At 72.9% G+C, this 57,671-nt stretch carries 31 protein-coding genes (1 of these 31 running past the window's edge); 10 read left to right on the top strand and 21 right to left on the bottom strand.

From position 1 onward, the window contains the following. From glsA to ACWD4A_RS08345, 8 genes are all read right to left on the bottom strand, one after another. Positions 1–435, bottom strand: the 5' end (the start) of a protein-coding gene (gene glsA, locus ACWD4A_RS08380) for a glutaminase A (RefSeq protein ID WP_451191024.1). Its footprint begins 1,215 nt before the window's first position; only the first 435 of its 1,650 coding nucleotides appear in the window; its start codon is at positions 433–435; the stop codon falls past the left edge of the window. Positions 436–763: 328 nt separating this feature from the next. Beyond that, positions 764–1,099: a hypothetical protein gene (locus ACWD4A_RS08375; RefSeq protein WP_451191021.1), complete on the bottom strand. Its 336-nt coding sequence runs from the start codon at positions 1,097–1,099 to the stop codon at positions 764–766. A gap of 181 nt (positions 1,100–1,280) precedes the next feature. Next, a complete protein-coding gene (locus tag ACWD4A_RS08370) occupies positions 1,281–3,305 on the bottom strand; it encodes a family 43 glycosylhydrolase (RefSeq protein WP_451191018.1) in 2,025 nt (674 codons plus the stop codon). 86 nt (positions 3,306–3,391) lie between these two features. Beyond that, positions 3,392–4,780 (bottom strand): hypothetical protein, encoded by a 1,389-nt coding sequence (locus tag ACWD4A_RS08365; RefSeq protein ID WP_451191139.1) that lies wholly within the window; start codon positions 4,778–4,780, stop codon positions 3,392–3,394. Positions 4,781–4,911: 131 nt separating this feature from the next. After that, positions 4,912–6,432 carry a peptidoglycan DD-metalloendopeptidase family protein gene (locus ACWD4A_RS08360; RefSeq protein WP_451191015.1) on the bottom strand — a complete coding sequence of 507 codons (1,521 nt, stop codon included), beginning with the start codon at positions 6,430–6,432 and terminating at the stop codon, positions 4,912–4,914. 189 nt (positions 6,433–6,621) lie between these two features. Further along, entirely contained in the window at positions 6,622–8,838 is a 2,217-nt protein-coding gene (locus tag ACWD4A_RS08355) for an MGH1-like glycoside hydrolase domain-containing protein (protein ID WP_451191012.1), read from the bottom strand. A 121-nt stretch (positions 8,839–8,959) separates the two neighbouring features. Next, on the bottom strand, positions 8,960–9,334 hold the full coding sequence (locus ACWD4A_RS08350; protein WP_451191009.1) for an SDR family NAD(P)-dependent oxidoreductase: 375 nt from the start codon (positions 9,332–9,334) through the stop codon (positions 8,960–8,962). Between the two features lie 83 nt (positions 9,335–9,417). After that, positions 9,418–9,987 (bottom strand): TetR/AcrR family transcriptional regulator, encoded by a 570-nt coding sequence (locus ACWD4A_RS08345; protein ID WP_451191006.1) that lies wholly within the window; start codon positions 9,985–9,987, stop codon positions 9,418–9,420. Positions 9,988–10,170: 183 nt separating this feature from the next. On the opposite strand from ACWD4A_RS08345, the gene ACWD4A_RS08340 reads away from it, so the two are divergent. From ACWD4A_RS08340 to dhaK, 7 genes are all read left to right on the top strand, one after another. Continuing rightward, positions 10,171–10,614: a hypothetical protein gene (locus ACWD4A_RS08340; protein WP_451191004.1), complete on the top strand. Its 444-nt coding sequence runs from the start codon at positions 10,171–10,173 to the stop codon at positions 10,612–10,614. Between the two features lie 55 nt (positions 10,615–10,669). Next, positions 10,670–12,553, top strand: coding sequence for a ricin-type beta-trefoil lectin domain protein (locus ACWD4A_RS08335; RefSeq protein ID WP_451191001.1), 1,884 nt, complete (start codon positions 10,670–10,672; stop codon positions 12,551–12,553). 80 nt (positions 12,554–12,633) lie between these two features. Further along, positions 12,634–13,266, top strand: coding sequence for a TetR/AcrR family transcriptional regulator (locus ACWD4A_RS08330; RefSeq protein WP_451190998.1), 633 nt, complete (start codon positions 12,634–12,636; stop codon positions 13,264–13,266). Positions 13,267–13,383: 117 nt separating this feature from the next. Further along, positions 13,384–13,833 carry an ester cyclase gene (locus tag ACWD4A_RS08325; RefSeq protein ID WP_451190995.1) on the top strand — a complete coding sequence of 150 codons (450 nt, stop codon included), beginning with the start codon at positions 13,384–13,386 and terminating at the stop codon, positions 13,831–13,833. A 54-nt stretch (positions 13,834–13,887) separates the two neighbouring features. Further along, positions 13,888–14,805: a ribosome-inactivating family protein gene (locus ACWD4A_RS08320; protein ID WP_451190992.1), complete on the top strand. Its 918-nt coding sequence runs from the start codon at positions 13,888–13,890 to the stop codon at positions 14,803–14,805. A gap of 9 nt (positions 14,806–14,814) precedes the next feature. After that, positions 14,815–15,615: a helix-turn-helix domain-containing protein gene (locus ACWD4A_RS08315; RefSeq protein WP_451191137.1), complete on the top strand. Its 801-nt coding sequence runs from the start codon at positions 14,815–14,817 to the stop codon at positions 15,613–15,615. Positions 15,616–15,894: 279 nt separating this feature from the next. After that, a complete protein-coding gene (gene dhaK, locus ACWD4A_RS08310) occupies positions 15,895–16,881 on the top strand; it encodes a dihydroxyacetone kinase subunit DhaK (protein ID WP_451191135.1) in 987 nt (328 codons plus the stop codon). A gap of 25 nt (positions 16,882–16,906) precedes the next feature. Here the strand turns inward: dhaK and ACWD4A_RS08305 are convergent, their stop codons facing one another. Continuing rightward, on the bottom strand, positions 16,907–21,124 hold the full coding sequence (locus ACWD4A_RS08305; RefSeq protein WP_451190989.1) for a hypothetical protein: 4,218 nt from the start codon (positions 21,122–21,124) through the stop codon (positions 16,907–16,909). Between the two features lie 3 nt (positions 21,125–21,127). Next, on the bottom strand, positions 21,128–24,727 hold the full coding sequence (locus ACWD4A_RS08300) for a hypothetical protein (protein WP_451190986.1): 3,600 nt from the start codon (positions 24,725–24,727) through the stop codon (positions 21,128–21,130). A gap of 317 nt (positions 24,728–25,044) precedes the next feature. On the opposite strand from ACWD4A_RS08300, the gene ACWD4A_RS08295 reads away from it, so the two are divergent. Continuing rightward, positions 25,045–25,491: a DUF6224 family protein gene (locus ACWD4A_RS08295; protein WP_451190983.1), complete on the top strand. Its 447-nt coding sequence runs from the start codon at positions 25,045–25,047 to the stop codon at positions 25,489–25,491. A gap of 34 nt (positions 25,492–25,525) precedes the next feature. Here ACWD4A_RS08295 and ACWD4A_RS08290 read toward each other — a convergent pair whose 3' ends face one another. The 3 genes from ACWD4A_RS08290 to ACWD4A_RS08280 all read right to left on the bottom strand — a co-directional run bounded on the left by ACWD4A_RS08290 (position 25,526) and on the right by ACWD4A_RS08280 (position 29,605). Next, the gene (locus tag ACWD4A_RS08290) at positions 25,526–26,638 is read right to left on the bottom strand and encodes a baeRF2 domain-containing protein (RefSeq protein ID WP_451190980.1); all 1,113 of its coding nucleotides are present in this window, start codon (positions 26,636–26,638) and stop codon (positions 25,526–25,528) included. 104 nt (positions 26,639–26,742) lie between these two features. Beyond that, positions 26,743–28,146 carry an NADP-dependent succinic semialdehyde dehydrogenase gene (locus tag ACWD4A_RS08285; protein ID WP_451190977.1) on the bottom strand — a complete coding sequence of 468 codons (1,404 nt, stop codon included), beginning with the start codon at positions 28,144–28,146 and terminating at the stop codon, positions 26,743–26,745. Between the two features lie 91 nt (positions 28,147–28,237). Further along, positions 28,238–29,605: an MFS transporter gene (locus ACWD4A_RS08280; protein ID WP_451190974.1), complete on the bottom strand. Its 1,368-nt coding sequence runs from the start codon at positions 29,603–29,605 to the stop codon at positions 28,238–28,240. 532 nt (positions 29,606–30,137) lie between these two features. On the opposite strand from ACWD4A_RS08280, the gene ACWD4A_RS08275 reads away from it, so the two are divergent. Continuing rightward, complete coding sequence (locus ACWD4A_RS08275) at positions 30,138–30,779, top strand: DedA family protein (protein ID WP_451190971.1); 642 nt, start codon at positions 30,138–30,140, stop codon at positions 30,777–30,779. 553 nt (positions 30,780–31,332) lie between these two features. Then, positions 31,333–34,074 (top strand): AAA family ATPase, encoded by a 2,742-nt coding sequence (locus tag ACWD4A_RS08270; RefSeq protein ID WP_451190967.1) that lies wholly within the window; start codon positions 31,333–31,335, stop codon positions 34,072–34,074. Positions 34,075–34,170: 96 nt separating this feature from the next. Here the strand turns inward: ACWD4A_RS08270 and ACWD4A_RS08265 are convergent, their stop codons facing one another. The 8 genes from ACWD4A_RS08265 to ACWD4A_RS08230 form a co-directional block, all read right to left on the bottom strand. Then, a complete protein-coding gene (locus ACWD4A_RS08265) occupies positions 34,171–35,739 on the bottom strand; it encodes an MFS transporter (RefSeq protein WP_451190964.1) in 1,569 nt (522 codons plus the stop codon). Positions 35,740–35,755: 16 nt separating this feature from the next. Then, positions 35,756–36,268 (bottom strand): GbsR/MarR family transcriptional regulator, encoded by a 513-nt coding sequence (locus ACWD4A_RS08260; RefSeq protein ID WP_451190961.1) that lies wholly within the window; start codon positions 36,266–36,268, stop codon positions 35,756–35,758. 150 nt (positions 36,269–36,418) lie between these two features. Continuing rightward, entirely contained in the window at positions 36,419–37,831 is a 1,413-nt protein-coding gene (locus ACWD4A_RS08255) for an FAD-dependent oxidoreductase (protein ID WP_451190958.1), read from the bottom strand. 33 nt (positions 37,832–37,864) lie between these two features. Further along, the gene (locus tag ACWD4A_RS08250; protein WP_451190955.1) at positions 37,865–38,692 is read right to left on the bottom strand and encodes a thioesterase II family protein; all 828 of its coding nucleotides are present in this window, start codon (positions 38,690–38,692) and stop codon (positions 37,865–37,867) included. Next, complete coding sequence (locus tag ACWD4A_RS08245) at positions 38,679–42,734, bottom strand: type I polyketide synthase (RefSeq protein ID WP_451190952.1); 4,056 nt, start codon at positions 42,732–42,734, stop codon at positions 38,679–38,681. The genes ACWD4A_RS08250 and ACWD4A_RS08245 overlap by 14 nt, the downstream gene beginning before the upstream one ends. Before the next feature lie 76 nt (positions 42,735–42,810). Next, complete coding sequence (locus ACWD4A_RS08240; RefSeq protein ID WP_451191132.1) at positions 42,811–49,362, bottom strand: type I polyketide synthase; 6,552 nt, start codon at positions 49,360–49,362, stop codon at positions 42,811–42,813. 58 nt (positions 49,363–49,420) lie between these two features. Continuing rightward, a complete protein-coding gene (locus ACWD4A_RS08235) occupies positions 49,421–55,006 on the bottom strand; it encodes a type I polyketide synthase (RefSeq protein ID WP_451190949.1) in 5,586 nt (1,861 codons plus the stop codon). 55 nt (positions 55,007–55,061) lie between these two features. After that, the coding region (locus ACWD4A_RS08230; RefSeq protein ID WP_451190945.1) for an SDR family NAD(P)-dependent oxidoreductase at positions 55,062–57,671 on the bottom strand (2,610 nt) is incomplete at its 5' end.

The following is a 57,671-nucleotide window of genomic DNA, read 5'->3' as shown; positions in this document are numbered from 1 at the left end:
GAGCTGGGGGATGTACTCGGCGACGGCGCCCCTCCGGTCGGCGCGGACCTCGTGGTAGATGCGCCGGAGGTCGTCCACCAGCGCGGGGAAGTCGGGGACCGCGAGTTCCCCGCGGGCGGCCCGCTCGATGATGCCGCGGTTGCGCTGGGTGGCGGCGGCGAACTCCGGCGCGGCCAGCAGCCACGGTTCTGCCGACGGCGGGACGGGGCGGGCGCGGTCCAGGTTGGCGACGGTCTCGGCGATCCTGGGGTCGTCGGGCAGGATGCCCGTCCGGCGCAGCACTTTCAGCAGCCGGTCGGGCGAGAGCCTGCCGGGCGAGCCCTGTTCGAAGCAGTCGAAGACACCCCCGTAGGTTTCTCCGCCCTGGTGCGGAACGGTCCCGGGCGCCGCGGGGGAAGTGTCCGCAGGCCGCTTCCCGGTCTTCGCAGCAGCCAAAGAACGCCTCCGATCGACCCGTTACGGACAGGGCCTCGTACGCCTCCGCCCATGCGTCGGGAGCGCTCCCGGCCGACGGGGTGCGGTGTCCCCGGAAATCCCTGCCGCACCGACGATTCCCGGCCACCAGCGGCGAAAACCAGCCGCGGCGCGACCGGCGCGCCCGGCCTGGTGGTGCAGTTGCGCGTATCAGGGCGCTCCGCTGCGCGCGCGCCGTACGCCCGCACAAGGCTCCGGCGCGCGCCCGGCGCCCGTCCGCTCCGGACCGGGCTCCTCCGCGCGGCGGCCGCGTCCCTGCCGACCGGGGTCGGCAGGGACCGGCTTCACTTCAGCACGCGCGCAGACCGGGGGCGGGGTCCTGCCCGGTGTTCACGTCGACAGCCGGGACGTTGCCCCACGCACCGTTGTCGAGCAGCGTCCAGTACCAGATGTCGTTGCCGCCCGGGTGCGGGTCACCGTGACCCCAGCACTCGAACCAGCTGAACGCGCTGTCGAGCGTGCCACGGACCGCCGAACGGTACGAGCGGTCCGCGTACCCCCTCGCGCCGGCTCTGTTGCCGCAGTACAGCCTGCCGTCGGAACGGACCCCGCACTCCGCCCTGACCGCGGCGGACCGATGGTCCGGGGCCCCTGCCGCGGCATGGGCCGAGGCCGGTGCGACCACCGCGAGAAGCGAGGTCGCGACGAAACCACCCAGAAGAGAAACTGTCCGAGGAGCATTCATACCCGGCTCATGCCCAGCCTGCGCTGCAGTCACACTGCGCACTCCGAGCGGGCGCAGAAACATCAACTCGCCCTGCTGCGGCCCGACTTCACCGACAACACGGGCGCCGAGCGCACCGGCCTCAGTATGCGGGACTGCCCGACGGTACGGGCGCGACCACGCGATCGCCGAACTCGGTCCACGGGCGCCAGCCGTCACCGGGCCGTTCCTGGACGCGGGTGCGCATCCGGCCTTCGGCGGTGACGGCGAAGACGTGCATCCGTCCGGTGGTGTCGACCGCTGCCGTGGGTGTGGCGGCGAGCAGGACGCCGGGCGCCTCGAAGTCATCGCCGGGATCCCAACTGCCGCCGGGTGCGGTCTGTCGGCGGCGGCCGAGCCGGGCCCCGCCGGGGGACAGAGCGAAGGCTTCGAGCCTGCCGTCGGCATCGGGGGCGAGTGCCGGGGCCGCGGCCGTCAGGCCGAACATCGGTTGCCAGCCGTCCCAGCCGCCGCTCGGCACGGTCTGGCGCCGGTGGTACGCGGCCAGGCCGGACGGGGCCGTCGCGACGACGGTGAGCCTGCCGCTGCCGTCGCGTGCGACGCGCGGCGCGGTGCCCGCCGCGGTACCGAAGCCGCTCCACTGCGCCCAGGATCCGTTGGGGGTCTCCTGCCACCGGTGGTAGATGCCGGAGCCGCCGGGCGAGAGGGCGAAGACCTCCAGCCGTCCGTCGGCGTTGGCGGCGACGACGGGCGGCGCGCCCGCGGGTCCGCCGAAGCCGCCGTCCCACGCGTCCCAGGCCGGTGATCCGGGCGAGTGCTGCCGTCGCCGGGCGATGGCGGTGCCGGCCGGGCCCAGCGCGAAGACCTCCAGTCCGCCGTCGGCGTTACGGGCGACGGCCGGGGCGGCGCCCGCCGCGCCACCGAACTCCTCCCAGTCGTACCAGCCGCCGTCCGGGCGCTGCACCCGGTGGTGCAGGGCGGCACCGTCCGGGGCGAGGGAGAACACCTCCAGCCTGCCGTCGGTGTTGCGGCCGAGCGTGGGAACCGCCCCGGCCGGTCCGCCGAACGGCTCCCATGGCGACCAGGTGTCGGACTGCGGGTCGAGTTGGACACGTCGCAGCAGTGAACGGTCGCTCGCGTCCAGTGCGAACACGGTCAGCCGGCCGTCGACATCAAGCCCGGCCACCGGGTTGTCGGGGCTCTGCCAGGGCGGTGGCACGTCCCGCCACTGCAACGGGGCCAGGTACAGCCCCTGCCGGAACCAGCCCGCGGCACTCGCGTGCCATTGCTGTCCGTCGGTGACCACCTCGACGGCGTGACCGGGCACATGGCCCGCGTAACCGTCGAGGCCGAAGGCGAACGGATTTCGGGACGCGAACACGTCGGTGCCGTCATAGCCGTTGCGAGGCCCGATGAACAGGTAGTACCAGCCGTCCCGCTCGACGACGAAGGGTGACTCGGTGACCGATGCCGTCGCGGTGGTGGTCGCGTCGGTGAACGCGATTCCCGGTTCGCTCCAGTGCATCAGATCCCCGGAGCGCCGGAAGGCCACCACGTGCCGGCCGTCCTGGCCGGACAGTTCGGTGTAGTACATCACCCACTGGCCCGCGATCCTCACCACCATCGGATCGCGCGCCACGCGCCCCCGGAAGAGCGGGCCGGCCGGGACCCGCGTCCAGGTGAACAGGTCGGTCGAAGTGGCGAGGTTGACCGCGGCACCGCTCCGGCCGCCGGCGGCGTAGAACATCCAGTACGCGCCGCCCGTCTCGATGACGTGCGGCGCCCACAGGTGTTCCTCCCCGAAGTAGGCGGGGTCGACGGTCAGCGCGTCGGGGTGTGTGGTCCACGGCCCGTACGGGTCCGGGGCGGACGCGTGGGCGAAGGAGACCTCGGCCGCGCTGTCGGGGGCCTGGCCGGGAGGCGCGTCGGCACCGACGATGCCGAACAGGTGCCACCGGTCGGCCGCCTTGATCAGTGTGTGATCGTTGAGGTAACGCTGCCCGCCGGGGGTGGAAGGGTCGTAGACGTGCGCGAAGGGCCCCGCGCCGATCCACCGGTGGGGCGGGGGCGGCGCGGCGGAGGCGGCCGCGGCGCCGACCCCCAACAGCGCGAGTGTGCCCGCCGCGGCGGAGCCCTGGAGCAGACGGCGTCTGCTGATCGGATGCATGCGTTCTCCGGGAGATGCGCCGTGGCCGGCCAGGGCTGGTCGCCTTGGCCGGCCACGGGTGTCGAATCATGTGATGGGGGGACCGGTCATGTGACGGGAGGACCTGAGGTGCTGTTGACCCAGATCCATTCGGACCAGGTACTGAAGCCGGTCTGCCACCGGTGGTAGACCCCGGCCTGACTCGTACCGAACACCTCGATGCGACCGTCGGCGTTGGCGGCGGCGTTGATCTCGGTGCCGCCCGTGCCGAATTTGTCCCAGTCGCTGTACGGGGCGTTCAGGCCCTTCTGCCAGATGTGCATGGCGGCATCGCCGTTGATGGCGAAGACCTCCACACGCCCGTCGGGACTGCGGTTGCTGGTGAGCTGGGAATTCGCGGGACCGCGCGTCGGCTCCCAGCCCGACCAGCTCGTGGCATTCGTCTGGTACCTGTGGAACACCCCCACCGGACCGGAGGCGAACACCTCCAGGCGGCCATCGGCATTGTGGTCGACGGTCACATCATGACCACCACCGCCGAAGTCCTCCCACTGCGACCAACTGCCATTGACAGTAGTCTGATACTGATGCTGGAACGTGCTCCCGTTGAGAGCGAACACCTCAAGACGACCGTCGACAGACTTCTCCATCTTCACCCGGCTGCCCGCGGGACCGCCGCCCGAAGGCTCCCATCCCGACCAACCACCGTTGGGAGCGGTCTGATACCGGTGGAACACACCCTTCGGCCCCGAGGCGAATACCTCGATACGGCCGTCGGCATTGACACCGGCAGCCACGCCGCTCCCGCCCGTACCGAAATCCTCCCAGCTCGACCAGGCACCGGACGGAGCCAGCTGATAACGGTGCTGGGCAACCTGGCCATTGACCGCGAACGCCTCCAGACGACCGTCCGCATTCGGCGCGATCGCCAGCTGGGCATTACCGGGACCACCCAGCTTCTCCCACTCCGACCAGCCACCGTTCACCTGCGACTGCCAGACATGATGCACACCGTCCGCACCCGCCGCGAACGCCTCCAGACGGCCATCGGCCGACCGCCCGGACACCACCCGGCCCGACTCCACCGGATACACCAACGGCGCGGGCCCGGTGCCCGGGTTCCCGAGGCGTGCCACCGCGGCGCGGGCCTCGTCCATGTGCCGCAGTTGAGCGCCCTCCTTGTATGTCGACCATTGCTCCCAGTTCCGCCCCCCGTTGGAGATGCGGTACGCCGCATTCGCATTGCACTGGGCCTCGTAGGCGCAGGCGTCGTCGACCTCTTTGTGCCAGTAGTCGTTGATCTGCCACAGCCCGCGGTCTCTCGACGTGTTGGGGTAGTTGCCCGTCGTGTTGGACGCGGACGGGTTGCAGCTGGACTCGGCCAGGGCGACGGCGACGGCGAGTTCCAGGGCCTGGCCGCGCCAGCCCGCGTTGTAGCCGACCTGGGCGCACAGGTCGCTCGCGTCGGCCTGCGCCGGTGAGGCGCCGCCGACCATGCCCGCCGCGACGAGCAGCGAAGCGAATACCGACAGGACGATACGGTGGGAAGCGCGTCTTCTCGGCGAGGTCGTTCTCGCTCGCCGGGAGCGCTGAATTCTTGTCAACTTCTGCCCCTTCGGATGACGAGTCATTTGATGGGGGGTCCGGAGGTGCTGTTGACCCAGACCCACTGGGACCAAGTGCTGAAGCCGGTCTGCCACTTGTGATAGACCCCGGCCTGACTCGTGCCGAAGACCTCGATACGCCCGTCGGCGTTGGTGGCGGCATTGATCTCCGTCCCACCGGTGCCGAAGTTGTCCCAGTCGCTGTACTGGGCGTTCAGATCCTTCTGCCAGATGTGCATGGCGCCATCACCGTTGATGGCGAAGACCTCCACACGCCCGTCAGCGGTACGGTCGCTGCTGAGCTGGGAATTCGCGGGACCGCGTGTGGGTTCCCAGCCCGACCAGCTCGTGGCATTCGTCTGGTACCTGTGGAACACCCCCACCGGACCGGAGGCGAACACCTCCAGGCGGCCGTCCGCGTTGTGGTCGACGGTCATATCATGGCCACCGCCGCCGAAGTCCTCCCACTGCGACCAACTGCCATTGGCAGCGGTTTGGTACTGATGCTGGAACGTGCTCCCGTTGAGGGCGAACACCTCAAGACGACCGTCAGGAGCCTTTTCCATCTTCACCCGGCTCGTGGCAGGGCCACCGCCCGAGGGTTCCCAATTCGACCAGCCACTGTTGGGAGCGGTCTGATAACGGTGGAACACACCGGTCGGGCCCGAAGCGAATACCTCGATACGGCCGTCGGCGTTGACTCCCGCGGTCACGCCGCTCCCGCCCGTGCCGAAATCCTCCCAGTTCGACCAGGCGCCGGACGGAGCCAGCTGATAACGGTGCTGGGCGACCTGGCCGTTGATCGCGAACGCCTCCAGACGACCGTCCGCATTCGGCGCTATCGCCAGCTGGGCATTGCCGGGACCACCCAGCTTCTCCCACTCCGACCAGCCACCGTTCGCCTGGGACTGCCAGGCGTGATGCACCCCGTCGGCCCCGGCCGCGAACACCTCCAGACGGCCGTCGGCCGACCGCGCCGATACCACCCGGCCCGACTCCACCGGATACACCAACGGCGCGGGCCCGGGACGCCGGCCCGGTATGCAGGGTATGGTCACGCCGCGTTCCTGGAGATAGGGAATGGGGTCGATGCCATGGTTCATGCTGGTGTCGCGCCGCACCCGCAGGTGGAGGTGCGGCCCGCTGGCCTGGCCTTCGGCACCCATGAGCGCGATGCGCTGACCGGCCGTCACCCGGTCTCCCACGGCGACGTCCCGCTGGTACATGTGCCCGTACTCGGTCACCGTTCCGTCGGGGTGCAGGATACGGATCCACTGGCCGTAACCATCGGCAGGTCCTGAGTTGATGACCTCGCCGTCGCCTACGGCGAAGATCGGCGTGCCAAGGGCGTTGGCGATGTCGATGCCGTCGTGATCGCGGGATCCGCCATAGGGATCGGAGATGAAGCCGGCCGTCGGGCACGAGGCGGCGTAGCCGGCTGTTTGGGCCGCGGCGGCCGGGGACGTGGTCACCAGCGACGGCAGTACGGCGACCGACGCCGCGAGAACAAGGCGCAGCGCGCATCGGGAAAAACCATGAAACACGTGGCGTTCCTCCCCTCTTGGGGGCATATCAGGGTGGACGAGTGGGCGACGAGTGCGGTCCGTCGAGCGACGGGCTCACGCGAACCGGCGAGTGGAAGGTAGCCACGGCTGCCCGGCGAGGGCATCCGGAACGCTACGGGCTGACAGCGGCCACCGGGCTCGGATAGGGGATCGCCGGTCTCGTCCCGGCTATCGCCCCGCGATCAGCGGCAGCAGCAGCGCCGCGGACCAGCTGAAATTGGGCGAGCTGAGGGCGGTTCCGCTCAGCGGGTCGTAATTCTCCATGATCGGTCCGTCGCCGAGCAGACCGGCCGCTCCCCCGGTCAGCCTCGCGGCCAGCGCGTCCGCGTCACGGCCGAATCCGTAACGGCGCATACCGGCGATCGCGAAGTACGCCTGGTCGAGCCAGACGGGGCCGCGCCAGTACTGCCGCGCGGCGAAGAACGGCGAGCTCCTGGAGACCGTCGGCAGGGGCATCGCGGTGGCGAACTCGGAAGGATCCAGGAGTCGTTCGCGTACAGCGGCGGCCTGCGCCCGGGTCGCGACGCCGCTCCACAGCGGGATCACACCCTCGATCCCCCTCCCCCGGTCCGTCAGCCGGGCGCCGGAGCCGAGCGCGGTGTCGTGGAACCAGCCGGTCGCCGGGTCGTACATCCTCTCCCGTACGGCCCTGCCGGTGGCGGCCGCCCTGGCCCGCCAGCCGTCGGCGGCCGTCCGCTTCCCCAGCTCCGCGGCGATCCGGCCCAGATGCTCCTGGTCGACGGCGAGATAGGCGTTGAGGTCCACGGACTCCTGGGTCAGCGAGTAGCCGGTCACCCGCCCCGAGCCGTCCCGGTTCGGCACGACCGAGGTGCCCGACGCGGCGTCGAACCGGGGCGCGTCGTCCATGCCGCTCTCCCAGGCCGCGGCCAGCCGCTGTTCCCCGGGCGAGCCGTTGGCGGGGTCCACGGTCGCGCCGTACTCCGCGAGCCCGTTGTGGTCATGGTCCCGGTTGCGGTACCACCACGCCTGGTACGCGGCCAGCTTCGGGTACACCTCCCGCAGGAAGTCCTTGTTCCCGCTCCGCTCGTAGACCTGCCACACCGACCAGGCGCCCAGCGGTGGCTTGCTGTTCCGCTCGTTCCAGTTGGTCCCGCCCCGCCGCGGGTCGTTGTAGAAGACGGCGTCCGGGATCATCCCCGCGTCCTGCGGGCGGGTCGTGGAGCCGGGACGTATCTGGTGATCGAGCACCGAGCGGATCTGCGCCTCGGCGAGCCCCGTGTCGAAGCGTGCCGTGCCGACCGCCTGCTTCCAGGTGTCCCAGGCCCAGAAACCGCCCGCGAACCACTTGTACGAGAGGGACGGCGTGATCCCGTCGTGCGCGAGACTCCCGGCGGCGCCGCGCCAGTTGGTCACCAGCGTCTCCAGCGCCTTGACGGCGAGCCGCCGCCGGCCGGCCGGCACCCCGGCGGTCACGCCGTCGACGTACCCTCGCCAGCGGGCGTCGGCCGCCCGGACGGTCCGTGCCGGGTCGGCGAGCACCCGCCGTGTCCCACCGGCTTCCGCGGTGCGCTCGGCTTCCGTGAAGGTGTAGCTCTCGGTCCAGTCCAGGGAGCGTGCCGCGCCGGGCGCGAGGGTGAAGGGCGCGGCCAGTTCCGTACGGTAGGAGTCCCCGTCCCCCGACACGGTCGTACGCACCGGGTCCCGGTGCCGGACCTCGAACCGTTCGGTGCCGTCGGTGAGGAAATCGTCCGCCGCGCGCACCTTGGCGAAGTCGACGGCGACGCCCCGGGGCACGACGGCCAGCGAGGGCGCCTGCCTCATGGGCGCCTCGGCGGGCCGCAGCAGACTTCCGGCCCAGTCGGCGCCGAGGGTGCGCGGGATGCGGCCGGTGTTGCGCACCACGGCCCCTACCAGCGCGGTGCGGTGTGTCGCGTACCGGAGCTCAAGGGTGAGCCGGAGGCCGCCGCCGAGGTCGTAGGCCTGGACCAGGGACCCGGGCCGGGAGGTGAAGCGCGGCGGGCCGCCGCCGGCGAGGTCGAGCGCGCGGCCGTCCTCGCTCAGCCGGATGCGGCTGAAGGAAGTGCTCAGCCACCAGGGGTACTCCTGCGCGATGTAGAGGGGGCCGGTGAATCCGCCGTAGCCGCCCGGGGCGTCCGCCGCCGGCAGGGCGTAGGCATGCCAAGCCCCCCGGTCGGCGAAGACGTTGATCGGGTTGTTGCCCTTCTCGTCTCCGGGGAGTGCCGCCGTCGGGGCGCCCCGTAGATCGAGCACGTCGTCGTAGCCGTTGCCGGCGCGGTCACGGTCGTAGTCGTGGTGCAGGTAGACCGTCCGCCGGGGTGGGGCGGCAGCCGTCGGCTGGGCACAGGCTGCGGCCACGGCCAGGAGGAGAGCGAGGGCGAACAGGGCGCACGGGCGCGGGCGCATCGGCGAACTCCAGTTTCTTCCCACGGCGATCCCCCTCGAATCGGCTGGAGACCTGCGGCCTGCACGCCCCCGCCCGGGCGTCGGCCCGGGGCCCGGCCGAGGTGCCGCACGAGTCGAGTTCTCAGAACATACGCGGTTGACCGTTGGAAGCGCCGAGCCCGCCGTCTATGGGAATATGGGCCCCGTTGCCCCCGTCGACATCGACCGCGAAGACGTGGCGCCAGGTGGCGGTATCGGTGTGCTCGACGGTCCCGGGCACCCCGATGCCCGCGTTGTTGACCAGCACGTCCAGACGGCCGTATTCCCCGGCCACACCCGTGATCAGTGCGGTGATCGCGGGAGCGCCGGCGACAGTCGTCTTCAGCTTGTCCTCGGTCCGCCCGACGGCGATCACCGTGGCGCCTTCGCGCCCGAGGCGATACGCGGTGGCGGCGCCGATGCCGGACCCACCACCGGTGACGACCACGACCTTGTCGGCGAATCGGTTCCCGTCCACAGCCTCTCCCCATCGGTATGTGATGGCGCGTCACGACAGCGGGCGTAAAGGACACCGATGGGACTCGCTCGCCCCACACCCGCTCACCGGCCGTCCGTGGCCAGGGACTTGAGCTCGTCCAGCGTCTCCCGCATCAACTGTGCCATCTCACGCTCCTCACCCGGCGCGATCCAGTGTCCGAAGCCGACCTTGAAGACGACGATCCCCGCCTCGGCGGTCAGGGTCGCGGCCGGCTCCGCGACACCGCGTCGGCGCAGAGCCTCGGCGAACGCGGCCGACAGCTTGGCGAGCTTGATCAGCTCGCGCTCCTGGAGTTCCGCGTTCGCCGCGATCACGGTCTGTCGCTGCCGCGCGGCCTCGCGGCGGTCGGCGAACATCCCGGAAACCGCTTCGAGCCCCGCCACCAGCATGTCGACAGGCGCCGCGGACCGCGGGGCGTCGGTGACCGCCTGTACGAAGAGCTCCCGCATCGCGGGGGCTCCCGCGAACAGCACCTCGCGCTTGTCGGTGTAGTGCCGGAAGAAGGTCCGCTCCGTGAGTCCGGCCCGTTTGGCGATCTCCGCCACGGTGGTCTGCTCGAACCCGAGCTCACTGTAGAGCTCCAACGCGGCCTTCGCCAGCCGCCCGCGCGCGTTCGGCTCCCATCTGCCCATGGGGAGAATTTTACGCGATGACAGCCGATGACATCAGGTGTAGCGTCGGTAGCGTCAGATGGCATCAACTGACTTCTGTAGTTGAGGAGTTGAACTCATGCGCATCTTCGCGACCGGGCGTGTGGGCCCAGCATCGTCAGGAACTCGCACACCGCTCTCACCGACCGGGAAGGACGTGCAGCCATGAAGTCGGCCCTGCGCACCGGAGTTGCCGCCGCGGTGGTGGCCGCAGCCCTCGCCGTGGTCGTCCCGTCCGCCGACGCGGCCGGTACCAAGAACGAGCAGGCGGTGAACGCCTCGTGCCGCGTGCGCTCCGTCGCGGCCGACGCCGCCGACCAGGCGATGGCCGTCCGTGCACCGGCGAACCCGACCAGGATCAGGGCCGCCGCGTACAACCAGGCCCGCAGCATCCTGGCCAGGGCCGGCAGCGATACCGCCGCCAAGTCGCACCCCGTCCACGGCACGGGCGACGTACCGGTCGGCTACGGCACCAACCTGCTGGCCTGCTCGCGCGACGAGTTCCGGGCCAAGGACAAGAACGCTCCGATCAAGAGGTCGGGCATGACGCCCTACCACTACGTGGCCATCCACGACGCGGCACGGACCATGGGCATCGACCGCTGGTGACTGGCTGCCGGGCCCGCCCATGGGCGCGGGGCCGACGCGAGAGGACCGATCATTCGTGAGAGACAACCATCCGACGACGCGACACCGATTACGGCGGTGGACCACTGCTGTGGTCGCCGTCCTGAGCGTGCTGGCGGCACTGGTCACAAATCTGGCACTGACCGCCACGGTGGCGCAGGCCGTGAACGGCGACGGCACCTCGCCGTTCGCCACGTACAACATGCACGGCTCCGACAACGGTTCACGCTGGACCTCGGAGGTCGCGCCGCTGGCCGCGACCAATTCGCTGGTGGCGCTGCAGGAGGCAGGTGCCGGGCCGCCGCTGCCGGCGCACGACAACGACCGCAACGAGTTCCGCCAGATCCGGCTCACGCCGAACCGTGCCCCGCAGCCCAGTTCTGTCCAGCGGGTGACCTGGGCGGGCGGTCCGAACGGCAGCAACCGGTATGTGTACTTCCTGCAGACCGACCCGCGCCGGGTCGCCGGTACGAACCAGGACACCTGGGACGGCGGCCAGATGAACCTGGCGTTCGTCACCGACACTGTCGCCGATGACGTCCGCGTGCTGGAGAACCCGTCCTACAACCCGGACCCCAACGCCCCCAACAACCGCTACCGGGCCCGCCCCTTGCTCGGCCTGCGGTTCGGCAACACCTGGTACTGGAACACCCACGCCCGCGGCGAGGACGTGGTTCGGCAAGGCACTCGCCCCGGACTGCTCGACCAGGTCCGCGACTTCGCGGCCACCGACGGCCGTAACTGGGTCCTGGCCGGCGACTTCAACGTCAACATCCTCAACCGGTCCAACGATGATGCCCGTAACCAGTCGCTGCGTCTGCGCGCGAACGAGACCCTGCTGCGCACGGGTCAGGCGACGCACCTCGGTGACACCCCCAGCGAGCTGGACTACGCCATCACGCGCGGCGTGCCGGGCGGGTTCACCGCGACCGTCCCCCGGGGTGGCGGATCCGACCACGTGCCCGTGGAGTTCGCCCGCACCCCGCCGCCCGTGCGGGCGCCGCTCCCGTCCCATGTCTTCCGCAGCGTGCTGGCCGCCCCGACCGGCGGTCTGCTGCAGGAGAACCCGAACCGCTCCATCGGCATCGGGGACGCCCGCTACAACAGCGGCCAGACCTTCCAGATGTTCACCACCGACGCGCTCACCCACTACCTGCGGAACGTCACGACAGGGGACTGCATCGCCATCGCGCCCAGCGCCCGCCGGGACGCATCCACCCCCGTCGTCGCGGGCAAGTGTGACGATCCGCGCGCGCAGTGGACCATCGCCCACCTCGACGACCCCCCGGCATGGAACGACGACAACGGCGGACCGCAACGCTGGCGCAACGTAGCCGTCCCCGGTCTCTGCCTCACTCCGAACGGCACGACGGTGACCGCCGCCCCGTGCACCGCGAGCACCGCGCAGCTGTGGTGGGACAACGCCACCTCCCCTCCCACCGGCTGGCAGACGACGGGCGACAACGTGCGCGTGGAATCCTCATTCTTGGGGGGCCGGTTGTACCGGCTCGGCAAGGTGCCCGGGACCGGCGTCTACACCCAGCCCACACCGCCCCGCTCGTGGTGGATCTACTGGCTGCTCTGGGAGCGCAAGGACTACGGCTGGAACGTCCAGCGGATCAGCCGGGACGACAACCTGGTCCGGTTCCAGAGCCTGGACGGCGACAACCTGTGCCTGGGCAGCCGGGACGTCCACGCCAGCACACAGACAGACGCCATGATCTACAAGTGTGACGATGCCCGCGGCGTCGCCGGAGCCGGCCAGCGCTGGCTGGCCGAGGCATACCCGGACGGCAGTGTCCGCTACCGCAACGAGGCCAACCACCTGTGCCTGCTGGCGCCCGACGCCGACCACGGCGCCGTCCGCCTCTACAAGTGCCAGGACATCCCGGCCGAACGCTGGAACACGGTCAGCCCCTGAAACCCACCGGGCTGCCTGGAGTCGGGCCATTTCAAACGGCTGCTTGACAATGAAGTCAAGCAGCCGTTTGAGTTTCGTCCGTGAGGACAGAGGAGACGGATCTGCGCCGGCAGGCGGGCCGGCGCACACGGGACGGCCTGCTCGCGGCTGCGCTGGAGCTGCTCGCGCAGCGGGGGCAGGAGGGTGTGACCCTCCGCGAGATCGCGCAGAACGCCGGAGCCAATGTCGCCGCGGTGAGTTACCACTTCGGTTCGCTGAAGGCGCTCTGCGACGCGGCGATCGAGCACGCCCTGGAGCGGTATCTGGATGCGCAGATCCAGGCACTCGCCCCCCTCGGCCCCGGCTCGACGCTGGGCGAGCTGGCCGCCGCGTTCGCCCGGCCGATGGTGCGCGCCCTCGCGGCCGGGGGACGGGATCTGACCCTCATACGGACCGTGGCGCGCGTCGGCATCGATCCGCCCCAGGGGTGGGAGCGACTGACCGGCAAGTTCGAGCGGACCCGCGCCGAGGCCCTGCGGGTGCTGACGGCGAACCTTCCCGGAGTCGACGAGCAGGAGCTGATCTTCCGTACGCGCTGCGCGGCCGGACTGCTGAACTGGCTGGCGCTGGCGCCCATCGGTGCCGAGCTGGCACCCAAGTCCACCGAGGAGATAGAGCAGTTGCTGGTTCCCGTGGTGGCCGGCGCACTCCGCGGACACCCGAACAGCGCCTGATCAGGCGGGACTTCGCCGGGCTCAAAAGAATTCACATGACTGCTTGACAGTGCCCGGACGCCTGCCAACAATCTCAATCAAGCGTTTGAGTAACATTGTCGGAAGGGGGAAAGTGTCATGACCGACGACGCGGAAGCGGTGGTCCGGGCCGCGTATCACGCGGCCGAGGGCAGCGTCCTGGACGTTGAGGGGTTCACGGCACTGTTCGCCGAGGACGGCGTGTTCAACAACGTCGTCGCCGGAGAGAGCTACCGGGGCGAGCACTTGGGCGACCAGGTCGTCTTCATGGGCGAGCTGGCGCCCGATGTCCACCGCGAGCTGCACAGGTTCCATGTCATGGGCAACACCGTCGCCGTCGAGCTGACGATCCAGGGCAGCTTCACCGGGCCGTTCGAGACGCCTGCCGGGGTCATCCAGCCGACCGGCGCCAAGCTCGACATCCCGACGGCCGACTTCTGGTACGTCGAGGACGGCAAGATCAAGGAGTTCAACTGCTACGTCGGCGTGAGCGTCATGCTCGCCCAGCTCGGCGTGCAGCCGGACTTCACCTCCGCCATGACGAGCTGAACCGTCCCAGCCGGTCATGGAGTTGACGCTGTGACACACAACCGAAGAGACGCCGTGACCGGTCGTGGCCGGTTACGGCGGGCACTGCTCTCTCTGGCCATGTCCCTGGCCGTCGTGCCCGGCCTGCTCTCCACTGCCGGGCCGGCCGCGGCGCACACCGGGGACGGGTCGGTCAACCATGTCTGGCTGGATCTGGGGGACGCGCCCAGCAGTCAGCAGACGATCGCCTACTCCACGTTTCTGGCCAGCCTGCGCGCCGCGGTCTCCGACAGCTGGCGGGACGGTACGCCGTACACGCAGAACACCTCCCAGGGGGAGGGGATCGTCCGGGTCTCGCTGTCGGCCCATGACGACAGCGGCCGCAGACGGGCCGTGGACCTGTGGGTCCAGCCGGACAACCTGTACGTCGTCGGATACTCCCCGCAGGGCAGCGGGATCTCGTACACCTTCAACGACGCCAGCTTCAACCGCGCCCCCATCGACACCTCCCTCACCAACCTGCCTTTCGGGGGCAACTACCAGGCTCTCGTGCAAGCGGCCGGACGTGACCGCTCCAGCATTCCGATCTGGTGGAACGACATCCGGGCGTCCGTCCTCCAGCTCGCCAACCAGACCTCGGCCAACACCAACACCCAGAACACTGCCCGCTCCCTGATGCTGCTCATCCAGATGACATCGGAGGCTGCCCGCTTCAACGACCTCGAAGGGGTCTTCCGTGCCGCGGTCGGTGACTGGGGCCGGGGTACCAACGGCCTGCCGCCGTGGCAGCAGAACCTGGAGAACAACTGGGGCGTCCTGTCCAACTTCTACTGGAACCTCGTGGGGGCGGGCAACACCTCGACCCCGACCGTCCCCTACATTCCCGGCATCGGGACGATCGAGAACACGTCCCAGGTCCGGCGGTACGTACGCGTCCTGCACACCTTCAACGCCGGCTGGAACCAGCCCAACCCCTCACGCGACGAACTCTGACCATCCCGGCTGGAGGCGGAGGCGGCGCGGGTGTCGCGCACGGCCGGGCTGATCGAGCGGTCCCCGCGCGCGGAGGCGCAAGTGGCAGTGGGAGTCCAGGTGTCCGGCCGCGCCGTGCTGGTGCAGGACGGGCGCCGGGCGGAGGCGGCGGAGGGCGGCCTCGTGCTGTACGACATGGCACGGCCGTACTCCTTGCACTACCCGGAACGCTTCCGCTCCCACGTGTTCCAGGTGCCGCACAGGCTGCTGGGGGTGGCGGAGGGCAGCATCCGGCAGGCGGCCGGGACGGCCGTCACCTCCGCCGAGGGCTTCGGGTCCGTCCTGCTGCCTTTCCTCGGCACACTCGCCGCCTCCGCGCACTCCTGCCCCGCCTCCGTCGGCGACCGGCCGGCCGGCAGTGTCGCCGATCTCCTCGGCACGCTCATCGCCCAGCTCACCGGGCGGACGGCCGCCGACGTCCATACCCCGAACGACCATTTCGTCCTGCGCATACGGGAACACATCGACCGTCACCTCGGCGATCCGGGGCTCTCTCCGGAGGCCATTGCCCGCGCGCACCGCATCTCGGTGCGTTATCTGCACCGGCTCTTCGAGGGAGAAGGGGTCACCGTGGGCCGGCTCGTCCAGCAGCGCCGGCTGGAGGCCTGCGCCGGGGAGCCGGCCCGGCGCAGCCGCACCGCTCCGACGGTGTCGGCGGTCGCCCAGCGGTGGGGATTCGTCAATCCCGCGCACTTCAGCCGGGCCTTCCGCGCCGCCTACGGGATGTCCCCGCGCGAGTGGCGCGCGCTGCGTACGGCCGACGGGATCTGACGGTCTGTCACTCCGTGCGCGGTCGGGCCAGGCCCATCCCTCTCCACCTGACGCAGGGCTTCCTTGACGCGGAGTCCTCGAAGCGATCAACCTCGGTATCGCACGATCATCACGTCGGGTAACCCCCCAAAGCTGATTACCAGTCAGCAAAGTCGGCAAGAGGTCGGCATCGGTACCGCCAGAGACCGCCAAGTCCAACTAACCTGTTCAGCACCGCTGACCTGTGGAAACGCGGGTCACAGGCCTGACTTCCCATCACCCCAGGAGCCCACCGTGAAGATGCTCGTCAACACCCCCGAGACCGTCGTCGCCGATGCCCTGCGCGGTATGGCGCTCGCGCACCCCGAGTTGGCCGTGGACGTCGAGGGGCGGGTCGTCATGCGGCGGGACGCGCCCGTCGCGGACAAGGTGGCGTTGGTGTCGGGCGGGGGGTCCGGGCATGAGCCGCTGCACGGGGGGTTCGTGGGGTACGGGATGCTGGACGCGGCCTGCCCCGGTGAGGTGTTCACGTCGCCCGTGCCGGATCAGATGGTGCGCGCGGCGGCCGCCGTGGACAGTGGACGGGGCGTGCTGTTCGTCGTGAAGAACTACACCGGTGACGTGCTCAACTTCAACATGGCCGCCGAGCTGGCGGAGGACGAGGGCATCCAGGTCGCGAGCGTGCTCGTCAACGACGACGTGGCCGTGACCGACAGCCTCTACACGGCCGGGCGCCGCGGCACCGGCGCCACCCTCTTCGTGGAGAAGATCGTGGGCGCGGCGGCCCAGGAGGGGGCGCCCCTGGAGCGGGTGGCGGCCGTCGCCCGGCGGGTGAACGAGTCCTCGCGCAGCTTCGGCGTGGCACTGGCCGCCTGCACCACCCCGGCCAAGGGCAGCCCGACCTTCGAACTTCCGCCCGGGGAGCTGGAGCTGGGGGTCGGCATCCACGGCGAGCCCGGCCGGGAGCGGCGGGCCATGATGACGTCCGGTGAGATCGCGGACTTCGCCGTGGACGCGGTGCTGACCGACCTCCGGCCGACGGGCCCGGTGCTGCTGCTGGTCAACGGCGCGGGCGCGACGCCCCTGCTGGAGCTGTACGGCTACGCCGCGGAGGTGCACCGGGTGCTGGCCGCCCGCGGGGTGACGGTCGCCCGGACGCTCGTGGGCGACTATGTGACGTCGCTCGACATGGCGGGTGCCTCGGTGACGCTGTGCCAGGCCGACGAGGAGCTGCTCCGGCTGTGGGACGCGCCGGTGCAGACGCCGGGCCTGCGCTGGGGCCGCTGAACGCGGCCCGCCCGCCGTAAGGGCCTCACTCCTGGAGGACGATCCGCCCGAACAGGGACGTGGTCAGGGCGAAGTGGTCGGCGTGCACGATCCGGTGGCCGACCGGCAGCGCCGTGCCGCCCGCGGTGACCGTCCCGGTGGCCGTGGTCCTGTCGCTGAGGTAGGTCTCGTACTCCTCGATCGCGAGCCGGAACGAGGACAGTTGCGGGAGCTGCGGGGCCGGCGGGGCGAGGTCGCCGGCCCAGACGAAGCCGGTGCCGCGCGCCGTACAGGTGAGTTCGAGCGCGGCGCCGGTGTCGGTCCAGTCGAGCTCGCCGCCGGTCAGGGGCCGCTGCTGGACGGAGGCGAGGACCCGGCGGCTCGCGGCCGCGCCGGGCAGGCCGGCACCGGCCCGCTTGCCGACCGCGGTCGAGGTGGCCGGTCCGCTCAGCTCGATGTGGAACCGGCCGTCCGCCGTCATGGCCGCGCCGACCGTACGGCCGGGCGCGAGCTGGCCGAACTCGCCCAGGACCACCTTGGACAGGTGGAGGGGTGCCACGGAGTACGGCTGGTAGCGGGCGAGGGCGGGCCGCAGGTAGGGGAAGTAGGCGGTGCCGTCAGCGGGGTCGCCCAGGTCGACGTCGATGTCGCAGTACCAGAGCTTCTGCCGCGGGTCGAAGACGGGGGTGAAGGCCACGACCGTGACGGACGCCGGGGCACCGCCCACGAGTTCGGCCGTCACCACACCGGTGGCGGTGAGCGTGGCGTTGGGGAAGTTGGCCGGGGTGAGGTGAGGCAGCGCGGTGGCGTCGGCCCCCACGGGGTCGGCACCGCAGCGGGTGACGAGCTCGTCGGGCAGGGTGGTGCCCGGGTCGAGCACGAGGGCGAGGAGTTCGTCGTCCCCCGAGGAGAACCAGGGGCGTTCGAGGTAGACGCGCAGGCCCGCACGGTGGCGGTTCCTGGTCACCCGGTGCTGGTCGTGGTCGACGGAGCCGTCCCAGCGGAAGGTGGGCACGAGGTGGCTGACCAGGGGTGGTTCGGGCCGGCGTGAGCTGGGGACGGGCCAGCCCCGGCCGGTGGGTCCGGCGCCCGCGGGCCCGACCCGGGTGATCAGCTCGGGCCGGTCGGTGATCGCGGGGTGGAAGTACTCGCGGAACCGGGTGGTGGCGGTGGGGGTGTAGGTGATGTTGCGGTGCCGGGTGTCGCGGAACTCGTGGCGGACGCCGAACAGGGGGTGATCGTCGTCGGCGGGCCGGAGGGTGAGTTCGCCGACGTGGGCGTGGCCGGTGATCTGCTGGGGGGCGTCCTGGGTGATGTCGTCGGACCACTCGGTCCAGGCCGCGTCGACGTCGATCCGGCCGGTGCTCTTCGCGTGGGAGTGCACGTTCCCGAGGAGACCGGCGAAGGTCTGCTCCGCGGCGCGGGCGAAGGCGAGGTCGCCGAGCACGGGCCGTTCCAGGGGCTTCTCGACGGCGTGCACCAGGGTGAGTTCCACCCATGGGGTGATCATCCAGTTCTCGCCGTCGGCGGAGGCGGCCGTCAGTTCGTCCTTCTTCTGCTGCGGCAGTCCGGTCGTGGGGTCGTTCCACAGGGCGGATCCGGTGAGCAGTTGCCAGGCGCGGAACGTGTCGAGGTCCGAGGCGGCGATCCGGCAGCTCATGCGGACCGTCGCGAATTCCGCCTTGGGCAGGAAGACGGTCAACTGGCGGCCGATCAGGGACAGCTCGGGCCTGCCGGTGCCCTCCTCGATGCGCAGCCGCAGCGGCTGTGCCTGGGGCCAGGGGCCGGGGAAGTCGTAGGTCTCGTTGGGTCGCCCGCCGGGCAGGCCGCGGAAGGAGACGCCGCGGACGAGGGCGTCGGGCAGGTAGGGCAGCAGCAGTTGGCCGGCGTCGTGGACGACGTACTCGCCGGGCTGGAGTCCGGCACCGCGGGCCACGGGGAGTTCGGTCAGCGGCACGGTGTCGTGCACGTTGTGCTTGGCGACGTGGATCTCGCCGAAGAACTTGAGGTCGCGGGTGAGCGCCGGGTCGTCGGGGAAGCTGACCACGGTGTCGAGGTACGTCCCGGCCTCGCGGGACGCCGACGCGAAGTACTGGCGGCGCAGCGCGGCGGGTTTGCCGGGGCCGAAGGCGGCGTCGTACATGCCGTGCTGTTCGGCCATCTGGAGCGAGGTCTTGGGCGGGCTGACGTGCCGCTCGTCGAAGGAGCGGTAGCGCCGGTCGAGCCCGTCGACGGGCGAGCGCATCCCGTGGTCGGGGACCTCGGCGTTCCGCCGCAGTGCCCACAGGACGGGTGGGACCGGTGTGCCGTCGTCCTCGACGGTGGAGCGGAGCACCAGCCGGGGCTCCGACTCGCCTTCCAGGAAGGGCCATCGGGGCACGATCACGGGGGGCGGTACGGGTTCCCAGCGGCTGTAGGTGAGGGGTGCGGTGACGGTGCCCTCGGCTCCGGCGGGGTCGGTGTCGGGTCCGAGACTGTTCCCGGCGAGGTCGGTGAGGCGGGCGCGCAGCCGGTAGGTGCGGCGGTAGCGCAGGGGCGGGAGGGTGCCTTCGGTGGGCCGGAAGCGGGCGTCGAGGGGGAAGTCCGCGGAGACCTCCGGGTCGGGGATCTGCGGCCGGTCGTCGGCGCCGATGGTGCGGCCGGGCGGTGGCGCGGCGAGGGACCAGCCGTGCCAGCCGAACAGTGCCTGGTGGACGTAGAGCTGGTCGGTGCGGGCGGCGTCGTGCGTCACCGCGCTCGCCTTGACGTGGCCTTCGTCGGGGGCCACGGAGATCGGCACGGGTGTCTGCCCGGACCGCCGGACGGCGTAGCTGCCGGTCCGTGCGCACAGCGGGTGCCAGGCGGTGACGCGGCCGGTCGTGTCGTCGACCGTGCCGACGTCGACGCGGTAGCCGCGGACGAGGTGCGAGGCGTCGAGCAGGGCGGCGGGGACGGCGGTGCCCGGCCCGGGACCGGGGCCGACCCCGGCGGTGTGCCGTGCGTCGTCCTCCAGCTGCTGGGCGAGCGCGGCGTCGCGGCCTTCGAGGAGAACGGTGATCCCGGCGCCGTGCAGGGCGGGCAGGGCGGAGGCGTCGGGGGCGACGGAGCCGGGCCCGGCCGGGTCGCCGGGGCGGGGCTGCGTCTGGTCGACGATCCGGGCGAACTCGACGAACTTCATGGCCGCGCCGTCGACGTCGAGGTCGGTGAGGTGCACGGCGCTCGTGCCGAGCCCGAGCATCCTGCGGCCGTACGGCCCGGTGTCGTCCGCGTACGGCTCGCAGCGCGCGCCGGGGACGTAGCGGAGCTTCGTCCGGGGCCGCAGGCTCTCGTCGGTGTCGAGCCCGCCCTGGGGGGCGGCGAAGACCACGCGGGCCTGCCAGGTGTCGGCGAGGCCGGGCGGCGGGGTGACGAGGACGTCGACGGCGAGGCCGAAGCGGCGCAGCAGTTCGGGGTAGTCGGCGAGCAGAGCGCAGGCCGCGTGGAAGTCGAGGTCGGGCCGCTCGGGCGGGGCGGCGGGGGCGGCGGTCTGCTCGGCGGCGGTCGGGGGGCCGGTGCGGCGGTCGTAGAAGCGGTAGAGCTCGGCGAAGTTGAGCGTGTCCTTGTCGGCGAGGTAACCCTGCTGGGACCGGTCCATGTAGCTGGGCCGGTAGGGGTTGGCGGGGTCCGCCGCGTGGATGATCACGCCGCCGTTCTGGATCAGTGTGTCGAGCCGGTGGTAGGTGGAGTCGACGGCTCTGGCAAGGTTCCTGATGTTCAGGGTGAGGGGGCCGAGGAGGTCGAAGAGGTCGGGGAGGTCCCAACTGGGCGGTGGGGGCGGGCCCTCGCCGAGGCCCTGGCCGCCGCTGCCGCCGGGGAAGGCGCGGCTGCGGGCGGTGCTGGTCACGGCGATCTGGTAGAGGTTGTCGATCTGCCCGTGGACGGCCTTGCTGGGGAAGGAGCGGAGCGTGGGGGGCGTGCCCTGTGCGAGCAGGCCCGGCTGTGTGGGGTCCTTGACCTTGGTGTCGGGCCGGAAGAGCGCCTTCCACAGGCCGCTGTCGGGGGGCGGGTAGCGGTCGGCGCGGACCCGGGCGGGCACGGCGGTGCCCGGGGTGGCGGCGTCCGGGGCGAACTCCACCTGGAGCGCCTTGACGTACGCGGCCAGGGTCGTCGGCCAGTCGAGGAAGCCCGGGAAGGCGCCGAGGGCCGTGCCGCCGGTGAGGCGGGGGCTGACCAGGACGGTCAGTTGGAGCGTGCCGTCGGCGGCCACTCCGTCGGGCAGGACGGTCCACCGGATCGTCTCGGGCATGGCTCAGCTCACCTCCGCGAACGCGGTGCAGTATTCGTCGACGGGAACGCGCTGTTCGCCGGTGACGGGGTCGGGGTAGGGCGCCATCATCTCGGCGAAGGTGGGCGGCCGTACGGGCTGCGCCGCGTCGGGCAGCGCCGCGAAGGTGGTGGGCCCGGAGCCCACGAACCGTTTCTCGCACTCGATGGTGACCGACTGGGACCAGAAGCCGATGTGGACGCTGATGCTGATCCTGGCCCGGCCGAAGACGGTGCCGGTGCCCTGGTCCCAGGTGAGTTCGAGGCAGAGCTCGATGGACGCGGAGACGATGCCGAGGACGTCGACCTCGCCGCGGGCGCGGAAGTATCCGGTGAGGCGGGACTCGCCGGTGTCGATCTCCAGGCGGTAGTAGATGCCCGCCATCACCGACAGGCTGCCGCTGGCGACGCCGAAGTTCATGGACAGGGCGGCGCCGAACTCCAGCGCCGCTTCGAGCACGGCGATCCGCTTGGGGGTGAGGGTGATGCCGAAGAAGCCCCCGCCGCCGAGGAGGGAGACGGTGAGCCGGAAGGGCGCCTGCCGGGTGCAGAAGGAGAAGCGCGCCTCCATGGCCCGGCCGACGAACGGCAGGTCGAGGGAGGCGTCGAGCCGGAGGTTCTCCAGGCTGAACACGCCGATCGCGAGGTTGGGCAGCGGCAGCCCGTACGTGGCGGTGATGCCGCTGGGTGTGACCTGGATGCCGGGCGGGTCGCTGAAGCCGTCGAGGGGGATGAGCTGGCGCAGGGTCTCCACGAACGCCAGTGGGCCGATGAAGTGGACGCCCTTGAAGCCGACGTCGACGTCGAGCTTCTGGCCGGCCCGCGCGGTGAGGCGGATGCGGTCGAAGTCGAGTTCCAGGGCCTGGAAGACGCCGGGGATCAGGAAGAGTTTGAACTTCTCCAGGGTGCAGGTGATGTCGGCGCCGGAGGACAGGTCGGGGCGGAGCGAGCCGCGGAGGTCGACGACGACGGAGAAGCTCCCGTCGGGGTCGGGCACGAAGACGGGGCCGGTCAGGCCGGGCGGTGTCCAGGGCTGGAGCTGCGGACGCCACTCGAAGCGGGCGTTGACGGTCTCGGGGAGTTTCGCGGCTTTGGCCGCCGCCTCCACGGCCTGCCGCAGGGACAGCACTTGACCGGCCGCGCTGTTCCAGGTGGCGGCCTGCTGCTGGATGCGGGCGAGGAGGGTGCGCAGGCCCGGGTCGGCGTTCGCGGGCAGGAGGCCCACGAGGTCGGCCAGAGCGGTGGAGAAAGCGTTGAAGGCGTTGTCGACGTCCTGCATCGTGAGGGGTCCGGGCGGGTCCCCCGGCTTTCGGCCGAGTTCCTGGGCGAGGAAGTCGCCGACGGTCTTGGCGAAGGCCCGCGCGGTGTCGGCGACCTGCTGCGCGGCGCCGGGGAGCTGCCCCGTCCTGCTGAGGATCTGGTCGCGGATGCGGCGGAGGTCGGCGAGGAAGCCGGTGACGGCGTTGACGGTCTCGGTGAAGAACTGGGGGACCTTGAGGGGCTCGTCGACACCGGCGGCCTTGACGATGTCGGCGAGGGGGACGATGCCGAGGAGGTTGGCGCCGAGCAGCTTGAGGGCGTCGGAGGGGTGGAAGAACTCGTCCGGCTTGAACTGCCCGTCGGCGATCCGCTCCAGGGCGGCGGCTCCGGTGCCGATGCCGGAGACCGGTCCGGACGTGCGGGAGAGCCCCGCCACGTCGAAGCTGGGGGCGACCAGTCCGCCGGAGCGGTCGCTGTTGCCGTTGAAGTTCATGGTGAGCGTGTTGCTCGCGTCGGTGAGCAGGCTCAGGAAGACCTCGCCCTTGTTGGCCGGGCGCCCGGCGCCGTCGGCCTGGTTGAAGGCCGACTGGGCGTAGCGCTCCGCGTAGCGGACGGGCACGGTGGCGGCGGTGCCCGCGAGGTGGCTCACGGCGGGCACGGTGACGTCGGCCCAGCGCAGTTGGGGGATGAACGGGGCGTCGCCCGCCGCGAAGGCCGGTCCGAGCTTGGGCGGTGCCGCCACGCCCCATACGAGGTGGGCGACGTCGAGGCGGGTGTCGTCGGGCTTGGCGCTGGGCGCGAGGGCCACGGACTGGCCGAGCAGGGCGGCACTGATCCTGGGGGGCGGGTCGACCTGGCCGGTGGGGGCCAGGGGGTGCCGGTTGTCCTCGCCGTTGTAGCCGTTGACGACGTCGGTGAGCGGCTGCCCCGGGGTGGCGAGGGTGTCGTGGACGAACTGCAGCGGGGTGTGGAACTCGACGGACCGGCCGTCGTGGTCCACCGCGGTGACCTTGAAGCGGAACGGGTCCTCGGCGTGGGTCGCGGGGAAGAACGCCACGATGCCGGACGGCGGGTGGGCGAGGTCGGGTGTCACCAGGGTGTCGACGCGCACGCTGGTGAAGGGGAAGAGGACGTTGGTGAGGGCGCCGGAGTCCCCGGGTCCGGCCGGGAGCGCGGTCCCGGGGTCGTAGGTGCGCAGCGGCTGGCGGACGACGATGAACCGCCGCTGGAAGAGGTAGGCGGCCCGCGGGTCGTCGAACTTCCGCTCGGTGACCTTGACGAGTACGGCGCGGTGGCCGAAGGGGGCGAGGAAGCCCGCGTAGGTCACCCGCACGTAGTGGTCCCGGCCGAGTGCGGCGCGGTGCCGCCATTCCACGAGCGGGATGCCGGCGGGCCGGACGGCCCAGTGCCCCAGGCTGTCGAGCCAGCCGCCCATGGCCGACAGCATCAGCTTGTCGACGGCGATCGGCAGGGGGACGTAGGGCCTGCCCTGGGGGTCGGCCAGCCCGGCGCCGGAGCTGAGGTCGACGATCCAGCCACGGTCCTGCGCGGTGAGGGGCTGGTTGAAGTCGGTGGGCGCGCCCGGGTCGGCGCCCCGCTCCCGGTTCCAGACGGCGCGCGCGGTGGCGCCGGTCGACCGGGTGTGCCAGAGCTCGACCCGCTCGCCCGGGGCGGGGTCGGCGATGTCGCCCCGGTGGCTCCACCGCGCCTTCTGCGACGGGGAGAGGTAGATCCGGTAGGGCAGTTCGACGCCGGTGAAGGGGTGGGCGGGGTCGGCCAGCGGATCCTGCGGGCCGCCGGTGACCTCCGCGTCGGCGGCGGCCGTCGCGGCGAGGGCGGCCTCGGCCCCGTGGCGCGCGCCCAGTTCGGCGGTGGTGCGCAGGAGGCGGACGAGGGCGGTGGCCCGGGCGGTGTGGTCGCCGTCGGGCGGGGTGCCGGGGAGCCGGACGGCCGCGACGGGAGGGGTGTCCGGCTCGCGGGCGGCGTCGACGACCCTGAGCGGCAGCCGCCCCATGGCGTCGAGCAGCCCGCCCTCGTCGTAGTCGATGGCGTCCTGCGCGCCGACCTCGAAGACGAGCACACTCCTGCCACTGATGAGTGATTCGACGGGCAAGTCCTTTGGATCCACGTGGAGTTCGTCGTCGAATGCGTGCTCCACCACGTGCTGGGGGCCGAAGGTGACGACGAGCAGCGCGTCCTGCTGCGGATCGGCGCGGACCAGTCGCCGCGGACCGAGTCCGTCCTGGAACTTCAGGCCGGGGAAGGTGAAGGTGAGATCGAGCAGATCGGTGCCGCGCAGGACCCGGATCGGTGCAGGTGTGCTCATGACGCCCCCGCGTGGTGTGCGTTCACGGCGCTCGGGAATGCGAATTCCCGGTCCGGGCGCCGGACGCCGGACCGGGCCCGGGTGACCACTCTCCCCCTACCCCGTACGGCCCACAGCCAATTGCGCCAAATGGGTAATAGGGCTCCGGTTGTGCCGCGAGTGTACGGACGGTTCGCGAAGTGGCTTCGGGTGACACGGAAACCGGTCACCGTACCGCGGCCGGGCGGGGACGTTCCAGCACCGTGCGCGACCGTCCGCGGTCCTGCCAGACTGTGCGTGCCGCGACAAGGGCCACGGTGAGCGGGAGTTGGTACGGAGTGAGCAACAGGACGAAGCGCCCCTACACAAGGGACGAAGTGCTCCACGGCGTGGCACTGATCCAGGCGCACCTCGCGGAGGACATGGACGCGATCGCCGCCCTGCAAGGGGTGGACGAGGACGAGAAGTCGGCGCGGGAGACCGCGCGGGCCATGTTCGCGCTGGCCCACATCATCGTCTACGGGGCGGTTATCCCTCAGATGTGGGTCGTGAAGAAGGACTTCAGTTACGGGCACACCGGCAACGTGCCGGAACTCGCCCTCGCGCTGCTCTTCGTCAAGCGGATCGAACAGCGGGTGGAACTCGCCCATGTGCACCCCGTGGTGGGGGCGTTGTCGGCGGGCGATGTCATGGGGCTGATCGTGGAGTGCCTGGGGACGGAAATGGACGACGTCCCGGCGTTCCTCGACACCGTGCGCGAGCAGACGTTGCGCATCATGGCCTGACGCGCGGGCGCCGCGCGTCCGGACTCAGGACCGGTCAGCCGAAGCGGCAGATGCCGCCCGTGCCCTGCGCGGGCGCGCCGGGGGTGCCGGGTTCCAGGACGCGTACGTCGGCGCCGGTGAGCAGCGCGGAGCGGACGGCGACATCGGCGAGCGGGCCGCGCACCAGGGGGCCGCCGCCGTCGGGCACGAAGTCCTCGAGGCGTTCGTGGACTTCGGTGGGCGCGGACCCGAACCAGGCCGTGCGGGAGTCCCGCGGGTCGTCGGTGACGGCCAGGGTGCCCACCCGGCCCGCGGCGAGGGCGTCGAGGGTCTCGTGCACGCCCTCCACGGCACGGCCGCCCGGCGCGCGCTCCTCCGCGAGGCGGCGCAGCAGCGCGGTGGTCTCCGCGCGGCCGGACGCGGTCGCCTCCGCCGCCACTCGGGCCGCGCGGCCGCCGCCCGAGCCGTCCTCGCTGCGGCCGCCGCCGACGTGGCCCACGGAGACGTCGCGCCGGACCCGGGCCGGGAGGTGTTTCGTCAGGTACTGCCGGGCCCGTACGTCGCCGGCCAGCAGGAGGAGGTGGGCGGAGACCTCGCGGAGCGCGTCGTCCACGGCCGCGGCGACCGCGACGGCGTTGTGCTCCCAGGAGTCCTCGGCGCGGTGCTGGAAACGCATCTGGGGCAGCCCCGGGCTCCGCCCGATCTCGTCGTCCGGTCCCGCGACGGTGCGCCGCACCGGCTCGGTGGAACCCTCGGCGTACATCAGGAGGTCGGCCCCGGAGCGGTCCACGACGGCGACCACGTGGGCGGGGTGGTCCTGGCGCCATTCCATCAGGGGCAGCAGGTGCGGGACGGTGCCGGACACGGCGAGGTCGCCGTGCCGGCCGCCGGGGAGTTCGACGACGTGCCGCACCGTGCCCTCGGCGGCGAAGGCGGCCAGCACGCCGGTGCCGTGCAGCCGGTCCTGGACCTCGGAGGTGAGCGCGTCCAGGGTGGCCCGGGGAACCCCCTCGTCCGCCAGCCGTCCGGTGAGACCGCGCCACCGGGCCTGCGTCGCCCGGGTCAGCTGGGGCAGCGGCTCACGGTCGTAGTACACCGAGAGGAACGGGCCGGGCGCGGCGAGCAGCTCGCGCAGGGTGTCGGTGCCGGTCTCCGGGGCAGTGGTCATGGGGGCTCTCCTCGGTGCGGGAGTGCGACGGTCCGCCTACCTCTTCCAGGTGACCAGATGTGGCGGCATCGTGCCATCCGTGGGAGAACCCCCGGGCGCGGCCGTCACTCGTCCGGGTCGGCGCCGTGCCACACGGTGGTGACGTTGCAGAATTCGCGGATGCCGTGGCCCGAGAGCTCGCGGCCGTAGCCCGAGCGCTTGACGCCGCCGAAGGGCAGGGCCGGGTGGGAGGCGGTCATGCCGTTGAAGAAGACACCACCGGCCTCGATGTCCCGGACGAACCGCTCCTGCTCGTCCCTGTCGCGCGTCCATACGTTGGAGCTCAGCCCGAAGGGCGTGTCGTTGGCGAGGGCCACGGCCTCGTCGAGGCCGTCCGCCCGGTAGAGCGTCGCCACCGGGCCGAACGCCTCCTCGTGGTGGATGCGCATCTCGGGGGTGATCCAGGCGAGGACCGTCGGCTCGTAGAACCAGCCCCGGGTCAGGCCGGCGGGCCGGCCGCCGCCGCACAGCACCGTCGCGCCGAGGCGTACCGCGTCGTCGACGAGCTCCTCCAGGTCGGCGCGGCCCTGCTCGCTGGCGAGCGGCCCGACGTCGGTGGTGTCGGCCATCGGGTCGCCGACGGTCAGCGCGGCCATGCGTGCCGTGAACCGCTCGGCGAACGCGTCGTAGACGTCGCTGTGCACGATGAAGCGCTTGGCGGCGATGCAGGACTGGCCGTTGTTCTGCACCCGGGCGGTCACGGCGGTCCGTACGGCCCGGTCGAGGTCGGCGGACGGGAGCACGACGTAGGGGTCGCTGCCGCCCAGTTCCAGCACGGTCTTCTTGATCTCGTCACCGGCGATCGCGGCCACCGAACGGCCCGCGGGTTCGCTCCCGGTGAGCGTGGCGGCGGCGACCCTGGGGTCGCGGAGGATGCCCTCGACGGCGCGGGAGCCCACCAGCAGGGTCTGGAAGCAGCCCTCGGGGAATCCGGCGCGGCCGAAGAGGTCTTCGAGGTAGAGCGCGGTCTGCGGCACGTTCGAGGCGTGTTTGAGCAGGCCCACGTTGCCCGCCATGAGGGCGGGGGCGGCGAAGCGGATCACCTGCCACAGCGGGAAGTTCCACGGCATGACGGCGAGGACGGCGCCCAGGGGACGGTAGTGGACGCGGGCGCGCGCGGCTCCGGAGTCCTTCACCTCGGTGTCGGAGGGCTGCTCGTCGGCCAGCAGGATCTCGGCGTGTCCCGCGTACCAGCGCATCGCCTTGACGCACTTGGCCGCTTCGGCGCGGGCGGCGGCCAGCGGTTTGCCCATCTCGGTGGTCATGGTGCGGGCGACGGCCTCCTGGTCCTCCTCCAGGAGGTCCGCGGCGCGGCTCATCAGCCGCGCCCGTTCGGGCAGGTCGGTGGTGCGGTAGCGCCGGAACGCCGAGGCGGCGGCGGCCAGGCGCCGCTCGATCCCGTCGGCGCCGAGCTCCTCGAACGTCCTGAGCGTCTCACCGGTCGCGGGGTTCACCGTGGCGATGGGCACGGGTGTCCTCCTCATGCTCGATGCCTCGACCTTGCAGGGGTCCGTCCGGGCGCGCAAGACGTGGCGCGCCCGGGTGCCGGGTCACGAGGGTTCAGCGGGGCGGCTGTTCCCTCGCGTCGTCGGGGGCGCGCGGTTTCACGGCCGTGAAGCGCGGCTCCTGCGGGCCGTCGGCGAGCACCTGGCCGGGCAGCGGGGCCGCGGGGCCCGGCAGCACCGGCTCGGCGGCGGGTCTGCGGGGCAGCACCCGGGCGCGGTAGAGCCAGCTCACGGCCACCGCCGAGGCCAGTCCGAAGGCCAGGCAGCACAGCCAGGGCAGCCAGCGCCTGCCGCTGCACTCGGCGAGGTCCATCGTCCAGCCGACCACGGCGTTGCCGCCGACGGCCGCCGTCCCCGACAGCATGTAGAAGAGCCCGAAGTACGTGCCGGTGAGCCGCTCGCGCCCGAACCGCGGGATGACCTCCATCGCCGACGGATAGGCGATCATGCCCCCGGCGTAGAGCAGCAGCGCGCCGGTGATCATCACGGCGAGGCGGGGGACGCCCTGCTCGGGTCCGGTCGGCCGGGCGGCGGTGCAGATCAGCAGGGGCGGTACGAAGCCGAGCCCTATCAGGGCGATCCCGGTGCCCAGCCAGCGGGCGCCGCCCCCGCGCCGCTCCAGGGTCCTGGTGATCGGGAGCTGGAACAGCAGGTGGACGACGGCTCCGGAGGCCAGCAGCAGTCCGGCCGCGCCCGCCCAGCCGGACGCGGTCCGCGCCCCTTCGGGCAGCAGGACGAAGAGCTGGTTCTCCATGGTGACCATGCCGGTGGTGGCGAGGGAGAAGCACAGGAACCGGCGGTTCCCGAGGACCTCGCGCCAGTCCGCCAGGATCGTCTCCGGTACGCGGACGACCTCGCGGGTGGGGAGGGTGAGCGCCTGAGCGACCGTCAGGAGGGTGAAGAACCCGGAGACGGCCAGCGCGCAGAGCCCGAGGTCCACCAGGTACAGCAGGCTGCCCAGCAGGAGGCCGATCAGCCAGCCGCTGGTGGCGAAGACGTTGAGCAGGGCGAACGCCTCCGGCTGCCGGTCGCCCATCTCCTGGGCCACGTAGGTGCGTACGGCGGGGTAGAACAGCGCTCCCGCGAGGCTGCTGAACACCGAGGCGGCGAGCAGGAACGGCAGGGAGCTGCCGAAGGCCAGCAGGAGGAAGCTCGCGGTGCGCAGGGCGCAGCCGGTGACGATCACCGTGCGGGCCCCGAGCCGGTCGGCCGCAGTGCCGCCCACCACGAACAGCCCCTGCTGGCTGAGGTTCCGTACGCCGAGCACGAGTCCGACCAGCGCCGCCGACATGCCCAGATCCTTCTCCAGGTAGGTCGCCAGAAAGGGGATCAGGACGCAGAAACCGATGTCGATGCCGAACTGGTTGATAAATAGCAACCGCAATGCGAGAGGGAAATCCCGGACCGCTCGAAGTGTTCTCATGCGCGCCCCTGCAGCAGCCCGAGCGAAGGGGGGACGCCATGGCCGGACGGGCGGCGGGCGGCCCCGGAGGTGATGGCGGTGCGCACCACGAGGGGACGCCGTTGCGGGGGCAATACCCCTTGCTTTCAGCCCTTTTTAGGGTTGGGGCATCCCGGTGCGCGGCTCGTCGGCGCGCTGTTCCGGTCAGCGGAAGGTTGCATGCGACGACCTGGACGATCGGCCGATCATATGCTCCTGCGGTCCATGCCCGATGACCCCCGGCCCTGCCGACGAAGGAAACTTCGGCAGACACTTTAGCAAAGTGGTTCCCTTGTCAACAGGCCTGGCAAGGGAGTTGGGGACGCAGCGGGCGCTTTCGCGGGCCGGTGGATTGCGCCCCGTCTTCCCCTTCGAGAGCTGGAACTGCCGTACCGGCGAACCGGCATCCGAGCCGTCCGGGACCGCCGGACGGGCATGAACGGGCATGATCTTGGGCCGGATCGTCTACAGTCGCGTCCGCACCGCTTCTCGCGTCGTGGAGGCTTTCGGTCACGTGCTCGCTCATCCCACCGTCGGTCTGGCGGTCAACGTCCTCGACGCCTCCTCGCTGCTGTCGGCCTTCGGGGCGCTCGGCATCGCCGTGGTGCTGTTCGCGGAGACCGGCCTGCTGATCGGCTTCTTCCTGCCCGGGGATTCGCTGCTGTTCACCGCCGGCCTGCTGACGCGGTCCGGGGCGCACTCCGGGCCGCATCTGGACCTGGCGCAGGTGCTGACCGCCTCCGTCGTCGGGGCGCTGGCCGGGGCGCAGTGCGGTTACGTGCTCGGGCGCCGCGGCGGGCGCGCGCTGCTCAACCGGTCGCGCAATCGGCGGCTGCACGAAGGGGCGGCGCGGGCCGAGGAGTTGCTCGACCGGTACGGGCATGCCCGCGCGATCGTGCTGGCGCGTTTCGTGCCGGTGGTCCGCACGGTCCTCAATCCGCTCGCCGGGGCCCTGGGGGTCGCGCCGCGCACCTTCGCGGTCTGGCAGGCGGCCGGCGGTCTGGTGTGGACGGTGGGGCTCGTCCTGGCCGGATACGCGCTGGGGTCGGCCGTGCCGAACGTCGACCGTTATCTGCTGCCGCTCGTCGGCCTCATCGTGCTGCTCTCCCTCCTGCCGCTCGCGCTGGAAGTGCTGCGCGGCCGCCGCGCCAATTGACGGTCGCCATTCAGCACAGATGGCCAATCGTTTGTCAAGAGCGAGCAAAAAGTGGGCACAGTAATCCGGAATGCAAAAGTCCGATACCAGCCCTCCGGGCAGCCAACAGGTGGCACCACCACGGAGTTTGACGGGATCCGCAAAATCGGTCTAGGTTGACGGCGAGAATGGCAAACCACGCCCTGCACAGCCCGCACACATCGACGACGATGCGCGCTTCGCCTCCAGCCGGTCCCCCACCACCACGTCCGACTGCCCGCACGGGCCCCTCACGCAGTGCTCTCACGAACCGGGCAGCACGATGCCGCCCCCTAGGCCGGTGCGCCATCTCACAGGATCCGACGAGCAGTTGACGGAGTCGGCTCGCTCGATGTTCCATTCGATCTACAACGACCGCCCCACCGCTCGAACTTGCGGTCGAACAAGCGCGCGCCCTGAACGGCCACGGTTCGACTCGCCGCGGCAACGCGCAGGCAACGTGCGTCAAGTATGCCGGAGAACAGCCTGCTCGTGAAGTACCAGGCAAGCGGAAATCTCGGGGGTGCTCATCATCATGATATTCGCCGAAAGAGGAGCGGAACTAAAGATTCTCCAGGGAGCGCTTGACGAAAGTGTTTCCTGCGGAAACGGCAAAGGAACCAGAATCGTTCTCATCGAGGGTGGGGTGGCCTGCGGGAAGAGCGAGACGCTCGCCCTGATGGGCGAGCGCGCCGTGGCGGCCGGTGCGGCCGTGCTCTGCGCCGTGGGCTCTCCGGAGTCCGACGGCACGCCCTTCGGCGTCCTGCGTCAACTCCTCGACAGCCCGCCCTTCCCGGACGGCGCACGCCGGGGCCTCCGGGAGGCCGTCGACGGCGACGACCGCGCACCGGTCCCCCAGCGGTTCTCCGCGGCCCTCCGCGACCTGGCCGGTGAGACCCCGGTGGTGGTCAGCGTCGACGACCTCCAGTACGTCGACGTGGAGTCGCTGCACTGCCTCGCACACCTCGTCCACCACGCCCGGAAGAGCCGGATCCTGGTGCTCCTGGCCCAGTCCCTCGACTGCCCTCCGCTGGACCCGACGTTCGACACGGAGCTGCTCCGGCAGCCGAACTTCCGCCGGATCACGCTGGAACCCCTGGGCCCGCGGGGCGTGGCGAGCGTCCTCGCCGGGCAGCCGGACATCCCGGCGGACCCCGGACACCTGGCGGAGTTCCACGCGTACAGCGGCGGGAACCCGCTGCTCCTCAAGGCGTTGATCGAGGATCACCGCCTCTCCGAGCGCTGCCGGGAGCGGGGTGCGGTGGCCGGCGACGTCGTGCCCGGAGCCCGCTTCGGCCAGGCCGTGCTCACGTGCCTGCACCGGGGCGGCGCCGGGATGCGGGACGCCGCCACGGCGCTCGCCGTACTCGGCGGCTCCGCCCGCGCGGAGCTGCTGGGCCGACTGGCGGGCATGAACGCCGCCTCGGCGGCCAGGGCGCTGCACGCCCTGGCCGGGGCCGGGCTGACCGTGGGCCACCGCTTCCGGCACCCGCTGGCCGGGGCGGCGGTGCTCGACGGCCTCCGCCCCGCCGAACGCCGCTCGCTGCACTGCCTCGCCGCGGCCCTGCTGCACCAGGAGGGCGCGCCCGCGGCGGAGGTCGCCGCGCACCTGCTGGCCGGGCACGACGCGATCGGCCCCTGGGGTGTCGCGGTGCTCCGCGAGGCCGCCGAGGAGGCGCTCGCCGACGACGAGGCGCGGCGGGCCATCGCCTGTCTGGAACTGGCCTGCGAGGGCTGCGCGGACGATGCGCTCCGGGCGGAGATACGCATCCGGCTCGCCGCCATCACCTGGCGGATCAACCCGGTGGCCGCCGAGGAGCGCCACCTCTCCGAGCCGGTCTCCGCGCTCCTGGCCGGCCGCCTCCCGGTGGCCTCCGTCGGCCCGCTGGCGAAGCTGCTGGTCGCGCACGGCCGGCTGGACGAAGCACGCCACGCCCTCGGCCGGATCAAGGAGTTGTCCGGCCCGGAGGAACAGTGGATGGTCGAGTCCGAGTGCGAGATCCTGATGCCGTGGACCTGGCACGCGCAGGACACGGAGTGCCTCGGGGCCGCGAACGGTCCGGCCGACGCGCGGGACCCCCGGTCCGTACCGGCCGGTGCCCACGCGCACGAGTCCTCCCTCACCCGCACCGAGCACTTCCTGAAGGTGTCCCCGCTGACGGACACGACGCTCGCGCCCATCGTCACGGCCGTGAAGTCGCTGCTGTACAGCGACCGGGTGGACCTGGCGGACCCGTGGTGCACCTGGTTCCTCGAGGAGTCGGCGCGCCGTGAGGCCCCGGGCTGGCAGGCGGTCTTCGCCTCGCTGCGGGCGGAGATCGCGCTGCGCCAGGGGCGGCTGGCGGCCGCGGAGAGCCATGCGCTGCTGGCGATGCGGGCCTTCCCCGAGCGCACCGGGAACCTGTTCGTCGGCGGTCCCATGGCGAGCCTGATCCTGGCCCGCACCGCCATGGGGAAGTACGACGCGGCGGCCCGGCAGCTCAACCAGTCGGTGCCGAACGCCCTGTTCAAGACCGTGTACGGGCTCGGCTACCTCCGTGCGCGCGGCCGCTACTACCTGGCCACCAACCGCATACACGCCGCGCTCGGCGACTTCCTCGCCCTCGGCAGGCTCGCCGTCCGCTGGGGCGTCGACCGGCCCGTCCTGCTGCCCTGGCGCTCGGACGCCGCGGAGGCGTGGCTCCAGCTCTCCGAGCGCGACCAGGCGGAGCGGCTGATCGCCGAGCAGCTGCGGATGAGCGATGCCGACAACTCCCGTATCCGCGGGGTCTGTCTGCGGCTCCGGGCGACGATGGCGGACGTCGAGCGGCGGCCGCGGATGCTGGCCGGTGCCGTGGAGGCCCTGCAGCGCTCCGGGGACCGGCTCGAACTGGCCCGCGCGCTGGCCGCGCTCGGCGAGGCGCACGAGCTGCTCGGGGACTCCGCGCGGGCGGCCGTGGTGAAGGCCAGGGCCTGGCGGATGGCCAAGGAGTGCGGGGCGGAGACGCTGTGCGAGGACGTACGGCCCGATCTCCGGGACCCGCGTCCCGCGGCCGTGGCGGCCGCCCCCGACAACCGGGCGTTCCGGGCGACCGCGCGGACGAAGCTCAGCGGGTCCGAGAAGCGGGTGGCCGTCCTCGCGGCGTGCGGCTACACCAACCGCGAGATCTCGGAACGGCTCGGTGTCACGGTGAGCACCGTCGAGCAGCACCTCACCCGTGTCTACCGGAAGCTGAACATCTCCCGGCGCGAACAGCTGCCCCCGGACCTCCAGGTGACCATCGGTGAGATCGCCTGACCCGTGCCGGGGTGCGGCGGCACGGCCGCGGCACCGCGTCCACGGGGACGCGGTGCCGCGGGGTCCGGAAGGCACCGGGGGCATGCCCGGCGGTGCTCAGGCCGGCGAGCCGGAGGCCTCGGCCTGGTCGCCGATGCCGTCCTGGGACGTGTCCTCCTTCTGCGGCAGGGCCGCGCGCTTGGGCATGAAGGCCAGGGCCAGCAGGGCGGCGACGACGCCGATGCCGGAGCAGACGAACAGCAGGGTGTGCATGGCGTCCACGAAGGCGTCCCGCACGGCGGAGAGCATCGCGGGATTGTGGATCTTCTCGGCGATCGCGACACCCGTGGAGACGCTCCGGCCCGCCGCGTCCTCGATCTGCTTCGGTACGCCCGTCAGGTCGAGGTTGTTGCGGTAGCTGCCGTTGGCGACGGAGCCGAGCACGGCGACGCCGATCGCGCCGCCGACCTGGCGGAGGGCCTGGACGACGGCCGAGCCGACGCCGCTGCGCTCCTTGGCGAGGGAGTTGAGGGCGGCCGCCATCGAGCGGGTCATGGCCAGGCCGAGGCCGGCGCCGATGACGACGATCCAGAGGGCCACGTAGCCGTAGCCCGTGCCGGTCTTGGTGTAGGTGCCCATGAACAGGCCGATGGCGACCAGGAGGAAGCCGAGCGCGGGCACGGCCCGGGGGCCCATGTCGGGGCGCATCTTGTTGATCGCGCTGGCGCCGACGAGCAGTCCGCCGATCATCGGCAGCAGCCGCAGGCCGGTGCCGAGCGCGTCCGCGCCCTGGACGGCCTGGAAGTACTGCGGCAGGGCGAAGATGAGCCCGAACATCGCGAAGCTGACGACGGTGCTGAGGACGGAGCCCATGACGAAGCCCCGGGTGCGGAACAGCCGCAGGTCGACGAGGGGGTTGCCGGAGGCCGCGGCGATCCGCAGCTCCCACAGGACGAAGACGACCAGGGCGACCACGCCGCCGCCGAGCGACAGCAGTGCCTCGGCGCTTCCCCAGCCCTTCTCGCCGGCCTCGATGGCTCCGAAGGTCAGGGCGGTCAGGCCGATGCTGGAGATCAGGACGCCGAGGTAGTCGATGCCGACGTCCGCCGAACCGCGCGACTCCGGCACCACCTTGGCGACGGCGACGGCGCCGAGCACGACCAGCGGCACGTTGATGAGGAAGACCGATCCCCACCAGAAGTGGTTGAGCAGCGCGCCGCCGACGACGGGGCCGAGCGGGAGGCCGAGCATCGTGGACACGGCGATGACGCCGATGGCCTTGGTGCGCTCCTGTTCGGTCTCGAAGAGGTTGAGCAGTACGGAGGTGCTCATCGGGACGATGAAGGCGGCCGCGAGACCGAGCACCGCGCGGGCGGCGATCAGCTGTCCGGAGGAGCCGGAGTAGGCGCACCAGGCCGACGCGCCGCCGAACAGGATCAGTGCCACGACGAGGTACTTCTTGCGGCCGTACTTGTCGCCGAGCAGGCCGGCGGGGAGCAGGACCGCCGCGAGCACCAGGGTGAACGCGTCGACGATCCACTGGAGTTGGCTGGTCGACGCGTCCAGGTCGGCGCTGATCGTGGGCACCGCGACGTTGAGGATCGTGGCATCGATGCCCACGACGAGCAGGCTGAGCCCGATGGCGCCGAGCGCCCACCCTTTGCGGGTGGCCTCAGTGGTACTCATAACGACATCCCTTCCTTCATTCCCTTTCTCCTTGCCGGTTGCCGGAGTTGATGGCGTCCCAGCGCTTCCACATCGGCTCCGCCTCGGAGCTCAGCCAGGCGAACATCCGGTGGGCCTCCCGCATCCGGCGGCCGCGCGCGGCGTCGTCCGGGAACAGGTGCAGGCCCTCACTGGTGATGTCCACGAAGGAGGTGAGGCTTTCGAGCCGTCGTTTGAGCACGCCCGACCAGGCGTCCTCGGTGATCTGGTAGTAGGTGGCCCGGCGGCCGGGGCGGGTGACGGCCTGCACCATCCGGGCCTCGGTCAGCAGTCGCAGCGTCGTGGTCAGCGACGCCCTGCTGGCCTGCACGGCCTCGGCGATCTCCGCGGCGGTCTGTTCCGGCGGATCGCTCACCATGAGCCAGGCCATGGTCCGCCCCATGATCGGGGGCCAGCCGGCCTGTTGCATGAACCAGGCCGTCACCCGCTCCATCCAGGCAAGCACTTCCCCGGACAGAGGGGCGGGCCCCTCGTCAGTGCTCGATGACATTTAGCTTCTCCTAGGTGAAACAGCAACTTCTAGAAGTTTCAGTCATCACTGTAACCAGAGTGCCGGGGCGACGGAAGCGAAAAGACGCCGCCGGGGGCGGAATTCACCCCCGGCGGCGTCAACGTTCCGTCAAGTAGTTCGGGATTCGGACTAGTTCACCACCACCGGAGTCGCCGTACGCCGCTCCGCATCGGTCAACGTCGGCCCCTCCGACCGCCCCTGGCCGGCGGACATCCTCCCCAGGGCGGCTTGGACCGCAGGGGTCTGGAGCGCGTCGGCCGCCCCCGACAGCGTGTTGACCTGCATGGCCGCCGCACAGACGACCGGGTCGCGGAGCGCGGCCTCCCCGATGAGGTCGGCCTGCGCGCGCCGCTCGTCCGCGTACCGGGTCAGCCGCGGGTCCCGCGTCTCGGTGTAGACGTCCGGGTAGCAGATGTCCTGGGAGGTGCCCAGCGACCACGGGGTGTCGACCACCGCGCCGATGGCCCGCTGCGCGCCGCGCGCCATCCCCGGCTTGACGCCGGTCTCGTCCAGCGCGGCGCCCAGCGCGGCGGCGCCCAGCGCCGCCGCGCTCATGCCGTGCCCGTAGACGGGGTTGAACGCGGCCACCGCGTCCCCGACGACGACCAGGCCCTCCGGCCAGTCGACGAGCCGGTCGTAGAAGAGGCGGCGGTTCGCGGTCGAGCGCGACGCCTGGACGCCGGTCAGCGGCCGGGCGTGGGCCACGAGTTCGGCGAGGAGCGGGTGGCGCAGGGTCTCCAGGTAGGCGGTGAAGCCCTCCTCGGTGTTCGGCGGTTCGCCGCCGCGCGTGCCGGAGAGCGTCACCATCCAGCGGCCGTCCTCGATCGGCAGCAGGATGCCGTTGCGGCCCGGCACCCCGGCGCGGTGGTCGGCGTAGACGCTCACCAGGGGGAACTTCCCGGCCGCGCCCCCGGGCGCCTGGAAGATCCGGGTCGCGTACGCCATCCCGGAGTCGACCACGTCCTCCTGCACGGCGGGCAGCCCCAGGGCGGCCAGCCAGCGCTTCATGGGTGACCCCCGGCCGCTGGCGTCCACCACGACGTCGGCGTCGAGCACCGCCACCGTGCCCTGGCGGCGGGGCTTGTACGTGACCCCGGTGACCCGTTCGGCGTCGCCGCGCAGCCCGATGACGTCCGTGTCGCCGAGCACGGTGATCCGCGGATCGGCCTGCGCCCGGTCCCGTACGGTCCAGTCGAGCAGCGACCGGCTGGCCGCGATCATGAACTGGGTCTCGGGGAAGCGCTGTTGCCAGCCGTACGCGGTCAGCGACACCAGGTCCTCCGGCAGGCCGATGCGGTGGGCACCCGCCTCCAGCAGCCGTTCGGTGGTGCCGGGCAGCAGCGACTCGATCACCCGCGCCCCGCCCGACCACAGCACGTGGGTGTGCCGGGCCTGCGGTACGCCCTTGCGCGGGTCCGCGCCGCCGGGGAGGCGGTCGCGGTCCAGCACGGTGACGGTGTCCACGTGGCGGGCCAGCGCCGTGGCGGCGAGCATGCCCGCCATCCCCGCGCCCAGGACCACCGCACTCGTCTTCTCGCCCATGGTTCCTCCGGGTTCCTTGTCGGTGCGGGCCGGTCAGCCGGCCGCGGTGACCCGCGCGAGGGTGGCCGTGACCGCGTCGGCGACCCGGTGCCACTGCGCGGAGAGGTAGAAGTGGTTTCCGGGGAAGCTCCGGAACATGACCGGCCCGGTGGTCTCGTCGCACCAGCCGCCCATGTCGCTCCCCCGGGCCCAGGGGTCGTCGTCGCCGCTGAACACGCCGACGGGGCAGCGCAGCGGGGGGCCGGGCCGGTAGCGGTGGCCGTCGATCGCCCGGTAGTCGGCGCGCAGCACGGGTAGCACCATCTCCAGCATCCCGGGGTCGTCGAGCAGGCCGGCGTCCGTGCCGGTGAGGTGGCGCATGTCCGCGACGATCTCGGCGTCGGTGCGGTCGCGGAGCCGGTGGCCGCCGGTGCCGACGGCCGGTGCGGGCCGCCCGGAGACGACGAGTCCGACCGGCTGCCGTCCGGTGCGGGCGGTGAGCCTGCGGGCCACCTCCCAGGCGACGAGCGCCCCCATGCTGTGGCCGAACAGGGCCAGCGGCGCGTCCCCCGCGTGCTCCAGCGCCTCGGCGATCCCGTCCGCGAGCCGGGACAGGTCGTCGACGAGCGGCTCGGAGCGCCGCTCCTGACGGCCCGGATACTGCACGGCCAGCACCTCGATGCCCGGCGGCAGCACCCGGGCGAGCGGGCGGAAGAAGGTCGCCGAGCCGCCCGCGTGCGGCAGGCAGACCAGCTGGACCGGGCCGCCCTCCGCCGCGGCCGGGGTGTAGCGGGTGATCCAGGGGCCGGTCCGGCGGTCCCAGTCGGTCATGGTGTCCTTCCCGTTCGTCGGTGTGCGGCGCGGCCGTTCAGCCCAGGGCACGGAGGAACTCCTCGACGGCCTCGGCGGTCCTCGCGGCGTGGTCGGCCTCGATCATGGAGAAGTGGTCCCCGGGGACCTCGGCGAGCGTGTGCTCCTGCTCCCAGGTGACCCGCCACCCGTCCCCGCCCGGCCGGGCGCCGGGGCCGCCGAGCGGCTCGGTGGCCCGTACGAGCAGGGTCGGGGCGGCGAGCGGCGGCACCGTGTAGTCGAAGGTGGCGTAGCGGGCGCGGGCGGTGATCCAGGCCTCCCCCGCGCCGTCGCCCGCCTGCCCGATCCGCTCCCGGCGGTCGAGCAGCGAGTCCTGGACCGCCGTGCCCCACTCCGCTCCCAGGCCGTGCCCGCCTCCCCAGGTCGGGGTGTCCAGCAGGACGAGGGCGTCGGGGGCGGTGCCCCGGGCCTCCAGGTGGGCGGCCGTCACGCTGGCGACGGTGCCGCCCCCGGAGTGTCCCAGCAGCGCGAACCGCCGCCCGGCGGCCGCCCGGCGCGCGGCGTCGGCCAGGGCCTCGGCGAGCGCCCCGACGGTCGCGGGCAGCGGCTCGCCCGGCAGGAAGCCGGGGAGGCCGACCATGGCGGCGGCGCGTTTGCCGCGCCATCCGGAGGCGAGCCGGGAGTACTGGTGGAAGTTCTGCTGCCATACGAAGGACGGGAAGCAGATCAGCACCGGTTCGTCGGGGCCGTCGCAGAGCCGGACCGTGCGGGGCGGCCGCCCGAGGTCGGCGGCCGACGCGAACGCGGGCCTGAACGCGGCCAGTTCCGCCATGAGGTGGTGGGCCTCGACGGTCCTGCCGTCCTGGCAGGCCCGCAGGAACAGCGCGCCGAGCCCTTCCCCGGAGGCGGCGGGCGCGGCGTCCGCCCCGCTCCCCCGGGCCAGTTCGCCGTCGAGGAAGGCCGCCAGGTCCCGGGACGTGGGGTGGTCGAGGACGAGGGTGGCGGGCAGCGCGAGCCCGGTGGCCGCGCCGAGCCGTTCGGCGAGCTCGACCGCCGACATCGAGTCGAAGCCGAGGTCGGCGAAGTTCCGGTCCGGGGCCACGGCGTCGGCGGAGGCGTGCCCGAGGGTTCCGGCGACGTACTGGCGCACCGCTTCGAGCAGTCGCTCCCGGCGCTCCCCGCCGTCCAGGCCGTGCAGGAGCTCGCGCAGCGGCCGCCGGCCGGTGTCCGTGTCCGGTGCGCCGGTGCCCGCGGTGGCGGCGCGCATGCCGGGCAGGGCCGGGACGGTGCCGTCCGCTTCCGGGTCCGTGGCGTTGTCCGTGGCGTTGTCCGTGGCGTTGTCCGTGACGTTCTCCAGCCAGAACCGCTGCCGTTGGAAGGCGTACGTCGGCAGGTCGGCACGGCGGGCGCCGGTGCCCGCGAAGACCGCCTCCCAGTCCGGGCGGATGCCGCGGACGTGTGCCAGGGCCACGGCCGTGAGCGCGGTACGGGTCTCCGGGCGGCCGCGGCGCAGCGTCGGGACGAGGACCGCGTCGGCGGCGCGGTCGCCGAGGCAGTCGCGTGCCATGGCGGTGAGGACGGCGTCGGGCCCGAGTTCGACGAAGCGGGTGACGCGGGCGTCGGCCAGGGTCCGTATCCCGTCGTGGAAGCGGACGGCGGACCGGATGTGGCGTGCCCAGTAGTCGGGCGAGCGGAGTTCCTGTCCGGTGGCGAGCCCGCCGGTCACGTCGGAGACGACGGGGATGCGGGGCGGTGCGTAGGAGAGGCGGCTCGCGGCCAGCCGGAACTTCTCCAGGATGCCGTCCATGCGCGGGGAGTGGAAGGCGTGGCTGGTGCGCAGCCGCCTGGTCTTCCGCCCGCGCTCCGCCCAGTGCGCGGCGAGCGCGGCGACGGCGTCCTCGTCGCCGGAGACGACGGTGGAGCGGGGGCCGTTGACCGCGGCGACGGACATCTCGTCCTCGCGGCCCGCCAGGAGGGGGGCGACCTCGTCCTCGGACGCCTGGAGGGAGTACATCGCCCCGCCGGCGGGGAGTCCCTGCATCAAGGTGGCGCGGGCGGCGACGAGTTCGGCCGCGTCGTCGAGCGACAGGACCCCGGCGACGTGGGCCGCGGTGAGCTCGCCCACGGAGTGGCCGATGAGGTAGGCGGGGGTGACGCCCCACGACTCCCAGAGCCGGTAGAGGGCGACCTGGAGGGCGAAGGTCGCGGGCTGGGTGTACAGGGTGTCGTCCAGCAGGGCGGCCTCGGGCGAGCCGTCCGCGGCGAGGAGCACGTCCCGCAGGGGGCGCCCCAGGTGCCGGTCGAGGCTCGCGCAGGCGCTGTCGAAGGCGTCGGCGAACACGGGGAACGCCGCGTGCAGTTCCTGGCCCATGCGCGGGCGCTGGGCGCCCTGTCCGGTGAAGAGGAAGGCGGTGCCGCCCGGTTCGCCCACGGTGCCCTCGACGACGGCGGGGTCGGGCCGGCCCTCGGCGAGGGCCCGCAGGCCGCGGAGCGCCTCGTCGCGGTCCCCCGCGACGACCACGGCGCGCTCCCCGAGCGCGGCGCGGGTGGTCGCCAGGGACCAGCCCACGTCGGCGAGTTCCGGCCCGGGGCGCCCCGCCAGGTGGTCGGCGAGCCGGGCGGCCTGGGCGCGCAGGGCCGTTCCGGTCCGCGCGGCGACGGGCAGCAGGACGTCGGCGGGGCGGTGCGCGGTGGCCGGGGGCCGCTCGCCCGGCGCGTGCCCGGGGGGTGCTTCTTCGATGATCACGTGCGCGTTGGTGCCGCTGATGCCGAACGCGGAGACCGCGCAGCGCCGTGGGCGCCCGCCGGTGTCGGGCCAGGGCCTGGCCTCGGTGAGGAGCCGGACCCCGCCCGTGGACCAGTCGACGTTCCGGGAGGGTTCGTCGACGTGCAGGGTCCTGGGGAGGGTGCCGTGCCGCATCGCCTCGATCATCTTGACGAGCCCGGCCGCTCCGGCCGCGGTCCCCGAGTGTCCGAAGTTCGACTTGATGGACCCCAGCCACAGCGGGCGGTCCTCGGGGCGTCCCCGGCCGTAGGTGTCGAGCAGGGCTCCGGCCTCGATGGGGTCGCCGAGCCGGGTGCCGGTGCCGTGCGCCTCGACCGCGTCGACGTCCCGCGCCGTGAGTCCGGCGTTGTCCAGGGCGGCGCGGATCACCTTGCGCTGGGCCGAACCGTTGGGTGCCGTCAGGCCGTTGCTGGCGCCGTCCTGGTTGAGCGCGGAGCCGCGGACGACCGCCAGCACCGTGTGGCCGTTGCGCTGGGCGTCCGAGAGCCGTTCGACGACGAGGACGCCCGCGCCCTCCGCCCAGGCGGTGCCGTCGGCGGCTTCGGCGAACGCCTTGACCCGGCCGTCGGAGCCCATGCCGCGCTGCCGGGCGAACTCCACGAAGAGCGCGGGTGTGGGCATGACGTTCGCCGCGCCGACGAGGGCGAGCGGGCAGTCGCCGGAGCGCAGGGCGTGGGCGGCCTCGTGCAGCGCCACCAGGAAGGACGAGCACGCGGTGTCGATCGACAGGGCGGGGCCTTCCAGGCCGAGCGCGTAGGCGATGCGGCCGGAGGCGACGCTGGGGACGCTGCCGGTCATCGCGTAGCCCTGGACCTCGGCCGGGACGCGGGTGACGCCGCTGCCGTACGCCGCGTACGAGACGCCGACGAACACGCCGGTCCGGCTGCCCTTCAGCGCCAGCGGGTCGATGCCCGCCCGTTCGCACGCCTCCCAGGCGACCTCCAGCAGGATGCGCTGCTGCGGGTCCATGGCCAGCGCCTCGCGTGGTGAGATGCCGAAGAAGTCGGCGTCGAAGTGGGAGACGGCGGGCAGGAATCCGCCCTGCCGCACCCGGGGGGCGCCGGGCACGCCGCCGTCGGCGTCGAAGAGGGCGTCGAGGTCCCAGCCCCGGTCGTCCGGGACGTCGGTCATCAGGTCCCGGCCGTCGGCGACGAGCTCCCAGAGTTCTTCCGGGGAGTCGGCGCCGCCGGGGAAGCGGCAGGCGGCGCCCACGATCGCGATGGGATCGGCCGCGGCCGCCAGGAGCTGCTGGTTGTGTTTGCGCAGCCGGTCGGCCTCGGTCAGGGCCGCGCGCAAAGCCTCGACGATCTGTTCCGTCGACGTGGCCATCACGTACTCCGTTCCTGTTCTTCCTGTTCTTCCTGTTCTCGGTTCGCCCGCTCGGCGGGCGCTGCGCGGCGTGCGCTCATCGGCCCGCGTCGCCGAGGGCCGCGCGGACGAGGTCGTCGACGTCCATGTCGGCGATGGCTCCGGTCTCCTGTGCCGCGGCGGGTCCGGGGTCGTGGTCCGCCGGGTCGGCGGCGAGCTCCAGCAGGGTGTCGAGCACGCCGGCGCCGCGGAGCCTGGCCAGGGGGATCGCCGCCAGGGCCTGCCGGACGCGGAGTTCCTCGGCGGAGTCCGCGGGCGGGTCGCCTGCGTCGGGCACGAGCCGCCGGTGCAGGTGTCCGGCGAGTTCGGTGGGTGAGGGGAAGTCGAAGACGAGGGTGCTGGGCAGGCTCAGTCCGGTGCGGGAGTTGAGCCGGTTGCGGAGTTCGACGGCGGTGAGCGAGTCCAGTCCCAGGTCCTTGAACGCCCGGTCGGGTCCGACGGCGGCCGTGTCGGCGAGCCCGAGCACGGCGGCCACATGGGACTGCACGAGTTCCGTCAGCAGTTGCCGCTGCTCGGCCCCGGACCGTCCGGCGAGCCGGGCCTCCAGTGAGCGTGCCTCGACCTCGGCACCGGCCTGCGCGGCCTGGCGGACCGGTGCCCGCCGTCCGCCGGCCAGTTCGCGCAGCATCGCGGGCAGCGGTCCCTTGTCCGCCTGCTGTCGCAGGGTGGCGAGGTGCAGGCGGGTGGGGACGACCAGGGCCTCGCCGGCGGAGCGGCCCGCGTCGAACAGCGCGTTGCCCTCCTCCGCGGAGATGGGCAGCACTCCGGACCGTGTCATCCGCGCCACGTGCGACGCGTCGAGCTGTCCGGTCAGTTCACTGGTCTCGGACCAGTAGCCCCAGGCCATGGACACGGCGGGCAGGCCCTGGGCGCGGCGGTGGTGGGCGAAGGCGTCGACGAAGGCGTTGGCCGCGGCGTAGTTGCTCTGGCCGGGGTTGCCGAGGACTCCCGCGCCCGCCGAGTACAGCACGAAGTCCGCCAGGTCGAGATCCCGGGTCAGTTCGTGCAGGTTGACCACGGCGTCGACCTTGGGCCGCAGGACCCGTTCGACGTGCCCGGGGGTCAGCGAGCCGACCAGGCCGTCCTCCAGCACGCCCGCGGTGTGCACCACGGCGGTGAGCGGGTGTGCGGCGGGGACGGCGGCGAGCATCGCGGCCAGGGCCTCGCGGTCGGCCGCGTCGCAGGCGGCGAGTCGCACGCTGTCGGCGCCGAGTGCGGTGAGTTCCGCGGCGAGTTCGGCGGCACCGGCCGCGTCCGGGCCCCGGCGGCCGGCGAGCAGCAGGTGCCGGACGCCGTGTGCGGTGACCAGGTGCCGGGCGACGATGCCGCCGAGGGTGCCGGTGCCGCCGGTGACGAGGACGGTCCCGGCGGGGTCGAGCGGCCGGGGCACGGTCAGGACGAGTTTCCCGGTGTGCCGTGCCTGGCTCATGAGGCGGAAGGCCTCCGGTGCCCGGCGCACGTCCCAGGTGCGCGCGGGCAGCGGCCGCAGGATGCGCCGTTTGAAGAGGGCGACGAGTTCGGTGAGGATCTCGCCGATCCGGTCGGCGCCCGCGTCGATGAGGTCGTACGGGAGGTAGTCGACGCCGGGGTGGCCGGCGGTCACGGCGTCCGGGTCGCGCCGGTCGGTCTTGCCCAGTTCCAGGAACCGGCCGCCGCGCGGCAGCAGGCGCAGCGAGGCGTCCACGAAGTCCTTGGCGAGGCAGTTGAGCACGACGTCCATGCCCTGCCCGTGGGTGGTCTCCTTGAAGTGGTCCTCGAAGTCCAGGGTCCGCGAGGACGCGATGTGCTCCTGGTCGAAGCCCATCTTGTGGAGGGTGTCCCACTTCCCCTCACTGGCGGTCGCGAAGACCTCCGCGCCCCGGTAGCGGGCGAGTTGCACGGCGGCCATGCCCACGCCACCGGTCGCCGCGTGCACGAGCAGCCGCTGCCCTTCGGCGAGCCCGCCGAGGTCGTGGAGGCCGAAGTACGCGGTGAGGAACGCGGCGGGGACGGCGGCGGCCTGTTCGAAGGACCAGCCGCGCGGTATGGGTACGACCAGCCGCCGGTCGGTCACGGACACCGGGCCGAAGGGGTCGTGCAGCAGGCCCATGACCTTGTCGCCGACGGCGAGGCCGGTCACCCCGGGGCCGGTGGCGGTGACCACGCCGGCGCCCTCGCTGCCCAGCCGGGTCTGGCCGGGCACCATGCCCAGACTCACCAGCACGTCGCGGAAGTTGACGCCCGCCGCCCGTACGGACACCCGGACCTGCCCCTCCTTCAGGGGGGCGAGGGCTTCGGGGTGCGGCAGCAGTTCCAGGTTGTCGAGCGTGCCGGGTCCGGTGGTGTCCAGCCGCCAGGCCCGCTCGTCGGCGGGCGGGGTCAGCGGCCGGTCCGTGCCGGCCCTGGTGAGGCGGGGGGTGAGCGCGGTGCCCGCCCGCAGGGCGAGCTGCGGTTCGTCGGCGGCGAGCGCGGCCTGGACGGCCACGCCGAGCCGGGCCCGCGACTCGTCGCGGCCGTCGAGGTCGACGAGGAGGAAGCGCTCCGGGTTCTCGGCCTGCGCGGACCGGATCATGCCCCACAGCGGGGCGTGCGCCAGGTCCTCGACGTCCTCGCCGTCGTGCACGGACACGGCGCGGCGGGTGGCCAGGACCAGGCGGCAGTCCCCGAGCCGCTCGTCGGCCAGCCAGGCCTGCACGGTGGCGAGCAGGCCGGTGACCGTCCGGTGCACGGCCGGTACGAGGTCGCGGGTGCCGGGTGCGGTGTACGACAGGAGGGCCACCCGGGGGGCGGGGGTTCCGGCCGCGACGGCCGCGGCCAGTTCCCCGGGGCCGGGGTACGTGGCGGCGAGGGTGCCCGCGTTCCGGAGCGAGGGGGCCAGGCCGTGGGCGTCGTCGCCCAGGAGGACCCAGCTGTCCGGGGCGGGGGCGCCGCCTTCGGGCGGCAGCGGGTTCCAGCCGACGCGGAACAGCGCGTCCCGTGTCGCGTCCGGCGCGGTGTCGAGCCGCACGGGGCGGAACACCAGGGAGCCGACGGACACGACGGGCGCGCCCTGGACGTCGGTGAGCGTCATCGACAGGGTGTCGTCGCCCTGTGCGGTGATGCGGACGCGGACCGCGGTCGCGCCCACCGCGTGGAGGGTCATGTCGCGCCAGACGAACGGCAGCTGGGTGCCCTCGCCCAGGAAGTCGCCGAACCCGGTGGCGTGCAGGGCGGCGTCCATGAGGGCCGGGTGGATCCCGAACCGGCCCGCTTCCTGCCGCAGTTCGTGCGGCAGCGCCGCCTCGGCGTACACGGTGTCGCCGAGCCGCCACGCCGAGCGCAGGCCCTGGAAGGCGGGGCCGAAGCGGTAGTCGGTGTCCTGGGCCCGTTCGTACATGCCCTCGGTCTCCACCGGACGCGCGCCTGCGGGCGGCCAGGCGGTGAGGGTGTCGGTGCCGGGTCCGGCGCCGGGGGCGAGGACTCCGGTGGCGTGGTGGGTCCAGGGCGTGTCGGGCCCGGCGTCGTCGGCGCGGGCGTACACGTCGAGGGCGCGCCGCCCTTCGTCGTCGGGGGCGGCGACCCACAGCTGGAGGTGGAGGCCGCCCTGCCGGGGCAGGACGAGGGGCCGCTCCAGGGTCAGTTCCGCGACCCGGTCGCAGCCGGCCTCGGCGGCGGCGCGCAGGGCGAGTTCCGCGAAGCCCGCGCCCGGGAAGAGGACGGACCCGCCGATGGCGTGGTCGGCGAGCCAGGGGTGGGTCTTCAGGGACAGCCGGCCGGTGAGCAGGATCCGGTCCTCGTCCGCGGCCCGGACGGCCGCGCCGAGTACGGGGTGGCCGGTGCCGTGGAGGCCGAGGTCCCCGGCGTCGCCGGCGGCGTATTCGGCGTCCAGCCAGAAGTGCTGCCGCTGGAAGGCGTAGGTGGGCAGTTCGGTGTGGCGGGTCTCCGTGCCGGCGAACACCGCGTCCCAGTCGACGGGCAGGCCGCGTACGTGGCCTTCCGACAGGGAGGTGAGGAAGCGGGCCGGGCCGCCCTCGTCGCGGCGCAGCGTGCCGAGGGCCACGGCGTCCCGGCCCGTGGCCTCGAAGGTCTCCTGGAGGCCGACGGCGAGGACGGGGTGGGCGCTGGCCTCGACGAAGAAGCGGTAGCCGTCGTCCAGCAGTGCGCGGACGGTGTCGTCGAAGCGGACGGTCTGCCGGAGGTTGGTGTACCAGTAGGCGGCGTCCAGGCCTGTGGTGTCGAGGGGTCCGGCGGTGACGGTGGAGTAGAAGGGGATGTCGGAGGCGCGTGGTGCGATGCCGTCGAGGGCGCCGACGACCCGGTCGCGGACGGACTCGACCTGGGCGGAGTGGGAGGCGTAGTCGACGGCGATGCGCCGGGCCCGTACGCCGTCGGCCTCGCAGGCGGCGAGCAGTTCGTCGAGTGCCTCGGGCTCTCCCGAGACCACCGTCGAGGAGGGGCCGTTGACGGAGGCGACGGAGATCCGCTCGCCCCACTTCTCCAGGCGCTCGCGGACCTGTTCGGCGGGCAGGGGTACGGACGCCATGCCGCCGCGCCCGGAGAGTCCCTCGGCGATGGCGCGGGCGCGCAGGGCCACGCCCTTGGCCGCGTCCTCCAGGGACAGGGCGCCCGCCACCACGGCGGCCGCGAACTCGCCCTGGCTGTGGCCGACGACAGCCGACGGCCGGACGCCGGCGGACTGCCACAGGGCGGCGAGCGAGACCATCACGGCCCACAGCGCGGACTGGACGAGGACCACGTCGTCGAGGGCGGCCGCGTCGCCGTCGCGGAGCAGGCCGGTCACGGACCGGCCCGTGTGCGGCAGCAGGGCCGCGTCGCATTCGGCGAGCCGCGCGGCGAACACGGGCGAGGTGGCGAGCAGTTCGGTGGCCATGCCCGCCCACTGCGAGCCCTGGCCGGGGAAGACGAAGGCGACGCGGGGGGTGCCGGGGCGGGCCCGGCCGGTGATCACCTGGGCGGCCGCCTCGCCCGAGGCCAGGGCCGCGAGCCCGGCGAGCGCGCTCTCGCGGTCCGCGGCCAGCACCACGCCGCGTTCCTCGAGCGCCGCCCTCGTGGTCGCCAGCGCCCGGCCCGTCTCGGGCAGGGCCGGCCCGTCGTGGTCCGTGACGTGTGCGGCGAGCCGCTGGGCCTGGGCGCGCAGGGCGGGTCCGGTGCGGCCGGAGACGACCCAGGGGACGACGGTCAGTTCCAACGGGGCGGTGCGCGGCGGTTGTTCGCCGGCGCTCTCCTCCGGGGGCGCTTCCTCCACGATGATGTGCGCGTTGGTGCCGCTGATGCCGAAGGAGGAGACCCCGGCCCGGCGCGGGCCGCCGTCGCTCTTCCACGGCACGGGCTCCACGAGGAGTTCCACGGCGCCGGAGGACCAGTCGATGTGCGGCGAGGGGGCGTCGACGTGCAGCGTGCGCGGCAGTGTCCCGTTGCGCAGGGCCATCACCATCTTGATGACGCCGCCGACACCGGCGGCGTGCGCGGTGTGGCCGATGTTCGACTTGAGGCCGCCGAGCCACAGCGGCTTGCCGGCCGGGCGGGCCTGTCCGTAGGTGGCGAGGAGGGCGTGGGCCTCGATGGGGTCGCCGAGGCTGGTGCCGGTGCCGTGGGCCTCGACGGCGTCGACCTGGTCGGGCGACAGGCGGGCGTCGGCGAGCGCGTCGCGGATGACGCGCTCCTGCGAGGGGCCGTTGGGGGCGGACAGGCCGTTGCTGGCGCCGTCCTGGTTGACCGCGCTGCCGCGGATGACGGCGAGGACGCGGTGGCCGTTGCGGCGGGCGTCCGAGAGCCGTTCCAGGAGCAGCAGTCCGGCCCCTTCCGAGGGACCGAAGCCGTCGGCCCCGGCGGCGAACGCCTTGCAGCGGCCGTCGGCGGCCAGTGCCCGCTGGCGGCTGAAGGTGACGAACCCGGCGAGGGTGGGCATGACGGCGACGCCGCCGGTCACCGCGAGCGAGCAGTCGCCCGTGCGCAGCGCCTGCGCGGCCAGGTGCAGCGCGACCAGCGACGAGGAGCAGGCCGTGTCCACGGTGACGGCGGGGCCCACGAGGCCGAGGCTGTAGGCCACCCGGCCGGAGACGACGCTGGCGAAGGAGCCGGTGCCCGAGTAGCCCTCCAGGCCCTCGGGGATGCGCTGCCGGCCGGTGATGTAGTCGATGGTGGCGGCGCCGATGAAGACGCCGGTGCGGCTGCCCTTCGCCGTGGTGGGGTCGATGCCGGCCCGTTCGAAGACCTCCCAGGAGGTTTCCAGCAGCAGCCGCTGCTGGGGGTCCATGGCGAGGGCCTCGCGGGGGTTGACGCCGAAGAAGTCGGCGTCGAACTCCCCGGCCTCGTGCAGGAATCCGCTCTCGCGGACGTAGGTCTTCCCCTCGGCGTCGGGGTCGGGGTCGTAGGAGCCCTCGAGGTCCCAGCCGCGGTTCCCGGGGAAGCCGGAGATGGCGTCGCCGCCCGAGGCCACCAGCTCCCACAGGGCCTCGGGGGACCGGGCGCCGCCGGGGTAGCGGCAGGCCATGCCGATGACGGCGACGGGTTCCGGCTCCTCCAGTTCGCGTATCCGCCTGCGTGCCCGGCGCAGGTCCGTGGTGGCCCGCTTGAGGTATTCCCGCAGCTTGTCTGCGCTGTCCATCAGCCCTCACAACCATTCGTGATCGAGTCCAGCCGGATCCGGGGCGTCGCGCGGGCCGCGGTCACGGGGTGTCCAGTTCGTCGTCGAGCAGCGCGAACAGCTCGCTGTCGGTGGCGGAGTCGAGGGCCGGGGCGTCGTCGGTGGCGGCGGCCGATCCGGTGTCGTTCCACTTCGACAGGAGGGCGTGCAGACGGGTCGTCACCTTCTTGCGGGTGTCGGTGTCGGCGGCCGCGACCGTGAGGAGGGCGGTCTCCAGCCTGTCGAGTTCGGCGAGGGCGGGCGGGAGTGCGGCGGGTGCCTCCGGGGCGATCCGCTCGCGCAGGAACCCGGCGGTGGCGTTGAGCGTGGGGTGGTCGAAGACCAGGCTCGCGGGCAGTTGCAGTCCGGTGGCCGCCTGGAGGCGGTTGCGGAGCTCCAGCGCGGTGAGCGAGTCGAAGCCGAGCTCCTTGAAGGCCCGGTCGGGTTCGATGGCCTCCGGTGTGCCGTGCCCGAGGACCGAGGCGACGTGGCCGCGGACGAGTTCGACCAGGGTGTGGTGCTGGTCGGCGGCCGACAGGCCGGCGAGCCGCGCGGGCAGGTCCGCCGCCCCGGACCGCTCGTCCCGGGCCTCGGCGGCGCGCCGCGCGGGGGTGGCCCGGACGAGGCCGCGGAGCAGGTCGGGCAGGGTGCCCTCGGCGGCGCGGGTGCGCAGGGCGGCGGTGTCCAGGCGGACGGGCACGAGCAGTGCCCCGTCGAGCGCGGTGGCAGTGTCGAAGAGGGCCGTGCCGTCGTCCTCGGACAGCGGCAGGATGCCGGCCCGCGCGAACTTGGCGGTGTCGGCGGCCTCGGCCATCGCGCCGCTCTCCGCCCACAGGCCCCAGGCCAGGGACTGGGCGGCGCGGCCCTGTGCGCGCCGGGCCTGGGCGAGTGCGTCGACGAACGCGTTGGCGGCCGCGTAGTTGCCCTGGGCGAGGCTGCCGAGGACGCCGGACGCGGAGGAGAACAGCACGAACGCCGACAGGTCCGCGTCCGCGGTGAGTTCGTGCAGGTGCACGGCCGCGGCCACCTTGGGCGCGAAGACCCGGGCCACGTCCTCGGGCGTCAGCGCGTCGAGAGGGGCGTCGGCGAGGACGCCCGCGGCGTGCACCACGGCGGTGAGGGGACGGGTGGCGGGGATGCCCGCGAGGAGCGCGGCCACAGCGTCCCGGTCGGAGACGTCGCACGCCTCGACGGTGACGGCCGCGCCCAGGGAGGTCAGTTCGCGCTCCAGCTCCGCTGCGCCGGGGGCCCGCTGTCCACTGCGGCTCGCGAGCAGCAGGTGGCGTACGCCGTGCTGTTTGACGAGGTGCCGGGCGAGGACCGCGCCGAGTCCGCCGGTGCCGCCGGTGATCAGTACGGTGCCCTCGGTGCTCCACCGGGGGGTCCCGGTGGCGGCACCGGCCCGTACGAGCCGGGGTGCGAGGACCGCTCCGGCGCGCAGCGCGATCTGGGGTTCGCCGGAGGCGACGACCGCGGGGACGGCGCTGGGGAACACGGCGAGGGAGCCCGCGTCGGCGTCGAGGTCGAGGAGGGCGAAGCGGCCCGGGTGCGCGGACTGCGCGGAGCGGACGAGCCCCCAGAGCGGGGAGGCGGCGAGGTCGCCGGCCGGGTCGGTGTCCCGCGCGGCGACGGCGTCGCGGGTGACGACGAGGAGGCGGGTGGCGGCGAACCGCTCGTCGGCCAGCCATTCCTGGAGGAGGGCGAGCAGCCGGGTGGTGGCCTCCAGGGCGTCCTGGGCGAGGCCGTCCCCGGTGCGCGGGGCACCGCCGCAGGAGACGACGGCGAGGTCGGGCGCGGGCAGGCCCGCGTCCATGGCCTCGGCGAGCGCGGCGAGGTCCGCGTACAGCTGGGGGTAGGCGCCGGACTCCTCCAGCGCGTCGGTCAGTTCGAGCGGGTCGTCGCCGAGGACGACCCAGTCGGCGGTCTGGCCGGGGGCGGGCACCGGCGTCCATTCGACGTGGTACAGCGAGTCGAGGGGGGTGCCGGCGGCGCGCAGTTCCTCGGCGGAGACGGTGCGGGGTGCCACGGCCTCGGCGGAGGCGACGGGCGCGCCGGTGGCGTCCGACACGGTGAGCGCCATCGTGCCGTCCTCGCCGGCCGGGCGGAGGTGGACGCGCAGCGTGGTCGCGCCGACGGCCCGCAGTGTCACTCCCGTCCACTCCGACCAGAGGTTCCCGGACCGCGCCTCCAGCAGGGCGGGTTGGAGGGCGGCGTCGAGCAGGGCGGGGTGGATGCCGAACCGGCCCGCTTCGCGCGCCTGGTCCTCGGGCAGGGCCACCTCGGCGAAGAGTTCCCCGCCGGTGCGCCAGACGGCGCGCAGTCCTCGGAAGGCCGGGCCGTAGGACTGTCCGGCGTCGGCGAGGCGCGGGTGGAAGTGGGTGATGCTGACGGGCTGGGCGCCGGGGGGCGGCCAGGCGGCGGCCTCGTCGGCTTCGTCGGCCTGCCGGGTGTCCGCGCCGGTGGTGAGGAGGCCGGTGGCGTACCGGGTCCAGGGCGCGTCGAACTCGGCGCCTTCGGGCCGCGCGTGGATGCTCAGCGCGCGGGCGCCGGTGTCGTCGGCGGCGGCCACGGTGGCCTGGAGCTGGACGGCGCCCTGGGCGGGCAGGGTCAGCGGGGCGTCGAGGGTGAGGTGGTCCAGCCGGTCGTGGTCGACCGCTTCGGCGGCGCGCAGGGCGAGTTCCACGAAGGCGGTGCCGGGGACCACGACGGTGCCCGAGAGCACGTGGTCGGCCAGCCAGGGGTGGGTCTTCAGGGACAGCCGCCCGGTCAGCAGGGCGTCGCCGCTGTCGGCGAGCCGCACCGCGGCGCCCAGCAGCGGGTGTTCGGTGGCGCCGAGGCCGAGCCCGGCGGGGTCGCCCGCGCCGCCGGCCGTGGCTTCCAGCCAGTAGCGCTGCCGCTGGAAGGCGTACGTCGGCAGGTCGGCGCGTGTGGCGCCGGTGCCGGCGAAGACCGCGTCCCAGTCGACCGGCAGGCCGCGTACGTGCCCTTCGGCGAGCGAGGTCAGGAAGCGGTGGGGGCCGCCTTCGTCGCGGCGCAGGGTGCCGAGGGCCACGGCGTCCTTGCCGGAGTCCTCGAAGGTTTCCTGGAGGCCGACCGTGAGCACCGGGTGGGCGCTGGTCTCCACGAAGAACCGGAATCCGTCGGCGAGCAGCGCGCGGACGGTGGCGTCGAAGCGGACGGTCTGCCGGAGGTTGGTGACCCAGTACTCGGCGTCCAGTTCCGTGGTGTCGATCGGCGCGCCGGTCACGGTCGAGTAGAAGGGGACCGCCGAGGCGCGCGGCTCGATGTCCTTGAGCGCGTCGACGACCTGTTCGCGGATGGTGTCGACCTGGGCGGAGTGGGAGGCGTAGTCGACGGCGATGCGCCGGGCCCGTACGCCGTCGGCCTCGCAGGCGGCGAGCAGTCCGTCGAGCGCCTCGGGTTCTCCGGAAACCACGGTGGAGGAGGGCCCGTTGACGGAGGCGACGGAGATCCGCTCGCCCCAGGGCCCGATGCGTTCGCCGACGTCGGCGGCGGGGAGGGCCACGGACACCATGCCGCCGCGGCCCGACAGGCGCTCGGCGATGGCGCGGGCGCGCAGCACGACCACTTTGGCCGCGTCGTCGAGGGACAGCGCGCCGGAGACCGCGGCGGCGGCGATCTCCCCTTGGCTGTGGCCGATCACTGCGGCGGGCTCCACGCCGGCGGACCGCCACACCGCGGCGAGGGACACCATCACCGCCCACAGCGACGCCTGCACCACCACGACGTCGGACGGCGGCGCGGTTTCCGCGCGGCCGCGGACGACGTCGAGCACGGACCAGTCGACGTACGGGCGGAGCGCCGCGTCGCACTCGGCGAGGCGTTCCGCGAACACCGGCGAGGATTCCAGCAGTCCGGCCGCCATGCCCGTCCATTGCGAGCCCTGCCCGGGGAACACGAACGCCACCCGGCCGCGCACCGAGGCCACGCCGGTCAGTACCTGGGGTGCGGGGTCGCCCTGGGCCAGCGCGGCGAGCCCGGACCGTGCCTCGTCGAGCCCGGTGGCCAGGACGGCGCCACGGTGTTCGAGTGCCTCGCGTGAAACGGCCAGGGACAGGCCGGTGTTCACGAGGTGGTGCGCGGGGTGCGCGGCCAGCCGTCCGGCCTGGGCCCGCAGGGCGGCGTCGGTCCTGCCGGAGACGAGCCACGGGACGGTGTCCCCGGCGAGCCCGAGCCGGTTCGGCGCGGGCTCGGGGGGCGGGGTGCCGTCGGCGGGCTCCCCGGCTCCGGGTGCTTCTTCGAGGATGACGTGGGCGTTGGTGCCGCTGATGCCGAAGGCGGAGATCCCGGCGCGGCGCGGGTGGCCGCCGGCCTGCCACGGCACGGGCTCGGTCAGGAGGCGTACGGTGCCGGGCGACCAGTCGACCTGCGGGGTGGGGGTGTCGACGTGCAGGGTGCGGGGCAGCAGGCCGTGGCGCAGCGCCTGCACCATCTTGATGACTCCGGCGACACCGGCAGCGGCCTGGGTGTGACCGATGTTCGACTTGACGGAGCCGAGCCACAGCGGCCGGTCGGCGGAGCGGCCCTTGCCGTAGGTGGCGAGGAGGGCCTGGGCCTCGATGGGGTCGCCGAGGGTGGTGCCGGTGCCGTGGGCCTCGACGGCGTCGACCTCGTCGGCGGTGAGCCGGGCGTTGGCCAGGGCGGCTTCGATCACGCGCTGTTGGGAGGGTCCGTTGGGGGCGGTGAGGCCGTTGCTGGCGCCGTCCTGGTTGACGGCGGAGCCGCGGACGACGGCGAGGACGGGGTGGCCGTTGCGGCGCGCGTCGGACAACCGTTCCAGGAGGACGAGCCCGGCGCCCTCGGAGAAGCCGGTGCCGTCGGCCGCGGCGGCGAACGCCTTGCAGCGCGCGTCGGCGGCGAGCACCTGCTGGCGGCTGAACTCCACGAATTCCATGGGGCTCGGCATCACCATGGCCCCACCGGCGAGTGCCAGGGTGGACTCCCCCGCGCGCAGCGACTGCACGGCCCAGTGGAGGGCGACCAGTGACGAGGAGCAGGCCGTGTCGAGGGTGACCGCGGGCCCTTCCAGGCCGAAGGTGTACGAGACGCGGCCCGAGACGACGCTGTTCGCGGACCCGGTCATGGTGTAGCCCTCAAGGCCCTCCGGGATCTGTTCGACGTCGGCGCCGTACCCGGTGTAGGAGGCGCCGACGAAGACGCCCGTGCGGCTGCCGCGCAGGGTGGCCAGGTCGATGCCCGCCCGCTCGAACGCCTCGTAGGAGGACTCCAGGACGAGGCGCTGCTGCGGGTCCATCGCGAGGGCCTCGCGGGGGGATATCCCGAAGAGCCCGGGGTCGAAGTCGGCGGCGCTGTCGACGAATCCGCCGGCGCAGGCGAGTTCCTTGCCCTCGGGGTCGCGCAGGCTCAGCCCTTCGAGGTCCCAGCCGCGGTTCGTGGGGAAGCCGGATATGGCGTCGCCGCCATCGGCGACCAGCCGCCACAGGGCGTCGGGGTCCTCCGCGCCGCCGGGGTAGCGGCAGGCCATGCCGATGACGGCGATGGGCTCGTGCTCCTTCGCCTCCACGGACCGCAGGCGGTGCTGGGTCCGGCGCAGGTCCGTCATGACCTTGTCGAGGTAGTCCCGAAGCTTCTTCTCGTCGTTCGTCATCGTCAGCACTCTCCGCTGATAGCAAGGGAACTTGCGCGAGGGTCCGGCGAGCGGGTCACAGAGTTCCCAGCTCTCGATCGATAAGGTCGAACATCTCGTCGTTGCTCACCGTGGTGAATTCGTTCTCCGGGATGTCCGTGCCGGTGGCGGCGGTGTCGCTCCCGGTCCATTTCCACAGCAGTTTTTCGAGGCGTTTGGCGAGCCGGTCGCGCGTCTCGTCGTCGGCGCGCGCGGCGGCGAGCACGGCTTCGAGGCGCTCCAGTTCGGCGAGGCCGGGCAGGGTGTCGGCGGGGTCGTCCAGGCCCATCTCCCGCCGGAGGTGTTCGGCCACCGCCTCGGGGGTGGGGAAGTCGAATACGAGGCTGGTGGGCAGGGTGAGGCCGGTGGTGGCGCCGATGCGGTTGCGGAGTTCCACGGCCATCAGGGAGTCGAAGCCGAGTTCCCGGAAGGGGCGGCTCGGGTCGATCGCGTCGCGGGCGTTCTCGTCGAGGGTCACGTGGCCCATGACGACTCCGGCGTGGGAGCGGACGACTTCGAGCAGTTCGTGCCGTTGTTCGCCGGCGGACAGCCCGGCGAGCCGGGCCCGCAGCCCGTCCGGGCCCCCGCCGCCCGTGGCGGGGTCGTCGGCACCGGTGCCGTGCGGGGCCGCGAGTGCCCGCACGGCGGCGGGGATCTCGGTGAAGAGAGACGTGGGGCGCTTGGCGTGGAAGACGGGTGCGAAGCGGTCCCAGCGCAGGTCGATGAGGACGGCGGTGGTTTCGTCCCGGTCGAGGACGTGCTGGAGCGCGGCCGCGGCCCGCTCGGGCGCCATCTCGTGGATGCCTTCGAGGCGGCCCCGGGCGCCGACGGCTCCGGCGGCCATGCCGGTGCCCTCCCAGGTGCCCCAGGCGATCGAGGTCGCGGGCAGGCCGGCGGCCCTGCGGTGCTCGGCGAGGGCGTCGAGGAAGGCGTTGCCCGGCGCGTAGTTGCCGAGCGCGGGCAGGCCGAAGGTGGCACCGAAGGAGGAGCAGAGCACGAAGGCGGAGAGGTCCGCGTCCCGGGTGAGCTGGTGGAGGTTGACGGCGCCCCGCGCCTTGACCTGGAGCACCCGGTCCATCTGGTCCGGTGTCAGCGAGTCGACGACGCCGTCGTCGAGGACGGCCGCAGCGTGGACGACGGCGGTCAGGGGGCGTTCGGCGGGGATCTCGTCGAGGAGCCGCGCGAGGGCCTCGCGGTCGGACACGTCGCAGGCCGCGAGGGTGACCTCGGCGCCGAGGTCCGTGAGTTCGGCCTCCAGCTCGGTGGCGCCGGGCGCGTCGGCGCCCCGGCGGCCGACGAGCAGCAGGTGCCGCGCGCCGTCGCGGGCCAGCCGGCGGGCGAGGTGGCCGCCGATCCCACCGGTGCCGCCGGTGATCAGCACGGTGCCCCGGGGTTTCCACGCGCGCCGTACGGGCGTGTCCGCGGCGGGTGCGTGGACGAGGCGGCGGGCGTATGTGCCGGAGGGGCGTACGGCCAGCTGGTCCTCGGCGCCCGGCTCCGCGAGCGCGGCCGCGAGGCGGGCGGCGGAGGCGTCCACGATGTCCGGGAGGTCGATCAATCCGCCCCACAGCAGGGGGTGTTCGAGGGCGATGACGCGCCCGAGGCCCCAGATGTGCGCCTGCGTCGGGCGGGTCAGGGGTTCGGCGGCCGGGTCCACGGATACGGCGCCCTGGGTGGCGCACCACAGTGTGGCGGCGACGCCCAGTTCTTCGGAGGCCCCGATGACGGCTTGGGCGAGCGCCACGGTGGCGGACAGCCCGACGGGCACGGCGGGGTGGGCGGGGTGGGCGGTCTCGTCGAGGGCGAGCAGTGACAGCACGCCGACCGGGCCGGTGTCCTCTTCCGCCAGGGCGTCGCGCAGCAGATCGGTGAGCTGTGCGCGGTCGGCGCGGACGGGGTCAACGTCCAATCGCCGTACGTGCGCGCCGTGTTCCTCCAGGGCGCGCCGGGAGCCGACGGCCCAGACGTGGTCGGTGGCGGTTGTCGGGACGACGAGCAGCCAGCGGCCGGACAACGTGGGCGCGGGCCCCGCCGGGACGGGCCGCCACACCACCCGGTACCGCCAGCGGTCGACCGTCGACGCATCACGCCGCCGACGCCGCCACGACGACAACGCGGGCAGCACAGCACTGAGCGGCTGATCCGCCCCCACAGCCAGCTCCGCCGCCACCCCATCGAGATCCCCACGCTCCACCGCGTCCCAGAACCCCGCTTCGACGGCGTCGGCGGCTACCGTCTCGGGCTCGTCGGTGTCCGCGTCCTCCAGCCAGTAGCGCTGCCGTTGGAAGGCATAGGTGGGGAGGTCGACGCGCTGGGCACCCGTACCGGCGAACACGGCATGCCAGTCGACGGACAAGCCGCGTACGTAACCTTCGGCGAGGGAGGTCAGGAAACGCTCGGGACCGCCCTCGTCACGACGCAGAGTGCCCAGCGCGACAGCGTCCTTACCGGAATCCTCGAAAGTCTCCTGCAAACCCACCGTCAGAACAGGATGCGCACTGGACTCGACGAAGTAACCGAAACCATCGGCGAGGAGAACACGCACCGTCTCGTCGAAACGGACCGTCTGCCGGAGATTGGTCACCCAGTACTCGGCATCCAACTCCTTGGTATCGATCAGACCGCCAGTGACGGTCGAGTAGAAGGG

Source organism: Streptomyces sp. NPDC002537 (assembly GCF_053594975.1).
The sequence above is the reverse complement of the archived record's forward strand: the minus strand, read 5'-3'. Positions and strand labels throughout refer to the sequence as shown.

Coding starts and splice junctions, on each gene's coding strand:
- ACWD4A_RS08255 (WP_451190958.1), bottom strand. CDS start 37,831: ATGGGCGAGAAGACGAGTGCGGTGGTCCTGGGCGCGGGGATGGCGGGC.
- ACWD4A_RS08305 (WP_451190989.1), bottom strand. CDS start 21,124: ATGCCCGAGACGATCCGGTGGACCGTCCTGCCCGACGGAGTGGCCGCC.
- ACWD4A_RS08325 (WP_451190995.1), top strand. CDS start 13,384: ATGACCGACGACGCGGAAGCGGTGGTCCGGGCCGCGTATCACGCGGCC.
- ACWD4A_RS08345 (WP_451191006.1), bottom strand. CDS start 9,987: ATGGGCAGATGGGAGCCGAACGCGCGCGGGCGGCTGGCGAAGGCCGCG.
- ACWD4A_RS08235 (WP_451190949.1), bottom strand. CDS start 55,006: ATGACGAACGACGAGAAGAAGCTTCGGGACTACCTCGACAAGGTCATG.
- ACWD4A_RS08245 (WP_451190952.1), bottom strand. CDS start 42,734: ATGGCCACGTCGACGGAACAGATCGTCGAGGCTTTGCGCGCGGCCCTG.
- ACWD4A_RS08340 (WP_451191004.1), top strand. CDS start 10,171: ATGAAGTCGGCCCTGCGCACCGGAGTTGCCGCCGCGGTGGTGGCCGCA.
- ACWD4A_RS08355 (WP_451191012.1), bottom strand. CDS start 8,838: ATGCGCCCGCGCCCGTGCGCCCTGTTCGCCCTCGCTCTCCTCCTGGCC.
- ACWD4A_RS08290 (WP_451190980.1), bottom strand. CDS start 26,638: ATGACCACTGCCCCGGAGACCGGCACCGACACCCTGCGCGAGCTGCTC.
- ACWD4A_RS08260 (WP_451190961.1), bottom strand. CDS start 36,268: ATGTCATCGAGCACTGACGAGGGGCCCGCCCCTCTGTCCGGGGAAGTG.
- ACWD4A_RS08300 (WP_451190986.1), bottom strand. CDS start 24,727: ATGAGCACACCTGCACCGATCCGGGTCCTGCGCGGCACCGATCTGCTC.
- ACWD4A_RS08265 (WP_451190964.1), bottom strand. CDS start 35,739: ATGAGTACCACTGAGGCCACCCGCAAAGGGTGGGCGCTCGGCGCCATC.
- ACWD4A_RS08280 (WP_451190974.1), bottom strand. CDS start 29,605: ATGAGAACACTTCGAGCGGTCCGGGATTTCCCTCTCGCATTGCGGTTG.
- dhaK (WP_451191135.1), top strand. CDS start 15,895: ATGCTCGTCAACACCCCCGAGACCGTCGTCGCCGATGCCCTGCGCGGT.
- ACWD4A_RS08370 (WP_451191018.1), bottom strand. CDS start 3,305: ATGCATCCGATCAGCAGACGCCGTCTGCTCCAGGGCTCCGCCGCGGCG.
- ACWD4A_RS08365 (WP_451191139.1), bottom strand. CDS start 4,780: ATGGTCGGCGGCGCCTCACCGGCGCAGGCCGACGCGAGCGACCTGTGC.
- ACWD4A_RS08270 (WP_451190967.1), top strand. CDS start 31,333: ATGATATTCGCCGAAAGAGGAGCGGAACTAAAGATTCTCCAGGGAGCG.